Consider the following 57671-nt stretch of genomic DNA (forward strand, 5'->3'; position numbering starts at 1 on the left):
CTGGAACCTCACTTGTTTCACTGAATGACATTTGGTTTCTCGGAGATGAGAACGATGAAGTTTCCTTTATGGAAACATTAGAGTCTCCGATGAATATGAACCCAGACAATATCATCGAAAAAGAAGAAATCAAAAACGTCATTGTCGAAGCCATCCAGTCATTGCCTGAAAAGGAAAAAAAAGTCATCGTCCTCTATTACTATGAAGACCTGACCTTAAAAGAGATTGGGGAAGTATTGGAAGTCACAGAATCACGTATCTCTCAACTCCACACCAAAGCTGTCGCAAGGCTTCGTAGCAAACTTTCCAAAGTCAAATCAGCGATCCAAAAAAGGTAATCGGCCATGTCTCTCACGGAATTTCTTACAGAGGAACTAAAAGAGTTCGATCGTAAGGAAAAAGAACAAGTGGAAGTCATTGCCGATACCATCGAAGAGTGTTTGGCAATTGCTTCGAGTCACCTTGGTCGTAAGGTCCACGAAATCGATTATACAGTTTTAAAACGTGGGAAAAAATCCTTATTTTTTTCAGAACCATACCATATCCGAGCCTCAGTCATCCCTGATGATATGTTACTTGATGAACTCAGTTTGTTGGATGAGCACCTAACAGGCGGTAGTGGAAAATTAGTTTCCAAAGAATTAAAAGACCTTGTCACACCGAAAAATAAAGACGGCCGAGTGGTTGTCAAAATTTACAGAACGGGTGTGTTTTTAACTGTTTACCCTCCTTCAGGTGAAGGCCTTGAGATGGCGATGGCGGATGTTTCCAAAAAACTTTCGTTTCGCGGTGTTGCGGGAGTCGATCAAAATCTCATCAATAAAATCCTCAAAGAGAAAAAAGGGGAACCAGTCCTCATTTCCAACCAAAAACCAAAACCAGGCAATGACTCCAGTTGTAATGTGGAGATTGCACAGGAAAATATGCGTGCCTTTGTCACCGTATTCCCCGCAAGACCTGGTGGTCGTGACTTAGAAGTTTCCGACATCGTAGCCGCTCTGAAAGGGATGGGTGTGGCGCATGGACTCAAAGAAGATGATATCCGAAAAGCATTAGATGAGGAAGTTCAAAATAAACCATTCATAGGGGCTGAAGGTGATTTCCCAGTGAATGGGAAAAATGCAGAAATCAAATACTATGTCCGCACTGAGAAAAAAATCAATTTCAAAGAGGACCAATCGGGTCGTGTGGATTACAAAGATTTGGATATGATCGAAAACGTTGTCGTAGGACAATTGTTAGCCGAGAAGATCCCTGCCGAAAAAGGAAAGTTTGGACGAAATTTGTTTGGTATGGTGTTACCTGCCAAAGACGGACTCGATACCGAACTCAAACAAGGAAAAGGAACCATTCTTTCCGAAGACAAAATGCGACTCACTGCTGAGGTCAATGGACAGGTGTTATACGCTGCGGGAAGGCTCTCTGTGGAGACCGTCTACCGTATCAATGGAGATGTAGGAGTTAGGACAGGAAATGTTACCTTCCTTGGTTCCATCATCATCACAGGAAACGTGGAAGACAATTACTCTGTCAAAGCCGCAGGCAATATTGAAATTTATGGAACAGTCCAAAAAGCCATTGTGGAAGCTGATGGTGACATCATTGTGCGCCAAGGGGTCACTGGCCGCGAAGAGGCACGGATTGAGTCCACTGGTGGGAACATAGTCGCTAAGTTCATCCAGAATGCGACCTGCATCACAGAAAAAGACATCATTGTCCAAGAAGGGATCTTACATTCCCATTTGATGGCTGGGGGTAAAATTTCCTGTAAAGGGAAACGGGGCCAAATTGTAGGGGGAACCATCCAAGCAGCCCAACTCATCTCGGCTAAGATCATCGGTTCCCAGGCAAACCCACAAACCGACCTCATCGTAGGAAATAATCCTAAAATTTTGAAACAGATCAGTGAGTTTGAAGAGAAAAAGAAAGAAAACCAAGACAAACTCGACCAACTCACAAAAACCATGCGCACCCTAAAAGCGCGTAAGGATGCTGATCCTGCCAGTTTCACTGCCGAACAAGATGCTCATTTGCAGAAATTGGAAGCAGGGACCAAAAAACTCGAAAAACGGATCGCCGAAGCCACAAAAGACATCCAAACCCTCACTGAATATATGGACGAACAGGCCGCCACAGGTCGCATTTCGGTCGAAAAGACCATTTTCCCAGGAGTTACCATCCGGATCCGCAATGCGGAGTTCAAACTGCGCCATGAGACGAAAGCCAAGACCTTTTATGAAGAAGAGTCCCAGGTACGTAGTGCGCCTTACGAAGACCCAGATGAAACAAAAAATGACTGGAGAAAAAAGAGAGGGCGTGGTAAGTCTAAGAACTAGGAGGGAGCCAGATGATACTCAACGAAAACTTTGCCAGTATCGCCCACCACTACGATTTTGCACGTAGGGCTCAGGCTGAAAATCCCTTCACCCACCAAAACCAGGTGGTGGAATTGCAAAAGGTTGTGATCCAAACACAAAACCGAGCCCAAACAGTACCTGACACGAAATCAGGGTACCAGGGTTCGGCGGCAAAACCGAAACAAGACAAAGAAAATTCGGTATTTGCTTATTCCAAAGAGGGGATTATTTACAATCGACCTAGTTTGGATCGTGGATCTCGTTTTGATTCAAAAGCTTAATTTTTTCTACGGAATGTTGTTGGAAATGTTCTTTAGGAGAAACATATGGAGCTTTTTTCTCTCGTATTAATCAATTTATTATTCTGTGGGATGATGTATGTCTTCATCTCAGTCAAAGTTCAAAAAGCGGTTAGCGAATACTATGATAAAAAACTGAATCGGGCCATCGACCTCGCCACACAAGAAACCATACGCGAGTTAGATGCCACGGTCACCATTATTGAATCAAAGATGGTCGCTTTACGTTCGATGATGGAAAAAGGGGAGGCTTTGGTAAAAGAATTCAAACATTACCAGAACCAAGGGATGTCCATGAAATCGGAGTTAGTTTCCGAAGCGCCACCCATTGAGAAAGAAGAACCAATACTCGATATCAAAGAACAAAGAACAGGGATCGGAAAAATTTACCAAGCAAACCAAATCCCCGTTCCTTTGGATGAAGCGGAAACAACGGAAGGGGCAGTGAACCAAGCCTTTGGAAAATTGGGTAAAGCAGTCAAAGGAATGTTGGGAATGGAAACATTGAATTCTCCATCTAAAGAGGCATTCGACAATGTTGAGGTTCCAACGTTCCAACCTAAGATGAATTATACGGTAGGTGGGAATCCTTTCACAGAAGAAAAACCTACCGAAGCCATTCGAAATGAAATGGTAGAAGGAACAAAAAAACGAGACTTCCTAAATGAAGTTTCAAAAGCAAATGATCCTGCTTTTGCTTCCTACCAAAGGATGAATTTGGACAAAGTGGAATTTTCGATTGAATCTGCTTTGGAAGAATTACCAACATCGGCGACAAAAATTGATAAAGTTGTCCACCTCATCAAAAAAGGATACAAACACGACGAAATCTCCGAAGCTATGAATATAGGAATCCATGAAATTCATTTGATCGAAACGATTCGACTTGATCGATCCAGAAGAATCTAAAAATATGTTTCCATGTCTTCGTTTCCGGTTCTCAATGTAGGATTCTCGAATGTTGTCTTTGTTTCGAAGATTCTGACCATTTTACTGGCAGACTCCGCGGGAGCAAAACGACTGAGAACAGAAGCAAAATCAGAAAATCGATTGATTGATGCGACTTGTGGTCGTAAAACTAGATCGGTTCTCGTCTTGGAATCAGGCCATATCCTCCTCTCTGCGATTCGACCAGAAAGTTTGTCCAAACGATTGGAAACAGGGGACAACCACATTGGAGAAGGGGAAGAGGAGTCGGAAGATTGAAAGCTGTCCCGAATTTATATATCATTTCCTCGGTGGCTGGTGGTGGGAAATCGACCATCATCCAAGCACTCTTAAAAGAAAACCCTGAGTTTTATTTTTCGATCTCGTGTACAACACGTGACCCAAGGCCTGGGGATGAGGAAGGAAAAACATATTACTTTTTAACCATACCTGAATTCCAAAAAAAAATTGCCGATGGTGAATTTTACGAATGGGCTGAAGTCCATGGCAATTATTACGGAACACCAAAGGCTCCCATTTTAGATGCCATAAAGGAACACCGAGTGGCACTTATGGATTTAGATGTCCAAGGAGCCAAATCAGTCAAACAACTAAGGCCTGAGTCGGTTACCATTTTTATCGAACCACCAAGCCGGGAAATTTGGATTGAGAGACTCATCAGACGAGGGACGGATTCCAAAACGAGTATCGAAAAACGGATAGAAAATGGGATCATCGAATTAGATGAAGCACCTAGCTTTGATTATGTGGTCATAAATGATCGCTTAGAAGATGCCATTACTGAAGTAAAGGCCATCCTTTGTGGAACCAAATCATAAGAATCAATTCATAATTCTGATTTGGGACATCGTATCACTTGGATCAATACCGATGTAAAAACACTTTCTCTTACGGCTCTTCGTTTTCCTCATCGATACTTTTGCCGTAGCTGGGAACATTTTTAGCACCGGCATCCAACCATTTGTTGGATATTACGGACCTTCGTTCTGCAGGGAATAAGGTGAGTAAGTAGGTTGTAATGGTTTGCCTTCCTTCTTCTTCTGCATCTTTGTCCATTTGTTCAAAGACCTCAATGATGTCATAATCAGGCCAGTTGATGAGCATGTCTCTTGCCGATTCAGGTGGCATGTTAGCCACTTTGTTTGCGAGTACTTTTACTTTTTCAGCGCGAGCATTTTCTTTTTTGGCTTTTTCAGCCATTTCTTTTTCTTTTCTTTGGATTCCTTCTTTAAGTTCCTCTAACCGTTCTTTATCGGCGTTGAGGGAGGAAGATTTTTCTTCTAACTCACGTTTCATTTGTTCCAACTCTTCGCGGTCAGCAATCAGTCTTTCTTTTGCTTTTTCCATTTCCAGTTTTTCCAATTCGGTTGGAGAAAGTAGGTCTTGGTTCACAAGGCCTGCTTGTTTTTTTAGGAAGGGTAAGTAGTCTTCAGCGTTTATGACTTGGAAGTAGTCAAAAACAAAAAATCCAATTGCGATAAGGAAAAAAATTAATACAATCAAAAAGAAGGATCTTGTGTTGTCTGTTACGCTTGCCATTATGGTTTGCCTTGTCCTAAATAATATTTTTCATAAAAATCGCGGAGAGTTTTAAAATCAGATGCGAGTTCGTCTCCACCATCTTCTCTGTTTAAAATTTTGAAAGTTCTTGGGATTTTTTTGGAATGTTTTGAGCCGTAACTTTCTAAAGAATCAAATAATGTTTGTTTGCTTAATTGGAAATTGAATTCTTCTACTTCCCTTCGTTCCATACGATTTCGTTTTTTTTTCCATTCTAAAAAACGTTTGTCTTTTAAGACTTCGATGACTTTTTTATTCATCCTTGCCACCATCACATCTTTCCGAACTAAATTGACCTCTTCTGTTTGGTTTTGAATTCTATGGTCTAATTCTTCGTTACGTCGGATGAGGCCTTTGATGTATTGTTCGATGGAAAGGTAGTCTGATAAACTGGTTCCCACTTGGGCAGAAGAAAGGATGGCATCGTAAGATGATTGGATTTCTGTTTCGTTATTTTCTTTTTCGGAAATGAGAGCATTCAGTTTGGAAACCACAAGGGACAGACGGCGGATCTCTTCCTCTTCCTTCATGCCTCGTAGTTTTAAAACCGTTTCCAAACTAAACCGAAATCGTTTCACAGCTGTCTATTTCTTCGATTCTAAATAATTTTTGTACTCTTTTTTACTCGTATTTTTAAAAAAATACGTAAAACTTGGAATATTGTCCCATAAATACTTACAACTGATTGTTTTGCTTTGGAGCCAGGTTTTAGGCTCCTTTTCCCCCGTCTTTGCCACTCCATTGCATGAGCTCGTGGAAAAAAGTGGCGGAAACCCCATGCATTTGGAAGGGGACTGGGAGTTTTACCCCCGCCAATTTTTATCCGAGTCAGAAAGAAGAGACTTCCCCTTCCAACACCTAACTGTCCCTGGAATTTGGAACTCGGTGCTTGGATCGGGGGAAGGGTATGGAACCTACCGACTCGTTTTGCAAAGACCGAAGAATTTAGAAAACGACCAAGTCTTCGGGATCAAAATTTTGGATGTGGCGACTGCCTCTCGGGTGTATTGGAATGGGAAATTTCTTGGAAGTTCCGGTGTTGTCTCAAAATCGAAAGACCAATCAGACCCGTCTTATGAATTCCAACTTTACCCACTGCCTTGGCAAGAAGGTCCAAACGAACTATTGATTGAAATATCCAATTTCCAACATTCCAAAGGAGGGATGTGGGAGCCGCCTTACATAGGTGAGTGGGATCAATTGTATAAGGAAAGCGAAGCTGATCTGGCTTCTTCCCTTTTCCTTGCGGGATCTGTTTTCATCATAGCTCTCTATCATTTTGGACTTTTTTATTTTCGCCGTACTGACAGGGGCAATTTATTATTTGGTTTTGCTGCATTACTTTTAGCACTCAGGACTTTATTCACTGGGGAACGATTTGTATTCAATGAACTGGCACCGATCCTCAGTTGGAATGTATGTTTACGGATTGAATACTTTACGTTTTATCTCTCCCCATATCTCTTCTTTACATTTTTTAGAGGTTTTTACCCGGATTATTATCCTAAGTGGATGCATCGCTCCCTTCTTTTTCCGACTTTAGTTTTCATTTCATTTTTACTTTTTTTACCAACACAAATTTATCCAGAACTCAATAGTTATTACCAAATAGTATTTTTGTTTGGAATCCTAATGATCTTACAAGGTGTCTTCCGTGCTGCTTACCACAGAAAGGAAAGTGGGTTTTTGTTTTTGGTTGGAATCTCGACTGTGGCAATTGCCGCTTTCGTAGATTTGTTAAACGCAAATCAAATTTTTTATTCCGTGGAAGCGATTCCGATTGGGATCTTTGTTTTTATCTTGGTACAATCTTTGACCTTGTCTCGCAGGTTCAGCCGTGCCTTTTCAGAAGTGGAGACTCTTTCCAAACGATTACTTGCGTTAGACAAACTCAAAGATGAATTTTTAGCCAATACTTCACATGAATTAAAAACTCCACTGAATGGGATCATTGGAATCGCAGAATCGATGTTTGATGGGATAGGTGGAAAACTCAACCAAGAACAAAGGCAAAATTTAGGAATGATTGTGAGTTCCGGGAAACGATTGTCTTCTCTTGTGGATGATATCTTAGATTTTTCCAAAATGAAAAATAGAGATCTGGATTTGGATCTGAAGGCAATCGATCTCCACCAAATCTGTGACTTTGTCCTTGTGATCTCAAGGCCACTGTATGTGACAAAAAATCTCACGGTAAGAAACAATGTCCCAATCGATTTTCCTCCGATTTTAGGGGATGAAGCAAGGCTCCAACAAATCCTATTCAATATCATTGGAAATGCCATTAAGTTTACGGAAAAAGGCCGAATTGACGTAAGTGCTGAAATCATCGAAAAAATGGCTGTGATTTCCATTCGTGATACGGGAATTGGAATTCCCAAAGATAAGTTTGGTGATATCTTTCGATCTTTTGAACAAGTGGATGCCTCCACCACACGAAAGTTTGGTGGAACAGGGCTTGGCCTTGCCATCTCCAAACGTTTGGTGGAACTGCACGGAGGTAATATTTGGGTAGAGTCCACACCCGCTGAAGGTTCTATGTTTTCCTTTTCTCTTCCACTGGCGCGAGAAGGGGAAATCCCAATGGAAAAACCACAATTGAAAAAGTCGGAAATGTGGTTTGGTGGGGATAATTTTGAATTTGAGCCGATCGAAGAAACACAAGAGGAATTAGAAGGTGAAAAATTAAGAGTCATTGTTGTCGATGATGAGCCAATCAACAGGCAAGTTTTAAAAAATCATTTAACTCTCATTGGGTGTGAAGTCAGGGAAGCGGCCAATGGTGTGGATGCAATCCGACTTGTTCGAGATGAAGGCCCTTTTGAACTAATGGTATTGGATATCATGATGCCTGGTATGAGCGGATATGATGTTTGTACTGTATTACGTGAGTCTTATTCCTTATACCAACTTCCCATTTTGTTTTTAACTGCTAAAAATCAAATTGCTGACATCATTGCCGCGCTCGAAGCGGGTGGAAATGATTACCTAGCAAAACCTTTCGACAAACGAGAGTTAATTTCTCGTGCAAAAAACCTGATCACTCTTAAAAAAGCAGTCGAAGAACAAAATAAATTCATCGCCATCCAAAACGAATTGGGTTTAGCAAGAAAACTCCAATATTCGATTCTCCCTGAGGAAGCACCGAATGTTGTTGGGATCAAAACAGAATTTTATTATGAACCAATGGATAGTATTGGTGGAGATTTTTTTGATTTCCATGCAATTTCGGAAACAGAGTTAGGTGTTCTCATTGCAGACGTATCGGGTCATGGAATCCCAGCGGCCCTTGTGTCTGCCATGTTAAAGATCGCTTTTTCCACGCAAGTACGACTTGCCAAAGAACCTTCTCAACTTTTGAACCAAATCAATTCGACTCTCCTTGGTAAAATGAAAGGTGCCTTTGTCACAGCATCCTATGTGTACATCAATTTAGAAACAAAGGAAATGATACATGCAAGGTGTGGCCATCCTCCGCTCATCATCAATCGGCGCGGTGAATCGAAGGCAAAACTCAGCATCCCACAAGGAAAGCTGATTGGTTGGATCCCAGAGCTTGACATCCAAGAAGACCGAATTTCCATCCGATCAGGGGATCGAATTGTATTGTATACGGATGGAATCACTGAAGCAACCAATGCCAATCGAGAGATGATCGGACAAGATAATTGGGAATCCATGTCACATCGGTATAGTGGATATCCGCTGACAGAATCCAAACGGTTGTTACTCGAAACAATCAAAGAGTTTACTGGGAATCGATCACCTGATGATGACGTGACACTTGTGATCCTAGAAATTGAATGAGCAACGCTTCATTTGAGTTTTTTTAGAGATGGACTTCGATTCAAAAAATTATTTCAAATTTTTTCGAGTGGAATGGTAGATGAAAATTCTAGGGATACTAAAATTCGTCATCCATACGTGAGGAAGATTGTAAAATTTGTTCCAATCGTTTGATGGCTTCGTTATAGGAAGATTTTTCTTCAATCCTTTGTCTTAAGTAATCATCGATTTGAGATTTTTTGTCGATGGCCATATCTATTTTTTCATCAGCACCTCTTACATAGGCATTGAGTAAGATAATATCCTCTGAGTTTTTGTACTTGGAGATGAGTTCTCGCACGATGGAGGCCCGCATATAGTGATCTTCATTTACAATTTTTTGCATGAGCCTTGAGAGAGAGGCGGGAACATCAATTGCTGGGTAATGGCTTTGTTCGGCGAGTTTTCTTGTGAGAACAATATGCCCGTCGATAAATCCTCTCACCTTATCGGCAACAATATCATCCATATCATCTTCGGCATCAGTTAAAACAGTATAAAATCCTGTAATGGAACCTCCGTTATGTGAAGTTCCAGCACGTTCCACAAGTTTTGCCATTTTTGAAAATACACTGGAGGCATACCCTTTGGTCACTACAGGTTCTCCGATCGACAATTCACGTAAGGCTTCGGCATACCTTGTGAGGGAATCCATATACAAATTCACTGACATTCCTTTCTCACGAAAGTATTCTGCAGCGGAACAAGCTAAGTTCGCACAACTCACTTGTTCCATTTTAGAGGAATCGGATGTGGCTACAAATACAACAGACCTTGCCAATGCTTCTTTTCCCAGTTCTACGTGGAGGAATTCGTTTACTTCACGGCCCCTTTCACCGATGAGAGCCACAACGTTGACATCGGCATTCGTATAACGCGCGATCATTCCTAGTAAACTGGATTTACCAACACCAGATCCAGAAAAAATCCCAATCCTTTGCCCGCGTCCAACCGTTAACATCCCATCTATGGCACGAACTCCCGTTTCTAATATATCCGTGATGGGAGGTCGATCCAAAGGATTTAAAAATCTTGGTTCGGAAGCTCTTTCTTCTTTTGTGATGAGGATCCCTTTGTTATCGATGGGTTTACCGAGTCCATTTAGCACACGACCGAGAAGTTCAGGACCAGCATTCAAAGTGATCTGACGTCCCGAAGAAAACACAAAGGCATGAGGAAATATTTCTTGTGTATCACCTAATGGCATTAAGGTGTATAAGTGATCTTTGAACCCAACAAGGACGCAAGCCAAATAACCTTTGTCAGACCCTCTTTCGACTTCTAAAATTTCCCCAACTTTGGAATCAGGGGGACCTTGTGAATAAATGACGTTTCCCACAACAGAAACAACGACCCCACTTTTGCGGATGGGTTCGATTTTTTCGACGACATTCAGGTATTTTGAAATGGCGTCGATATGTTCTGTGAATTTTTTTTCGATCATGGGGTCTTTTCACTCATCCAATCATGTGACATAATTAAATCAAGCGAATTGAGACCAAAAACTGGCCCAGAGAGAGAACCTGAGTTGAATATTCTCTCTGCCTTTTAGCGGCAGAGTTTGATTTGGTCGATATTTGTGATCTGTTTGGGAGTAGGCAATTTTTTCCCAAGTACAACATTGCCCCCTTCGGTGAGAGTTGCGGATTCATAGGCCCATTTCCCGAAGTTTGTGGAAATGGTAAAACAATCTGGGAAGGATTTGGTTTCCACCAATTCCGTTCCATTCCAAACCAAAATGCGATCAGGTGTCCTGACATACAATTTGTTCCCATCTTCTGCCCAACGAATTCCATACAATGGGAGTGCTGTCCAAAAACTGAGTGGGAAGGATTGCACTTTTTTGTCTTTGGTTTGTAAGATCGAAAGTTCAAATTCTGTGAATTCATCTTCTTTTGTGGGATTTGCCGTAATGAGAGCGACTAAATTTCCATTCGGAGATGGTGCCATTTGGAAGATGATTTTTTTTTCGGGAGTGGCAGGGTAAGAAAATGCCCCGCCTACTTCTGGATAAATGGAAAGGGTTTGGTTGAGTGTACCATATTCATCATCTTTTCCGTATAACACAAATAATGTGTTTGATTTGGTATGATAAAAGATTCCATCACCTAACGACCAGGATGGTAAGTCCCATTCCCGAAGGACTTTCCCACCAGTGCCTGCATTCTCAATGAGTTTGATTTTGCTTTTATAATTCCGTTTGTCAGTGGTTCCATTGAGAGGGTTCCATGAATCTTTTTCTTGGTAGTGAACTGTCAGGACAAGATTGATATTCGGATCATTACTGGGAGAAATTTCATCTGTGAGTTGGGAATCACGCCATACCAATTGTGAACATCCAAAGGCAGCCAAAAGAAGGAATGGGAGTAGGGTTTTCATAGAAAATGAGCATAGGGCATTTGTTATGCCTGTAAACAAAAAAGGGGACCTGTTGTCCCCTCTCAGTTAGAAAAGTGCCAAGAAAAGGTTTTATTTTCCTTTTTTTGCTTTTGCCTTTTCTTTATTCTTTTGGTCGATTTCCGCTCTATGTGTGTCACAAAGTCTGTAAAGAATTCCTGTTACCGGGTTTTTACGAGTTACTTTGGTACCACAAACGATGCAAAGACCTTGTGCTCTTCTTCTTTTGTAAAGTTGTTGCACTCTCTCCGCTCCAGATGCTTTGTATTTGGAGATTTGGATTCTGAATCCTTTGAAGAGATAATTCCCAATCGACTTCTCTGGGTCTTTTTTAAGATCCTCTGCAATTTTATCGATTTGTCCTGGGCCTACTTTTTGTGGTTCCATAGCTTTCTTTTTCCTTTAAATTAAATTTATATTTTTTTTTGACGAAGGGAAATCCCTTGCGCTAACAAGAGTATCTCTCTTCTTTCTGAAAAATTCAAGATATTTTTTTCACCGAATAACAATTTTTTGATGTTTTGCGATGTTTTTTTTCTAAAACGTTTGATAGGTGATACTTATTTTTGAATCAGTTTGATTTGAATTGCTTTCGGAAAACTAGGACAGGTTTCTACACAAAGTCCACAACCCGTACAATTTGTTTGTGAAAAAACAGGCAAATTCCCTTTAAATTTAACTGTTTTTTCAATAGGGCAGGTAACAAAACAAGCATTACAGGTTGATTCACCTGTTTTTTCATTGATACAAAAGTCTTTGATTAGCTTCGCCTTACCAAACTTTGGTGTAGTTTCGGACACTTCGTACGGTATGAGTGCCTCTTCTGGACAGGAAGTGATGCAAGGCCAATCAGTGCAAAGATGGCATGCTTTTGCATTCGGATCAAAATGAGGGAAAGACTTATCGGAATCTGTTGCTGTAACAGGGAATAAGACGGCGTAAGGGCAGGCAAAAATACATTCGTTACACCCAGTGCATAAAGAAAAAAAATCCGAAGAAGCCCCTGGTGGTAAAGACAAGGTTTGGAACATTTTTGTTTTCCGTTTCCGGACAGAAGTCGGTTTTGGCTTCTTCTGTGCTTTTGTTTCTTTGGAAATTTGTTTCTGTTTGGGATTTGGACCTGTTTCCTCTTCCCAAACTTCTTTGATGGCTTCTGAGATTTCTTCCGCTTTGGTAAAGGTAAATTGGAATACGGATTTAAAACCTTCTCGGAATAGATCCTTTCGTTTCATTTAACTCGGAATTCTTTCGATTTGGGCTCCAAGGGATCGTAACCTTGTGTCAATGGATTCAAACCCTCTGTCAATTTGAACAATGTTATGGATCTCGCTTTGGCCTTCTGCGCAGAGTGCTGCGATGATCATGGCCATCCCAGCACGAATGTCGGGACTTGCCACTCGTTGTCCATACAAACGATTGGCACCAATCACGATGGCACGGTGCGGGTCACAGAGGATGATTTGGGCACCCATAGCGATGATATGATCCACAAAGAAGAGTCTGGATTCAAAGAGTTTTTCATGGATGAGGACTGTCCCTTTACACTGAGTGGCAGTGACCAAAGCAACGGAAGTCATGTCGGCCGGGAAACCTGGCCAAGGTGCATCATCAATTTTGGGAGTGGCACCATGGTAGTCAGGGATGATTTCCATTTTTTGGTCGGATGGGACAAGGATGCCTGTTTCAGTGGGTCGCACTTCGATCCCAAGTCTTGAGTAGACCATTCGGATCATTCGAATGTCTTCCGGGTTTACGTCGGTGATATGGATCTCCCCTCCCGTCACGGCGGCAAGGCTGATAAAGGAACCCACTTCTAAATAGTCGGAACCAATGCGGTGTTTGAGACCACCTTCTGGAGAAGAAAGGGAAGTGACTCCTGTGATCGTGAGTCGGTTTGTCCCAATTCCATCTATTTTAGCACCAGCGGCTTCCAAAAATCGGCAAAGGCCTTGGACATGAGGTTCGGATGCGGCATTCCGAATGATCGTGGTGCCTTCTGCAAACACGGCGGCCATCACTGCATTTTCTGTAGCCGTGACAGAGGTTTCATCGAGTAAAATGTCTTTTCCGAACAATCTGTCGGCAGTGAGCATGTACCCATCTGGGAAAACTTCGATTTTGGCGCCAAGGGCTTCGAGGGCGAGAAGGTGAGTGTCCATCCGGCGACGTCCAATTTTGTCTCCACCAGGTTTTGGCAAAAACACTCGGCCTGTACGGGCAAGGATTGGTCCTGCGAGAGTCACAGCCCCTCGGAGTTGGGAACAAAGTTCGTAAGGTAAGTCCGATTTCACTGGATTTTTTTTCTGGAAGAGGTAGGATCCTTTTGTATCCAGAGATGTGATCTCTACACCAATGTGGCGGAGGACATCCATGAGTTTCAGGACATCGGCAATTTCAGGTAGGTTTTCTAAAATGACGTCCCCTTCCCAAAGTAGGAGAGCTCCAAGCAGTGGAAGGGCCTCGTTTTTATTCCCTTGGGGAACAATTGTCCCGTGGAGTGGATTTTTGCCGATAATTTTGAAGTAGGAAGAGCTCACCTTACTTCCATTCGACACAACAGAGATATGAGGAAAAGTAATTTATGATTTTTATGGCACAGGTCGTTTGGATTTTTCCAAAATTTGATTCAATCTACATCTTTTACATCGTACTCATGGGACTTGCTGCCTTCATTTATATTAAGATCATGAACTATTTGCATCATAAACAAGCAAATGTCGTAAACCATTGGGTCGAATTTCAAAGGTATGCCATTGCCAGAAAGTGCAACCAGGTAGAACTCAATATCTTACATAGTTTTTATGATGATCTCAACGCAGAAGAACGGGAAGTGTATCTTTTGCCTGAAAACCGAAACAAACTCAAAAATGCATTGTATCGCTATTTTTTAAAATCGAATGCCAATACCACGGAAAAGGAAGTGAATTTGTTTGATAAACTCTTTCGGTCAGGAGTGGAATTCAAAAAAGAAATTTTATCGCTGAATGATTTGACAGTCGGGGAAGTGGGAGCCTTGGAAGCCGATGGAAGAGAGGAACTCACTTATGTGATGCAAAAAACGGCAGATGAATTGTTATTATCAGCAAAAGGAATCTCCAAAGACTTACTCGTTCCTGGGAAAGAGGCAAAATTATATGTCTTCAGGCCAAGTAGCGGTGGTTATCTTTTGGATGGAAGCGTTCTTCGTACCAATGAAAGTGGACTTATCTTTCACTTTAATGGGAAGATCGAACGTAAGGGTGAATCCCATTTGATGTTAACCGATAAGATTTCCATTACAGTTTCTCCTTGGCCACCACCTGAACAAAAAAAAGATTTGGAACTCGATAAAAACAAATTATTACTCAGTGAAGAAAACATTGATAAACAGTTAGAAGTTTTGAAACGAATCGCAAAAGACCAAAAGGAAAATAATGAAAAAAGATTTGATATCAAGGAAACGGCAAAACCTTTCATCACACTTTCGGAACGATTGAGTGACCGAGGGATTTTATTTACCTTCCCTTCGGGGATCTCTTCTGAGATTTGGAAACACCAAGACCTTTGGGAAGTGATTTTTAGTTTCGAAAAGGGACCTGAGTTTCGGATTCGTTCAAAAATGATGCCCACCAAACAAAAGTCAGATTTGTATCTTTTACGATATGTCGATGCCGATGAGGAGATGCGGAAATCTTTGTATGAAGAAATCCGCAAACGTGGAGGAGTAAGAGAGGTGTTAACATAATCCTCTCTTACATCTTATAAACTTTCGGGGAAAGCACCTTTGGATGGTGTTTTTGCTTCTTTTGATAATAAAATCAAATCTACCTTGGGGATTTCTTTTCCTGAGGTAAGTTTGGAACCCATAGCTTCCCAAGATCCAACAGTTAACGAAAATGACAATAGATACTCTAAGTTCTTAAGTTCCGGCAATTGGATGAAGGGAGTTCCTCCGTGCATCACAAGGAATCGTTTGTTTGGGAATTTTTTTGCAAGTCCAACAACCATTTTTACCTCTGCTTCTGAGGTGGAATCAAACAGATACGTTGTGAAATTCTTTTGTTTCGTAAAACTTGAAAATGATTTAGAAGAGGCAGATTGGATCTTTTTGGATTTTAAAAACTCTTTGAGTCTTGGGTTTTTGACAAAGGAAACCGTTTGTTCGGGAACAATGGTTGCAGTCACAACTGATTTTGGATAAGCTCGTATGGAGTCTTCATTGATTTCTTTGGCAAAGTTTTGAGACTCACTTAATTTTTTGTATCGTTCGTTCCTTTCTTTTTCCCATGCCAAAAGGAATTCTTTTTGTTTTTGGTTTTCGTCATAAACATTCGGTAGGATGGAATTTTTATCATAAATCCCAAGTTCTAATTTTTTTCGAATTTGTTTTTGGACTGCTTCTTTTAGTAGATCGTGTTTTTTTCCTTCTTTGTCCACAAATTCAAATTCCCCATTTTTGTAAGCATCCATGAGTTGTGCTTTGAACTTTTTGGCGGTTTCTCCCCAACTGGTGAGTAAAACGATATTGGCACCTGCGAGGATGGTGAGAACTCCTGGACGATCCTTTTCATAATTTTTAGAGATGGCATGCATCTCCATCGCATCCGTAATGATGATTCCATCAAACTGTAATGACTTTCGTAAAACATCTGTTAGAATCGTTTTGGAAAGTGTGGCTGGGAAATTAGGATCAATTTTTGGATATACGATATGAGCCGACATCACAGCTTCCGCGCCACCACGGATGGACTCTTGGAACGGAACCAGTTCCAGTTTTTCTAATTCGGTTAAACTTTTATTAATGATCGGAAGGCCCAAGTGACTATCCACAGTTGTGTCTCCATGCCCTGGGAAATGTTTGATCACAGGCAAACAACCACCAGCCCGTGCACCTCGCTCATAGGCAACGGCAACGTCAGAAACACGATGGACATCTGATCCAAACGAACGTGTGTTAATGACTGGGTTGAGAGGGTTGTTATTGATATCGAGAACTGGTGCAAATAAAAAATTGAGGCCAAGGCTTCTTAATTCATAAGAAGTCACAAACCCAACAATCTCACCCCATTCTTTTTTTCCAGTTTGGCCCACAGCCATGGCACCAGGATAATGAGTGATTCCATCTTGGACTCGAAACACGCGTCCTCCTTCTTGGTCAGTGGAGATGAGAAATGGGGGGAGGCCATTTTCTTTTGCGGAACGTTGTAGGTTTTCTGTGAGAGAGAGGATTTCTTCTTTTTTCCCTAAGTTTTTTCCAAAGAGGATGATGCCACCAGGTTTTGTTTGTTTGATTTCATCGAGGGCAATTTGGTCAACTGTCTTCGAAGGGATGGCGATGTGGATGGTTTGTCCAACTAGTTCCTCCTCTGTCATTGCATTGGTGATGGACCATGCTTTTTCATCCAACCAAACCTTTCGTTCGTTGGCGGCAAGTTCGGTGAGGTAAAATCCGAAACAATAGGACGATCCAAAAAATCCGAATAAAAGGAAAAGGGAAAAGGTGGTACGAAGGAGAACTTGGTTCATAGACTATGGATGTAGGATTTAGGAGGTGCTTTTCTAAGACAACTACGAAAAATATGAGACTTGTTTTGGGTTTGTATCGTCTGAGTCATTAGTGGATGATTTTTATAAAAACCTAAAGCCCAGTTCCCAGTTTCAATCTATATTTGAAGATACCATTGTATCCAAAGTACCAGATGATTGGTTTGTCCTCATCACAGATATTGTTGGTTCCACAAAAGCAATCGAAGAAGGGCGTTATAAGGACGTGAACACGGCGGGGGGACTCACTGCCATTGCGGTGGCCAATGTGTATGGCCATATGGATTTTCCGTTTGTGTTTGGTGGGGATGGGGTTACATTTTTACTTCCTATCAATTTACTCTTTCCCATTCGGTCAGCAATTGCTGATACAATCTCCCAAGTGAAAGCTGCGTTTGGGTTAGAGATGCGTGCAGGGATTGTTCCTGTACAGGAATTGTATCGTGCAGGTACTGAGTTATTTTTAAGTAAATTTAAGGCTTCCGAGCATTACGTACAATGTTCTCTCTTTGGAACCGCATTGCCACTCGCCGAACAATGGATCAAAGAAGGGAAAGACGAATCCTATCTCGTCCGCGAGAATGAAAAAATTCTCCCAGCAGACTTTACTGGTTTTACGTGTCGTTGGAAAGATGTCCCGAGTGAACGGGGAGAGATCGTTTCTCTCATTGTCAAACCGAACCATTCTGATTTGGAAGTTTGTAAAAAAATTGTGACTCGTGTTTTGAATTTCATTCGATCTGAATACGGGGAAGAAAAGGACTACCATCCACTCAGTTTGAATCAAATTGAATTGGACAATGGTGATCACTTACGAAAAGAAGCAGTGGCAAGGACAGGAAAACATTCTGGGTTAAAGTTTCGCCTAACACTCATGCAAATTTGGATCGAAAGGACTTTGATGGCCGCAGCGATCCGTTGGAAACTCCCAATCAAATCGGGTCATTATTCTTTGGACCGACTGAAAGAATACCAAGTGATGTCTGCTGATTTTCGAAAGTATGATGGTACCCTCAAAATGGTGATTGATGGATCCAAAAAACATCGGCTTGCCCTCGAACGTTTTTTAGAGCAGTTGGAGAGGGAAGGTTTGCTTCATTATGGAATGTTTGTATCGAACCGGTCGCTTATGACCTGTGTTTTGAAGGTGGCGTCTTCCGCCGAAGTACATTTTGTGGATGGGGCTGATGGTGGTTTTGCAATGGCCGCCAAAGTTTTGAAGGAAAAGTTAAAAGTAAATTGAAAGAGGTTGAAGGAGATCACTGAATGGAAATTTGTTTTTCCCATTCAGTTTGGTATGGTTCTAAGGTGTTAACGATTCTATTCTTCAACACAAATCAGTTTTTTCTGTAAGTCACACCTTCTATCAGCACTCGCAATGGTTACCGAATACCAATTCCTGCATAGACTTAAAGTCTATGTAGGACAAAGAATCAATTTACTTTCCTTCGATCTTTCCTGATTTTCAATTCGTCGTTTTATTGTTGGACACAAATTAATTTTTTAGTCGCCGAACAAATGGATTCCTGACTCGAAATGCTCGTGTTAGTCGCCATAGTCCAAGTTTGACCATATAAATAAGAGCTTGGTGTCGATGGGCAGTTTTGATACGTAAATCCGTTACAATTGTGTATGTATGTTAATCCATCTCCCGGGCATGTTGGTGTGGAAATTTGTGTAGCTGGAGTCAGAGTGTTTGTCATCCCCGTCCAATACTGGTCACCAACGGTTGAAAATGAACGTGGTAAGCTAGTTGGATCAAATCCGGCAGACCCATTTGCAATGAATAACCTCGTATGTTCATCACTACAGTTGGTGTATCCAGAACTATTACATCGATAATAATGCCTTAGAGCAGTTAACACCCAGTTGGTGCCATTGGGAACTCTATCATTTGTAACACCACCAGAGCTATCGCTAACAATAAGCGCCTTATAGGTTCCAACGGGAACCCCTCCTGGTTTGTTGTTGTTACATGTGTCATCTGCAGCAAACACACCTTGTGCTGTCATTTCACCATTATAACTAGAAGTGGTTACGAAGATTGCTTTCCCCGCAGGTTCATCATCTTCATTGGTGATGCTATGGTCTCCGGGGTCTGCTGCATTTTGGTAATTGGTATCGGTGTTTGCCACCATCACCAATTGGATGTCAAAGGATTGGTTCCCGTCTGCATACGAATCATCAAGTCCTGTGACCGTGAAAGTTTGTTTTTTAGCTGAACTTGCACAACCAGAATCAGAAGCATTGCCTGGTTCCACTTCGCTATTTACAGGGAAGGTGATGGGCGAAGATGTGATGGTCCCACACTCCCCAGAAGCAGCTGTTCCCGCCGTATAAGATTTGCAACTGATGTTGAGGACGACTGGTTGTGTTGGGTTATTCCCACCCAAACAAACGGAAACTGTCGCCGTATTTGCCGTGTTTTCTCTTGGGTTCCCCACATGAGAAATATAAAATGCCTTTTCATCATCGGTGGTAGCTGCATACACATCGATAGGATCATACGTGAGTCCACCAGATGATGTTAATGTAGTCACCGTCCAATTTTGTGTTAAATCCACGAGGATATCATCCACATGCGTTAACACAATTTGGTTTGCCCCGCCTGTTTCCATAAAATTGTAGTTAGATGAAGAAACTGTCACGTTCGCAGGGACGGTTCCTTCTGAGGTATCTGTACTATTGAGGCCAATTGTCACATCCGATCCAGGTGTGGACTGAGCAATCATCCAGAGATTGGTGGAACCACCTTCCGCGGCTGTCAAACGATCTCCTATGATCCCTCGCGCTGAACCAGAAAAATTACATGGTTGGAGGAGGTGGGATCCATCATTATCACAAGAGCGAACACTGAATGTAGGTTCTGCGACAGTGGTATTGTACGTAGCATCGGCAGAAGAGGCAACAAACGAAACAGTATAGTCCGCATTTCCAGTGTTAGCTGAATCTGATTTCCCTTCCACTTGGAAGGTTTGGTAGGTGTTCCAATCCGTTGTCGTGAAGGTAAGTGTTGGGGTCAGGATCGTACATTTATTTCCACAGTTGGAGGAAAACGTAAGTGTTACGTTATTTGTTGGTTTGGTTCTGAGTTTGAGTTGGAAATTTGAGTATTTCGTTCCAAACTGATTACTTTCATCGGTCGCAAACCGCATCACAGATCCTCCCGCTGCCCCTGTGGTTCCCGTTGTTGAATCAAATCGCATATAGGCGTATCCAGGAACACTTTGGTCACGGTTGTAAACGACCACATTCCTTGGTTTGATGCCATTGTAGTCAGCATCAGTGCTACTGGTATTGGAAACTTCTACCGTATAGGTTTTGATCCCATCAATTTCTAAATCATCAACAGAGGTGATGGTGACTGCTTGTGGAGTGTTAAAGTTGGCAGTCGTGAAGGTAAGAGTTTTCGGATTTGCGGTTCCTTCTCTATTGCTTGCATTGACGGAATCAAATACTTCGTTAATGGGGATCGTGACATTGGCAGTGGGTGCTGTTCGTAAGACCACTTGGAAGGTACCGTTCGTTGCTGTTGCCGAAGGGCCTGGTTCTTCCATCACTCGAGAGATATTGGAAACTCGCACACCTGGACCTTCATCATCTTCTACAGAGACTGAAATATCACAGGCATCTTTGCCAGAATAGGTTCCCGAAACTTCGTCTCCACTCCCATCTTTTTGGGTCATGGTTCCGAGAGCGACTGTCATTGGATTTACTTGGGCACTCCTGTCCGCGTCTTGGGCTACGGTAAATGTAAAACACTGCCTTGCTGCTACACCATTTCCAGTAAACGTGAGTTTGGTGGGTATCGCCTCATCGGGTGCAGGGAATGTTTTGAGTGAAGTGATCCTTGCTCCATAATTGGAAGTCACAGAGACAGGGATGTCCAAACTCCCGCTAAAAGGGACTGTTGGATAAATACAGGTTTGAAAGGAACGATACCCCCAAGCAGTCCCGCCATCGGTGTCTACATCTGTGAGTCCGTTCTCACTTACGGTGCTAAATGTGGAATTCACATCCCCATCTTCCACAAGGGAAACAAGATTTGTTGAAATGGTGACATCACTTGAACAAGCGATCGTTTGTTGGTTTCCAAACACACGATCAAACTGTTCACTCAACCCAAATAAAAACGTATCACTGGCAGAGACTCTTCCGCTACATGAAATGAGGAGAGATACGAGTGTGATCAAAATAGTGAAGTACAAAGTGTTCTTTCTAAAGTTCATAAAAAATTTCCAAATAGGAATGCGTTTTGATAAAACAAAGAATGTTTGCCAATCGCATTGTGGCAATGAAAATCTCTAACACACATAGAAAGATGAAAACTATAACTAAAGTTAATCATTGTTTGTTTTTTAGGCAAACATCGTTAGTTGTAGTATTACATTTGGTGGTTCTACTAAGCAAGTGTGGCAATGGTAAGGAAAAAATGAGATAAGGTTTGGAAATAAATTTCTGTTCGTTCTCCCTTTGAATTATCAATTGATTTCTTATGTTGGTGCAAAAGATAAGGACAGTTTGTTTTATGTTTAGAAATTTATTGATCATTTTGATTGCTTCCCTTTTTGGATTCCAATGCCAAACCACCACCAATCCAGAGTGGATGGAGTCTGAATCCTTCCAAAAGTTCTGCGGTTGTGTTCATATCGATGAAACCAAACCGAGTGAACATCTCGGCAGTTTGCCTGTGGGTTCTTTAGATAAACTAGGGACACCAGATTATTTAGAAAAATTATACAAAGGTCTTCGCAGTGACTTTGAACACACAGGCACTCCATTCGAAGAAGTAGGTGGGAGCCTTGTTGCCAAAGGGGTGGAACTGAAACGGATCGAAGACGATGAAAAAAGATTACGTGAACTCCTCATCATCATTGATGGAGACGTCGCCTTCCCTTCCGGAAAATCAACACTCACTCCCAAAGCAAAGGAACTCATTGCAAAAGTAGGGGATGCGATGGAAGCATACCCGGAAACCAATTGTCGGATTGGTGGGCATACTGACAGCGTGGGTGCTTTTTCAATGAATTTGAAATTGAGCAAAGAAAGATCCCAGTCCGTAAAAAGGGAACTCAAACTCGTTCACAAAATTGCAGAAGAGCGATTTAAGGAAGTAGATGGGTATGCGGACCAGCAGAAAATCGTTGATACCATGTTAGCTGAGAAAAAAAACCGTAGGACCGAAATTTACGTAGGGACAGTTCGCATTGTTTATTAATTTATCCAACTTACGTAAACCAAAATTGATTTTGTTTTTTCGCATTGTTTTGGTATTTCTTTTGGGTATTGTTGCATTATCTGCAGAAGAGATCAAACAACCAAACCCAAGCGTTGTTCCCAAAAAGGATTCAAGCGTGACATCGGATCAATCGAAACCGATCCAAAATCCGAGTCCAGACCAAAACCCAATCCCCAATCCTAACTCAAACTCAAACGCAAATCCATTCACCAATCTTTTTGAAAGAGAAGACAACCAAAGGCCAATGGAGATTTTCAATCAGGTTTATGAACATCGATTGATGATTCGGACCGGTTGGGGGATTGGAAAATTATCACCAGCCATTCTGAATGAAACGGGTCCCGCTTGGTTTCAGAATTCACTCTTTCGGCAAATGACAGAACCAGGTGCTCCCCTTTCCATTCCTTATAAACCAGCAAAAGATTTGGGGCTTAATTCTCAGTTTTTTGACATCCGTTATGGATACAAAAACAAATACGAAATCCAATTTGCAGAAGATACTTCGCTTGGTGTTTATAGTCGGGACCTACCTGCTTCCAATAATTTTATTTCTCCAAGGACAGATTCCTATTGGGCTAGTAGTTTTGAAGGGAATCGACTCCTTCGATTTGAAGGTGTGAGCCAACACCTACGTTTTTCTTACACTCATCCCATCACAAAAATTTTGATGGTTGGGCCCTCTGTCAACTTCCACCGTTATACGGAACGAAATAATATTTCTTATGGATCCTATTCTACCAGTCGCCCAGAGGCTACAGTTCCGAATAAAGTCACTTGGTCGATCGGTGGGGATGCGAATGCAGAATATTCGATGAAAGGAATTTTGCCTGGAGTTTATGCCAAGTTAAAACTCAAAGATTGGTGGGAGATCAGAGGACGACTCGAGCTTCTTGACCGGAAAGGTAATTTTTCTGTGTTAGGTTCTCAAATCATCCAAGAAGTGTACAATGATGGCACTTCCAACCTAACGGGCGTTGTCCCAGCATACGGCGGAAAAGTCCGAGACAAAGGGACAATTTTGAATTTGGAGACTTCATTTCAATACTGTCGCTTTAGTCTCGACATTGGGATGATCCGACAAGACGTCAAACGAAACTATGATACGTATTTGGGAGACACAATTGGGAACGTCCCAAGGACTGATTATTCGTCAAGAAGTGTTGGGATCGGATTTTCTGAAATGTCAACATCTATCAAACATACAGTGACAGAGTTTTATATCATGCCTGGTGTTTCGTTTTATTACGATGAGGACAAAATTTACTAGAATGAGTTTTTTGCCTACACTCAAACGTTTGATCCTTGCTTGGATTGTGAAGTTTGGGTGGTGAATTGATTTAAAAATGTTTGATTTTTCCTGAATCGTAACCAATCTAATCAGGGATGCCGTATTTTTTAACCTTTCTTTCTTTATTCATTGCCCTTGGTTGTGGGAAACCTTCCGACCAAACACAAGATCCAAAAACTCAATCGATAGAATCAAACCAAACCAAACGGATTTTGTATTTTGGTGATTCCTTGACCGCTGGGTATGGCCTAAGCAATTATGAAGATGCTTGGCCCCATGTTCTCACAAACCGCATCAATGCGGAAGGTTATTTTTATCAAATGACAAATGCGGGAGTATCAGGTGATACAACAAGTGGAGGGCTTGGAAGGTTGGAATGGGTGCTTGCGGAAAAACCTTCCATCTTTGTGCTCGAGTTAGGTGCCAATGATATGTTGCGAGGGATCAGTCCTTCCGTCACAAAAGAAAACTTACGTTCCATGATCCGCCAAATCAAATCTTTATACCCAAACACCAAAATATTGTTAGTTGGTATGATGGCCACTCCCAATATGGGGAAAAAATATGCGAATGCATTCAATTCAATTTATCCAGATCTTGCCAAAGAAGAGAATGTCCCTCTAGTTCCCTTTATCTTAGAAAAAGTGGCCACAATTCGAAAACTCAATCAAAAGGATGGAATCCATCCTACAGATGCCGGCCATAAATTGGTAGCGGACACTGTGTACCCTTACATAAAACCACTACTAGAAAAATAGGAAACATATCTCATGCAAAGTCCATTCCCCATTCCAACGTTTGCCCTTGAATGTAAAACATTTGCCAAAGATTCGTTTGGTGCTTCTTTTACCCATCCTTTTGTTTTGGCATTGGCAAAAGGAACCCTCGACCCGAAAGTCTTTCGGTTTTACCAAATCCAAGATGCAAAGTACTTAGAATCTTTTTCCGATGCTTGCGCCATCCTTTCCACAAAAGTGTCAGACCCTGACGATAAATTATGGCTCATCGATGCCGCAAGGATGGCCCTTGTGGTCGAAGGCCAGCTCCACATCGGATATGGAAAAACCTTAGGTTATGATGCAAACACCATTGCCAATACAGAGCCCACTCCCAATAACTGGGCCTACCAAAACCACATGGTGGCAACGGTGATGAAAGGGTCTGTCCTCGAAGGATTCTGTGCCATTGCTCCTTGTCCATGGCTCTACATCGAACTGGGGCAACACCTACTCCAAGAGATGGGGTCCATTCCACAAGACCATCCTTATGCTTCTTGGTTAAACATGTATTCTGATCCTGGGTTCAACGAATACATGACCCATTTGCTTGCGAGGGTTCAAAAGTATGCAGACCTTGCGGATGAAACGTCCAAGGCACGTGCCAAAATGGTTTTCCAACAAAGCTGTAATTACGAATGGATGTTTTGGGAACAAGCTTGGACAAACCAAAACTGGCCGTCCCGATAAAGATCCGTTAGCTGGACTTGGGGATGGTTTTGTTTTCCCTTCCATGGTTGCGAACTGATAGATGGGAAATTGAAGAACACAAAAAACCAGTTCCTCTCCCAAACCGTCCTCATTTGTTTTTTGTTTTATCCTTTTTCGTCTTTTTTCCTTGCCGATTTGTCCTGATTCCAAATGATGGTTTCACAAACCTTCTGCGGGAATAGCTCAGCGGTAGAGCATCTCCTTGCCAAGGAGATGGTCGCGGGTTCAAGTCCCGTTTCCCGCTAATGAAGGTCTTCTTCTTTTTCTTTCCACTACACTCTCTTTTTTTACACTGGATATAATACGATGGAATTTACGGCTAAAAAAAATAACAACGCAACTTGTGACCTCAGCATTCAATTTAGCGCTGAAGAAGTCCGCACCGCCTACGGAAAGGCTTACCAAAATGCAGCTGAAAAAGTAAAAATCCCTGGATTCCGACCAGGAAAAGCTCCACTCAATATGGTGGAAAAAGTCCTCGGTGACTCCGTGATGGACGATGCAGCAAACATCATGTTAAACCAAGCGATGGCTGACCTATTTGATAAATTGGAACACAAACCAATTCGATTGCCACAATTCCAAATGGAAACATTTGATAAAAATACTGGTGCCAAAGCAAAAGCCACTTACGACACAAAACCAGAAGTCACCTTACCAAAGTTAAAGAAGATCAAAATCCAACCCAAAGAAATTAAAATTTCTGATGCGGACATCCAAAAAGAATTGGAAGGCATTCAAAAAAATATGGCACGTAACTCTTTGAAAGAAGAGAGCGAACCTGTGGAAGCAGCCGACTTACTCGAAATCAATTATAAATTCAAAGAAACAGGAAAGGAATATCCAGAACAAAACCAAACGGGTAAATTCCAAATGGGAGCCCCTCAAAATCCACCAGGTTTTGAAACGAATCTCCTTGGGATGAAGTTGAATGAAACAAAAGAGTTTACCTTCACTTATCCAGACGTGTATCCTGCATCTCCTGAGTCCGCTGGAAAATCGATCATCTACACAGTGACTGTGACAGCTGTATACAAAGTCACTTATCCTGAAATCAACGACGACTTTGCATCCGAAGTGGATGGATCTGCCAACTTACAAGAGTTAAAAGATAAAACAAAAAAACAACTCGTTGAAATTTTTGGAAATGCTCTTACCAAACGAGCCACGGATGATGCTTACAACGAAATCATCAAAGAATCCAAATTCATCATCCCTGAATCACTCATCGTGGAAGAAACAGAAACGGTTTTCAAAAACTTTATGCGTGAATTTGGCCTTCCTGTGACTTCCCTTTCTGACTACGCAAAACGACTCGGTAAGGAAGAAAAGGAAGTGCGAGAGTCTTTTTCCAAAGCGGCGGAAAAACGCATCCAAACCTATATTTTGAAGCAAAAAATTGCGGATGACCACAAAATCCAGATTTCTGAGGAAGAAGTGGAGGCCGGATACGAAAAAGAGGCCACTGCCCAAGGAATTCCTGCCGAAACTCTGAAAAAAGAAGTCCAAAAACAAAAGGCGGAAACCTACTACCGTGACAAATTCCTGTTTGATAAAATTGACGAGTTTGTATACGCTGAAGTAGAGAAAAAATCGCCGAAAGCAATTTCAACGGAAGAAGCTGAGAAAATTCTTAGCGGGAAAGAAGAGTAAACTATGTCCACATTATTACCATATGTTTCAGAACAAACAAGCCGGGGCATCGATCGCATGGATGTCTATTCCAGACTTCTACGGGATCGGATTATTTTTTTGGGTGCGGGCATTGACGACACCTATGCCAACGCTGTTTGTGCACAACTTTTGTTTTTAGAAGCAGAAAACCCAGACCGTGATATCTATCTCTACATCAATAGCCCAGGTGGGTATGTGAGTTCAGGACTTGCCATTTACGATACCATGCAACTCATCAAACCAGAGGTGAGAACCCTTTGTATTGGTCAGGCATCTTCCATGGCGGCACTTTTACTTGCGGGCGGTGCCAAAGGAAAACGTTCTGCTCTTCCTAATGGTAGGATTATGATGCACCAACCTTATGGTGGAGCCGGTGGACAAGCTTCGGATATTGAAATCTCCGCAAAAGAAATCATCAAGACGAAGAACACTTTGATCGATTTATATTGTAAACATATCGGAAAACCTGCGGCGCAGATCCAAAAAGACACCGAAAGGAATTTCTTCATGAGTGCCGAGGAAGCGAAAGAATACGGTATCATTGATAACGTGATCCTAGAACGCAAACAAATGATACAAGCCTAAAGGGGGCAACTCTCCATGACCAAACGTGCAAGCCAAACAGGGAATTCCAGAGAAAAATTACATTGTTCTTTCTGCGGAAAGGCCCAAGACGAAGTCAGAAGGCTTGTGGCAGGTCCTGGTGTTTATATCTGCGATGAATGTATCTCTTTATGTAACGAAATCATCGCCGAAGAACCACAATCAGGTGAAAAAACTGCGATTGTGGGTGACATTCCAAAACCAACCGAAATCAAAAAGATCTTAGACCAGTATGTAATTGGGCAAGAACAAGCCAAAAAGGCTTTGGCTGTTGCCGTCTACAATCACTACAAACGTATTTTTCATAACGAACGTAAGGCGGGAGATGTGGAATTGGAAAAATCCAATATCATGCTCATCGGTCCCACTGGATCGGGGAAAACCTTACTCGCACAAACCCTTGCCCGTATCTTAAAAGTTCCTTTTGCCATTGTGGATGCCACAGCTCTCACTGAGGCTGGGTATGTGGGGGAAGATGTGGAAAACATCATCCTCAAACTCATCCAAAACGCGGACAATGATGTGAAACGAGCAGAGATGGGAATCATCTACATCGACGAAATTGATAAGATCTCTCGTAAATCAGACTCGGCTTCCATCACACGTGATGTGAGTGGGGAAGGGGTCCAACAAGCCCTCTTAAAAATCATTGAAGGCACTGTTGCCAATGTCCCACCGCAAGGTGGACGCAAACACCCACACCAGGAATACATCCCGGTGGAAACCAAAAACATCCTCTTCATTTGTGGAGGAGCTTTTGTAGGTCTCACTGATATCATCAAACAACGAGTTGGTGTGAAATCCATTGGATTCCATTCCAATGAAGTGGTCAACGATCGCGGAAGAAAGATCGAAGAAGGGGAATCACTTGTGCATCATGTGATCCCTGACGATTTGATGAAATTTGGCCTCATCCCAGAATTCATCGGTCGCCTTCCCATCATCGCCACACTTGATGAACTCACGATCGAAAGTTTAAAATCGATTTTTACAGAACCAAAAAATTCCCTTCTCAAACAATACCAAAAGATGTTTGATATCGAGAATGTAAAACTGAAGTTCACAGAATCTGCCATTGAAGCCATTGCCCAAACCGCCATCAAACGGGAAAGTGGAGCGAGGGGACTTCGTGCCATTGTGGAAGAAATCATGATGGAACTCATGTTCCAAATTCCTTCAAGAAAGGATGTTTTGGAAGTGGTGGTGACAGACGATACTGTTCTGAAAAAAGAAGCACCCATTACAATTTTAAAGGGTGATATCGAAAAGATCGCTTAAAAAAAAGAAATGTTACTTTGGTAATGTGGTTCGTTAAAACGAAAGCAATCCAAATTTCCTTCCTGGGAATTTACTTTTTATTGGGGGTATTTGTTTCCGGATGCCAAAGGCAAATTGTTTCGGAATCTCCAAACCAAGTGACCTTTCCTGGATCAATTACAAAGTTATCAGAGAATTCTTCACCCCAACATTTAGAGTGGATCAAAATCAAAGAGACGGTTTGGATCCACAAAAGTTTTGGTAATTTTTTAGGGAAAACCTATGAATCCAATGGCCTTGTGGTCCTTTCGAGTCGGGGAGTTGTTGTCATTGATACCCCATGGACAGAGTCACAAACGGAAGAACTGTTTGAGGGTATCAAAACCAAATTCCAAAAAGAAATTTTATTCCTGATTGTGACACATGCGCATGACGACCGTATGGCGGGAGTCACACAATTCCAAAACCGAAACATCCCTGTATATAGCACTTCTTTAACTTCAAAATTGGCAAAGGAAAAAGGACTTGGAAAAACAAATCCCATCTTGGATCTGCAAACAAGAGTTTCAGCGGGGAATGTTTCTGTAGAAATCTTTTTTCCAGGGCATGGGCACTCACCCGATAATATTGTGGTTTGGTTACCAAACACTCATATTCTTTTTGGTGGTTGCCTTGTGAAGGCTATCGATGCAACAGACTTGGGAAATGTGAAGGATGCAAATTTATTGGAATGGGAAAATGCAGTGAAACGAGTGTTATCTCGTTACCCTGACGCAGAAGTTGTGGTGCCAGGGCATGGGAACTGGGGGAAACTGGATTTACTCCGCCATACGATACGATTACTTGTTTCTACGAACCACTAAGATGGACAGTTTTTCCATGGGATTTGTGAGATTTCGTTCGCGCCCGAGGGAACTCATCTTTTTGGCAATGGCAAGTAACATCTGTCTAGAAGAACTTGGCCTTAGGTCGAGTAGGTAATCCACAAATTCTTCCATGATTTCAAAGGATGTGAGTCCAAATTGGGTGAGAGTGCGGTCACTCGCCCAAACCAAATAATCCCCAATCTCAATCCCATCGGCTATTGAAATCGGATGTTTGTGATTGGGATACCAATGGTCATCCCCACTGCCTTCAATCACTTGGATGCCGTGGTCCGAAAATTGAAAGATGGGCATGTCCATGTAATGTAAAAAAGACATTTTATCATCTTTGTTTTGGATCACAAACGCAGAGAGTTTTAATTTTAAGAAAGCAAATTGATGGAGAGCAAATTTTAATTTGGTTAATAATTCTTCTGTGGAAAAAAGTCCTTCTCCAAACGAAGAGACAATCCCATGAATGAATACCTTTTCCGAGGATTCCAAAATTCCTGGTTCCATATGACCAGCAATGATTCCAAATAATCCGTCTTTTGCTCGTACAATTCGGATATAATCAGCACCCGCATAACGCATGACAGATGGAAACACCGCAACATCAAATCCTGGTGTACTCGGAATTTTGATATCTGGGATTTGTTTGTTTACTGAGGCGGCTTGGATTGTTTTCCAATCAAATTTGTTTTCAAACTGTTCTTCTCCAAGTCCTTCTTCCCCTTGCAAAAGAGTGAACATTACCGATTTGTATATTTTGTATTCATCGGAATTTCGATTTAGGTTTCGTATGTCTTTGGGAATTTCATTTTCGCTATCTTGGATATGAAAGACAATGTGAAGGATGTATTGGTATAAAAATCCAAGAAAATAATATACGATAAAACTAATACACAATGCCAAAAGAAAAGAGCTATAAATCCCAACCAAATTAAAATTGAGAGTGTTTTCCCCTTTCGGATTTTGCCAATGTAGGAAGGTAAATTCGGCAAAGTGAAAGTGTATGAAAAAAAATAAAAAACTAATCAGGCCAATTAAGATTGGTAGTTTGACGCGGTAACTCATTTTGAATCCGTGGTCTCCAATACTTTCATCATCAGTGCAGACAAAAAGAATAAAAAGCTCAGTGGAACAAGTAACATGAGCATGGAAAATACATCAGGCCCAGGTGATAATACGGCCGATACAACTGCGATAATGAGAACTGCTTCCCTCCAGCGAGAGATGAGAAACCTTGAAGACAAAATTCCAATCCGCCCAAGTAAAATCAGAACAACTGGCAATTGGAATGATGCCCCAAACACTAAGTGCAAATTAAAAAACAAATCATAATATTCATCAATCGGTAAATATGGGTCCACTCCATCCGGACGTAAGACCACAAGAAACACTCTTAAAAAATTTTCGAAGACCGTAAACCAACAAAGAGCAAGTCCTGACCAAAAAAGTAAGGTAGAAAATAGAATGATGAATTTTCCCCATTTTTCTGTCCTCGGGTCAACTGCTGGGGCAATGAATCCCCAAAGGATATAGAGTAAAAATGGTAAGGAAACTAGAACGGACAAAATCAGGGACGTTTTCAAATAAATGAGAAACGGTGCCATGAGTTGGATTTGGAAAAAATGGGCATCGGGTCCAAGTACGGCTTTGTAAGGCATGATGAGAAAACGATGGATCTCACTGCCAAAATACAATGTCCCGATCATAAAGACAGAAACCACTAAGATCGAGTAAATGAGTCTTTGCCGGAGTTCCTCTAAATGGTCGCCCAGGGACATGTATTTTTCCCTGGTTTCCGAATCTTCCGGCAGTGGCAGTGCGGTTCTTTTTTTTTCAGCCAATGGGATGGATTAAGCTTTTTTCTTTTTTCCAGTTTTGGAATTGGACTGGGGAGTCTGTTTTGGTTCTTCTACGGGAAAACTCGTTTGGCTCGGCTCTTCGTCTTGGCCCGTGAGAGACTTTCTAAATTCTTTGATCCCAGAACCCAAGTCTTTGGCAAGGCTTGGCAATCGTTTTCCACCAAAAAAAAGTAAGGCTAAAAAAACGATGAGTGCAATCTCCCATGGTCCTAAATTAAAAAAAGCAATAGGTGCTTGAAAAGAAAACGGATTGGATGGCATATTTCCCTCTTAAGGCAAGAGTTATGCAAACGAATCTGGAAGCAAGCGGAATGATAGAATTCTTTAAGGTCTTGCCAAACCTATTTTCTGGTGGAGTTTACCTCACCGATCCGAAATCTGGCCAAATTTTATTCTCCAATGACTTTTTCAAAAACAACCTAGGTTGCAAAAAAGAAGGCAAAGATTGTTTGGAATCCGACTTACTGACTTGGGTTTCCATAGAAGACAAAGAATCTTTCCAAGATCTAATCCTTTCCCCAAATAAATTGAGTGATAGAGATCTGATCTCGGGTGATTTCAGGTTCCAAATGCCAAATGAAACACTTGTTCGGTGGTTTCAGTTTGAAAAGAGAAAAGTGAACATCCCTGGAATGGATTTTACCTTACACATCGTCTTTGTTCGGGATGTGACAAACGAAAAAACAAACGAAATCAATATTGTGGAACAAATCCAATTTTTCCTAGGCCTTTTCGAAAATGCATCGGTTGGTATGGCACTTCAAGATTGGGAAGGCGGATACTTCCGCATCAACCCAAGGTTTACGGAAATCACAGGTTATAGTTTCCAAAATTTAACCGATTTGAATATCAAACGAATCAAAGGAGAACCCATATCTGAAGAAGAGATGGAATACTTTAGTTTTTTCAAAGAAGGTGCCGAGGAATCCAGGCTCACTCGTAAAGACGGAAGGAGGATCAATGTGTATCGACGCATCAGTGCATTTCGAAACTCCCAAGGGAAACCTGATTTTTATTATGTATTTCTAGATGATGTCACTGAAAAAAAACAATTGGAATCCTATCAGTTACATTCCCAAAAAATGGAAACCATTGGAAGCCTTGCGACCAATATTGCCCATGATCTAAACAACTATTTACAACCAATCCATGTGTTTTCTCAACTCGGTAAGGAACAAATCACATCAGGTAAATTCAATCAAAACCAAGTATTGGATTATTTGGAAAAAATTAGAATGGGTGCAGATAACGCTCGTTCTATGATCCATAGAATCATCCATTATTCTAAATCTAAAAATGAACATTCTGTCTCTAAAATTGATATTTCTTCTGTTGTGGAATCTACGATCCCACTTCTTGTCGCAGGATTACCAAAATATGTAGAGGCTCAGTTTGAATTTTATAAATCTCCTCTCTTTACAAAGGTAGATGCGGTACAGTTTTCCAAAATTTTGTGTGAACTCACTTCTGGAGGAATTTTGGTATGGGATGATCGTAAACGTGGGCTTGTGCAAATCCAAACTTTGCCTTCTGACGATGTACGATTGTTAGTTTCCTTGGAATTTTCTGGTTTATCTTTGCCTAGTTTGTCTGAGTTAACGACTCTGGATTTAGTGAATTTTAGTGATGAGGACTTCCAATGGACGGGCATCCACTTGATCAATCGGTATGTAAAAAACTGGGGGGGTGAGTTTTATTTGGACAAACCAGATCCAATGACTCTCAAAATTTTCATCTACCTTCCATTAGAAGAAGCCTTACCCGTTGCCAATTTGTATCCATCAAATCGAGAACCAAAACCCGTTGATGTTTGGTCCGAAATTTCCAAAAAGAAAATTTGGATCGTGGAAGATGATGAAGCCGCAAGTGAAGCGATCAGTTTTGTATTATCACAAAAACAAATCAAACCAAAAGTATTTTCGACGTCTACACTTGCTTTAAACCAACTTAGCGAAGAAATTCCTGATTTCGTTTTGTCTGACTATCGATTGAAAGAAATGAGTGGTCTTATATTGATTCGTAAGATCAAACAATCAAATCCAAATTTACCTGCGGTTTTGTATACGGGGAATATGGATGGATTGGATGCAGAGGAACTTTCAAAAGAAGGGATATTGGTTCGTTCTAAACCAATATCCGTTGATGAATTGTATGAGTCGATTTTGTTATCGTTTGGTTTTCTTTGATTTTTTGACTTCTTCAGCGCCCGTTGTTTCTTTGATGAATTGGATCATTTCTTTTTCAATGAGTGCTTTGTCGGTTTTCACATACTTTGAAAGTAAGACGTGGGCCCCTTCTTCAATTTTTAACAAACGATTTTTAGGACTGGCATTGGAACCTGATTGGATTTTATCATAAACTGCTAACATGGCATTGACGGATGCAACGAAGTCATGTTCTCGTTCTGATTTGTAGTAATACATAAGCAGAGTTGGGGTACTGATCTTCGGATATGGATTTTCTTTGTCCATAAAACGTTTGAGATTTAGGATGTTTTGGATGGCGCCATAATACTGGTCTAGGTACCAATATTTTGCTGATTCATCCTTTGGGTCTGTTTTCGAGATTCGGATTTCTCCTTTGATGGAATCGATAAAAGATTTTCCCCAATGGAATCGGAAGATATGAGCTGTGGGATCATCAAAATCATAAAAGGGAGAAGCAAGAACCAAACTATCTACAAGGTCAGGATGTTTCGCTGCCAAATAAGTGGCAATGTTTCCACCCATACTCGTCCCTATGACAACTGTTTTGTGGCCAAGTTCTTTTGCATAAATGAGACTGTCTTCTGCATCTTGTAAATACTTTTGGAAAGGAGTATTGAGGTGGTCTTCTATATTGGTACCGTGACCAGGTAGACGGACATAGTACGTATTGGCTCCAAAGTATTCACTCAATTTGTTTGTGACTTCTTCCCCTTCACCGCGACTGGCTCCAAATCCATGGAGATACAAAATAACGATGGGAGTAGGATCTTCTGAGACCCTTACTAAATACTCTTCATTGTTTGGTTTTGTATTTTCTTTTTTGCTGATCTCTAATTCGTTTTGGTAAAAGGCTTCGAAATTTTGAAATTTACGAGTGGAATCATAATTGTATTCACCAGTAGACCAGTTGTAAGTGGATAGGAGAAAGGAAGAAAGAATGAGAGTGATTGCGGTCACCCATTTGATTATTAATCTCATCGAGGTTCTCTTGTTACGAAAGGTAAATATAACAAATTTAGGATTTCTGTTTCTAATTCAAGTCAATTTGTTCGTTTTCTGTCACAAATCGAATTCTAAAACAGAGTTGTGGACTCATCCTGTGCCTGATGTAGCAAAAACAACTGCTGTTTATGGAGAAATCCAAAATCAAACGGAATCTGAGATTTCCATTCTTTCCCTCAAAAGTAACCACTACAAAAGAGTAGAATTCCATACAATGGTAGAAGACAAGGAAGGAATCATGCGTATGCGAAAACTAGAATTTCCCGTTTCCTTAAAACCCAAAGAATCCATTCGTTTAGAAAGAAATGGCACTCATCTGATGTTATATGACAAACAAAACATGGATGGTGAATTAGAAATCAGCATTCAATATTCAAATGGAACAGTGAAGAAACAAGTTGTGGAGAAAAAATCGTTATGAAACAATATACGATAAGAACCTTAATATCAATATTTATTTTTGCACTTCTCCAATGTGGTTCCGGAATTGAGCTCACCGAACTTCCGATTGGTGGAAATATTGAAGCCATCGACAAAACAGGGACAAAGGTGAATTTACAATCATTCCCCGAACCAGTGTTACTTGTTTTTTTTGGATATACATACTGTCCTGATTTTTGCCCAAACACATTCGCCAAAATCAAAGCCGCAACAGAAGGACTTTCTTCTCTAGAGAAGAATCACTTCCGAGTGATTTTTGTTTCCATCGATCCAGAACGTGATTCTACAGAAACGGTAAACAAATATGTACAGTTTTATATTCCGAATGCATCTGGTTTTAGTTTTGATTTAGCAACGACAAACCAAATTGTTAAACAATATGCCGCCTATGTGGAAAAAACAAAAGACGGCCTATCATTCGATCACTCTACCTATGTTTATGTTTTGGACTCAAAACGGAAAACTCGAAAACTCATCAAGTCAACCGATCCAAAAGAAGTGATCACAAAAACAATACAGGCGTTAAGCGGCAATTCCGTTCAATCGAAGTAAAGCATCGATGTCTGGGTCTTTTCCATAAAAATCTCGGAAAAGATTCATCGCATTGGCTGACCCACCTTTTTCCAAAACGGTCTTTCGAAAATGTGCCGCATGTTCCAAATCAAATACACCCTTGTCCACAAAGGAATAAAATGCATTGGCAGATAATAATTCTGCCCATTTGTAAGAATAATACCCAGCGGCATACCCTCCTGCAAAGATATGGGTAAATGAGTTTTGAAATTTGTTATAAGTTGGAGGAACTACAACGGCAATTTCCTCCCTTACTTGGTTTAGGATATCTTGCACCCTTATTTCGTTTGGACTTTCTTTGTGAACCAACATATCAAACTTCGCAAATTCCAATTGTCTCACCACTCCCATGGCTGACATAAAGTTTTTTGCTTTTACCATTGTATCAATGTATGCGTTCGGAATTGGCTCTTTTGTTTGGTAGTGTTTGGCAAAAAGTTGTAATACTTTGGGTTCATAAACAAAGTTCTCCAAAAATTGGGAAGGAAATTCAACCGCATCCCATTCCACTCCATTCACTCCGCTGACAAAAGCTTCCTTCACCTTGGAGAGTAAATGGTGCAAAGCATGACCCAATTCATGGAAGAGGGTAACGACATCACTGGGTCTGAGTAAACTTGGTTGCGATTCTGTAGCTTTCGGAAAACTCGCTACTACAAAGGCAATTGGTAATTCTGTTTTTCCTGTTTCATCTTGGAAGTGGGGTTTCCAATTGTGCATCCATGCGCCACCTTTTTTATCGCTTCGAACTTCCAGGTCAAGATACAACCTGGAACGGGTTTCTCCTTCTACCACTAGGTCATAACAGAGTACAGATGGCTCCCAGACATTGGTTTGCACTTGTTTGAAATGAACACCAAGTAAATTTTCTAAAAATTGAAACGTACCCTGGAGGACAGTTTCTTTTTCTAGATATGGTCGATAGATTTCTTCATCATAGGAAAAGGATTCTTTTTTTAATTTTTCTGAATAGAAGGTAAGGTCCCAGGGTTCAATTTCGCCTTGGCCTAATTTTTTTGCAAAGGATTGGATTTCTTTGTATTCTTTTTGGGCAATGGGTTTTGCTTTTTTTGCGAGGTGGTCCAGGAATTGGATCACTTCTTCAGGCTCATTCGCAACCTTTGTTGCCAAACTCAAATGTGCATAGGTCTCAAATCCCAAAAGTTTTGCTTCTTTATCTCTTAAACTTAAAATTTCTTCAATGAGTTTTCCGTTCTCGGGTGCCCTTGTACAGTATGCATCATACATCTCTTTTCGAATCTTTCTATTTTCACCGTATGTCATATAAGCGATGTAAGATGGGAAATGAAGTGTAAACTTATAGGTACCATCTGGTTGTTTTGCAGATATTTTGTCACTCTCTGGGATTCCTTTTACATCTTCTTCATTCAAATAGAGAGCAAATGCATTGGTAGCATTGAGGACATTCTGAGAAAATTGGTTGGTTAAATCTGATAATTTGATGCGGATGTTTTTGAGTTCTTCTTTGGTGTTTGAATCGAGCCCAACGCCAGACAATCGAAAGTCTCTGATTTCATTTTCCAATACTTTGATTTGTTCTGAGTTTACAGTTTTGTCTGTGGATTGGATGTGAAGTAGTGCAGAGAAAATTTCTTCGTTTTGGCCAAGGTCAGTGTAATACTCGCTGAGTTTCGGTAACAATCGACTATAGATGGTTTGGCTTTCTTCACTGTTTTTCACTGAGTTGAGATGAGAGATTTCCGTTACTAAATCTCCAAGTTCGGTTTGAACCCTTTGGTAAGGTTTTAAAAAAGTTTGGAAGGAACCGTTTGGTTGTTTGAGTAAGGATTGGATGAACTCTTTGTTGGACTCCATTTTCTTTAAAATGGTCGATTCTTTTTCTAATAGATTGTTTGAATGAAATTCGGGAAACATCGCTACCTCGTATGAATTAGACTCGATTTCGAATCCTTCTAAGCCAAAATGGAGTTTAAGGAAATGTAAGCCAGTGGAAAAAAGGAAAATTGTATTCTTTGATGGGGTTTGCCATCTCTGCATGGGGTCAGTTCAGTTTTTATTGAAACAGAACCAAACAGAATCTTTATATTTTTCTGCCATAGGTTCAAAGTCCTTTTTGGACCTAATCCCAACGAATGTGAGGGAGAGTTTACCGGATAGTATCATCTATTGGAACGAAGGAGAGGTATTGGTCGAATCAGATGCCATCCTTGGGATCACAAAAGAATTGGGGCTCCCTTGGAGATTCGGTTTGGTTTTTTGGATTGTGCCAAAGGGAGTTCGAAACCAAATTTATCGCTGGATTGCCAAACACCGTTACCAGTGGTTTGGCAAAGCCGAGAGTTGTATGGTGCCCACACCAGATCTAAAACGTAGATTCCTTGATTAATTCTTTCGACTGACAAGAATTAAATGCAAGGTTTTATTTCTGTCATAAGCATAGATAGAAATTGGTTCGCCAATTGCACTTAGTTTGATTCCCATTGCTTCCAACATCAATTTGTCCGATTCTGTCATGAGAATTTTACCTTTGTGACTGATGATATCATTCATTCCAATTTCTTTGATTGGTTTGTGGTAGTAAAAAGCAAAACTAGGAATTCCAAGACCACCAAACGAAAACAAGGTTTCATTTGGGGAGACTGATTGATTCATGATCTCCGCTAGTTTTTTGGAATCATTTCTCAATTCGCTAAATTTTGGTAAAATGAAAAAACTGATCACAAACATCATCACAATCGCTGATGTAAGATACAGTCTATATAAGTAAATTTGATTGTGTTTTTTGGATAATTGTTCGGCAAGTAAAATAGAAAGAATGGGGTAAGCTGACAAAGGATACGAAGGTAATTTACTCGATATTAATTCATAAAATATCCAAGAAAATACAAGTCCAATCATCAAATAGGATCGAGGCGAAAGTGGCAAAAGGATCCCATTCCGAAAAGAGGAGAAAATAGAATCTTTGATTTCCTTTGCATTTAAATGAGAGACAAACCTCCAAAACATTTCCTTTAGAAAAGAAAGATACACTCGAGTCCAAGGGAAAAACGTCACAAGGAATAACACGAAGTAGGTGCCAGGTGGGCCTGATTGCCCAAACACTGGATTTGTGGCTCGTCGCAAGATGTACCAATCAATCATCCAACGAATGAGTTCCCCTTCATCTTTTTGCCATGAACAATAACCCCATGTCATCAGTGGTAATAAAGCCAATGGTAATCCAAACCACGGATGTAGTTTCCAAATCGTAGGTCGAATTTTAGAAAAAAATAACAAAAGAAAACAAGTTCCACCAAGAAAAATCAAGATCGGGGGCCCTTTGATGAGGACTCCCATACTCACTGAACACCAGAATACGAGTGCATAAATCCATTTTTCGGAACGTATAAAATGATGCAGGGAAGTAAATCCTAACATCCCGAAGAAAACGAGTAAAGAATCAACCAGGGCAATTTTTCCATTTAACGGAAAATAGAGAGAAAAACTCAATATACTAAAAGCATATAAAGCTGTTCTGCTATTGAACATAACAAACGATAGATGGTATGTGAGAAGAGAAGTACCTAAGATACAAAGGGCAGGAAAAATTCTTAAAACAAATTCATTTACGCCAAAACATTGGAAAAAAAATGAAGTGATCCAAAAATGTAAGGGAGGTTTCCTGTGAGGTGTGGAGTAAGGGAATTCCATCTGTAAATAATCCCCTGTCTCTGCCATCGTCCTTGCAAATCCAGCATAAGCAGCCTCATCTTGGTCCACGAGTGGGCTTGCATTCCCCCAAAATAAGTATAGGACAAGGGTTGTGAAAAGGAGAAAAAACGTTCTTTTGGGCGTGAAAAATGGCACATTCCTAGAAGGAAAACCCTCTCTCCCTTGTCAAAACCTATTTGAAACCAAGATCTTTGTATCCATTTTGTAACAAAACTGGAATCAAATTGGAAAATAGATTTTGTAAACTATTCTCATGTTGTTGCACATTCCAGGGCCCGCTCTCGCTTCGGAAGAGAGACTTGCTCGGCCTTCCCTTTGGAAGTATCGTTATCCATTATTTGCCTTCGCTCTCCTTGGAATTTTGGGCCTTTACCAGCTAGCAGTTGTTCTATTGCTTTCCAAATCTCATACCCATATCGCAAAACCTTTTGTGGGGGACTCCATTTCTAACCCATACCAAAATTGGAATGGGGAAGCGGGAGAAAAAATATCACTCCATGCCCATTCCGATGAAGTTTGGTTCACTCCTGAACGACATACAGTGAATGAAATTGTCAGTGAATACAAAAAGGAAGGGTTTGCCAACGTCGCCATTACCGACTATGGACAAATTTCAAATACCGAAGATCCAAATTATATCCGAGGGATGGAATGGGGACAAAATGTCAAAAAAAGACATATCCTTGCGATTGGGATCCAAAAAGCGTTTTATGATTTTTTTCCAATTTATGCCTCTAGGGAAAATTTAAATTGGGTGATGGATCGTATGAAACAATTAGGAGGGTATGTAATTTTACCTCATCCAAAATTGTTCGATTCCTATTCCAAAGAAGAAATGTTAGCTCTCGAAGGATACCAAGCTGTGGAAGTATACTCTCCGTTTGGTGATGATACGAAAATCTTAGACAGTCTCCTAAGTGTCGGAAAAAACGTTCACTGCATGGCAAGTGATGACTTACATTATTTTCCAGAAAAAATCATACAAAATTTTGACCAACCATTTTGGAAAGATTGGATCCAAACTCTTGGCCACCAACGTGGTCGTAAGGGTGAAAGTTTTTTACGTTATATTGTTACAAACGCTGGAGCGAAAGATCAAGTCACCGTATTGCAGGCGTTAAATTCAGGTTTCTTTTTTTGTGTGAAAAAATTCTTCCAAGGTGCGGACGATCCTAAAGTCCCAGATATCCATGTGAACGCTAAAAATCAAATCCAGGTGAATTCCACCGAACGGTATTTGGAAATTCGTTTCATTGGAAAATTGGGAGAAGTGTTACAAATCAGTCCCGACACCAATTCTGCTACTTACCAAATCTTAGAAACAGATCCTTATGTGCGAGTGGAACTCATCGCATTGACTGGATCCATTGTTTCAAACGCGATCGTGCGAAGCGATTCCAACGAATAACGGATCCAAGTAATCTCTATCACAATCGTTTGGATTCCAAAACCCAAGGGAAACGTTTCATTTTTTCCCTTGAGTCATATTCAGAAGTATCATTTAAACGAGAGATTCTGTGCGGAACCGTCAAACGCATCAAAGTAAACCTTCGATGTTTCTTCGTATTGTTTGACCGTGCCGAGTGTTGGCTGGCCTGCTATGGAGTCATTGAGTGCCACGTAGGTTCTGTTGAAGGCTTCATCGACTGACATAAAATCAGTCCCACCGACTGTTGGGCTTGGGTAATCCGCTGGGACTTGGTCTGCATTGAGTTGGTCTGTCACATACCCATTGATATTAAAGATTCCATACGATAGTTTGGCACCGGCAAAACTCGCAGCAGGTAAGCTGCAGATGGTCTCGGCTTTTGTCGCTGCCGTGGTGAACGTCGCCTTCGCTGTTGTTAGGAAAGGGGAATCAAACTTTTGCATATAGGCGAGTACATAATAGATATTATCGCCAGAGGAACCTTGTGCATTATGGCATAAAGTTTTCAATTGGTCTAATGTTGCTGCTCCCGCGGGATTGATTTCTTTTAATTTTGTAAAACTCAAACGAACCACAGATCGAAAACAAAGTTGTCTTCCTGAGTCCACCTCGGTTAAAACCACACGTCCATGTTTACTGATCCATGAAGCATTTTCTGGTCCGTTGCGCCAAGTGTAGGTTTGGAACTTGGTTCCATACACAGATTCATTACCCGTATAACTTTCTGTGATCACATCACCTACGTTTGCAAATTGAGGGTTTCCAAAATCAACGAGCCTATAGTAAACAAGGGCTCCATCATTTCCAAGAGTGGAGTTTGGATCATCAAAAAACAATTGTAAGGAAGGAGTGGAAGCTCCTGTTTTTTTGATCTCAAAAAAATGATTAAAATTTTTGGTACCAGTGTAAGCTGTGGAAGCAATATTATTCGTTGGTGTATTGATTTTAATCGTTAGTGTTGCGGAACCAAATCCACTCAGATTGATATTGGTAAGGACGTCACTTCTAGCTTCACTTGGATTGTTGAAGTATCCTGCATTTTTAATCGCGAGGATCAAACTATCGATGATGCCTGAGTTTCCTCTCGCCCAAGTGGCCGATTGTCTCACAAAACCCCAGTTATCGGCACTGGTTGCGGACCAAAGTTTTTCTGTTCCGAATCCAATCTGGATGGATTCACTCAACATCTCTTTTAAGATTGTTTGGGCGGATTTTCTTGTTTGGTTGTGGAAGTCGGAAAATTGAATGCTTACACTCAAAAATAAAATGAGAAGAAGGATCTTTTTCATGGTCTACTCCGCAATCCCTTTCGGGATACAAATGGTAAATCCTGATTTGGGTCCCGAACAACCAGCGGCTTGGTTGTAACCCCAAACCGAGAGTAACAGTGCATTCAAGACATCCTTATCTTTGTTATCATCTTTTTCAAATAAGGAACAGGATACCAAGGAACCGAAGAGAAAAATGGTGAGGAGTTTGGAAAGGTTGGCTCTCATACCTTATATAACAAAAGGTATGAGGAGTTTTTGCAAGAAAATTAACGGGAAAGGATTTCGTACTCCCACTCAGTGACTAAACTCTCTTCGATGGGAGAGGTCAAAGTCGGAGGAGGCGTTAGGGAACGTGCTAAGGTTTTTGTGCCAGTCACAGCTGGAGGCAACAGTCGGTAAAAGGAATCTTCCTTTTTCCCACGGAGTTGGTATTCTTTCCATTCATCCCTTGTCACAAAGGCACGGATCCGATCTTTGGATGGGCTTGGGGAAGCCTTTAACGAGATACGTTTGTCCGGGATGGTCACCCGTTCCCCTTTTTTTACAAAATTATCATTTTGCATTTGGTTTGGGAAAAGCAGGACTGGTTCCCCTTTTTGGTTCTCTGGGACGAGGACAACATAAACATAATTGTCTTCAGTGGTTTCGATTTCAAAACGAATCGGTTCTCCAGCCACATAGGTGGATTTGAGAGAATTGATTTTGACCTGGGAAGAAGAACTTGCACCCGTATGGGAGAGGGCAAGGTAGATATTTTTTTTGTCTAAGTAACTTAAAAAATCAGAAACCAGTGTTTTGGAAAGCGATTCCGGTAGGGCGTTTCGGTATTCCAATGTTTCGTGTAACACATCCACAAAGGAAATCAGCGCCTGTCCATCTTCTGTAGAAACCAAAACCAATTTATCAACTTGTGTGAGCGATTGGAGATTGGCTTTTGTTTCGATTGTGGCATCACCACGTTTGTCAAACTCCCAAGTCCTGATTTCCGAATCTGGAAACGTGGCAGTCACTTGGCCACGACTTGTGGATTGGATTTGTTCTTTGATAAAATCACGTAAGGCTCTACTTTCTTCCGTGGAAGGGTAGGCTTCCACTGCGATTTTGTACACCGGAGTTGTGCCAATTCGATCCGCAGAAAAGACAGACAGACTGGCTACAGAAAAAATTACCAAAAAACGTTTCATGATTAACCTTGGCCTTTGTAGTCGTTCATGATTTGATCATTTTTTTCATACTGTTCTTTGATGCGTTGGTAGTTTTCTTCTTTGATGGCTTTGAACTGCTCAAAGATATGCATTTTTTCTTTTACAAATTCATCTAAGATTTGTTTTTTCAGTTGTTTGCCAGAAACGACAACCTCTTCATTTTCACCAACTAAGGTTTGTTTGCCTTTTTTGTCAGGGCTAACCGCGACGGTCCCTTCGTTGACATAAACACCGGTTTCCACATCTTTCAATTCTTCGTCCTCTCCACCTTGGTTTGGTGTTGCCACAAGGAATTCGGTTCCCCGAACCCCTGCCACAAAACTAGGATTGACTACACTGAGTTCAGTGTCGCTTGGACCACCACCTGGTGGTTTGTGTGCTTTCACAAATAATTTTCCACCAACTAAGTTGAGAGTGGTGGACTTGGTTTTAGGATTGAGTAAGTCGTCGATGCGGATGGAAGAAAATTTTGAGAGCCGGATGGTGGCTTGTGTTGCCAATTGGATTTCGCAAGTTCCATCTTCGGAAGTGATGGTGTCGCCTTTTTTTAGGACACTCCCTAATCTCACTGGTTCTTTTGCTTTTTTAAAACGAGGTCCAGAAATGTAATTGTTTCCTTGGATGAAACTAACCACTCCCACTTCATCAGCAAATACAGTCGTGGCGGTAAAGATAAACAAAAAGAAAGGAATCAAACGGATCATGCCACTTTTATAAGGCACGAGCGTTCACTTACAAGCCAAAAAACAGAAAAAAAAATCAAAAAAATCCCTACAAATCTAAAAATTTAGAACCAATATCATTTCTGACCACCTATCTCTTGATATGTGGCGACTCTCCTGGGTTTGGTTCTTCCTTTGTTATTTTGGAATATGTTCCTTGTCTGCAAGTGAATTATTCCTTTGGGAGGATTGCCTTTGGGTGGGCCTCGAACGAAACGCCCAACTGAAATTGGAAAAAACAAAGTCAGGATTATTCCCAATATTACTCAGTGAAAAGTGGAAACAATACCTACCTAAATTAGGAGTTCATTATTTTGGAATTTTCTCAAGGAACCAAGAACAATTGGATCAGGAATACCGGGATGTCCGATTACAAATCCAACAGTTATTGTATGATGGAGGAGAAATCGAAAGGGACAAACAAAAAATAGAAATCAAACAACTCATCCAATCAGAAGAAAAAAAGATCTTACGAGAAAAAATCATCCAAAACATTTCGCTTGCTTATTTGAATTTAAACAAACGGATCCTCATTGATTCAATCTATGACTTAAGATTGGAACGATACCAGCTGGAAAAAAAGAAATCAGACTTAGAAATCCAAACCAATTTACTCTCTCCCAATGAATTCAAATCCCAAAAACAATGGGAAGTGGAGTTTCTGGCCAAACGTTTCCACACACAAGCGGCGAAGGAATCTTCTCTCTTGGAACTCAAACAATCGATGTTCCTTGCTCCCAATGAAAGTTTGGTTTTGGAGCCGGGAATCACGGAACGAATTCAAATTTTTGAACCAACAAACGCACCCATTGAAGTGGATGAAAACCATCCCGTTCGGAAAAAAAATCGATTACAAATCGAACTCAGTAATTTGGAAGAAGAGTCCTTAAAAAACGATTGGAAACCAAAACTCGTATTAGGTGGTTATTTTGGAAGGAATGGTAATAATGGATTCCCTTTACAAAATGAAATTTATGGTGTGAGTTTAGGTTTCCAGGCAAACTTAGGTGGATCTAGTTTTGTATCCAATACACAAAACGGTTTCCAATCGGAAGGGAATGGAATCCAGAGGATTCCTGGTTATGGCCCACAGGCTGTAGGCCCTGGTGAAAATGCATTCCAAAGTGGATCGATTGGACTTTTTGATGAAGTGGGTCGTGATAAAAAACGTTTCGATTCTCAATTGTCGCAATTCCAAATCCATTCCGAAAAAGAACAAACGGAACTTTTCCTGAGAAATACTTCTAAATCCATTGAAGTGAGATTAAGGGAAGAATATTCAAAATACTCATTGTATTTGGATTATGTTCAGTCTGCATTCCATTCTCTCAAACAGAAACGAGAGGAAAAAAAACTAAATCTCATTTCAGACCTTGAATATTTGAGAGTGGAAGAAGAAGTTTTTATCGCCTTAGAGAAAAGTATCGAACATTATTTTAATTATATTTCAACTGCTTTCGAATTGGTGATCCTTTTGGGAGAGGATCCTTTTCGAAATCGATACTACCAAGTACATCATTCCAAATACAAAAGTATGTTCACAGAACTCCTCTTCGATTGGAAAGAACTGACCCCAAAAGAAAATTTACAACCCAGAGGACCAAAGAAACAAAAATTAACCCCTTTCTTTTTGGAGGAATGAAATGAAATCCGCACCATGGACAATTTGTATTGTTGGGATTTATTTTCTTTTGCATTGCCATTCTAAAATGGGAACGTCGCAAGATTGGTTGAGTTTATTTGTGAATGAAGACTCCCCCAAAGTGATTTCGTTTACTCCCAGTTCGGGGAGTGACCATGTCTCACCCAAAACAGAAATTTCCATTCTTTGGAGCCAACCCATGGAAATCCAATCTTGTGTTTCTGCGTTTTCATTGGAACCGAATACGAGAGGTAACTTTGAAACCACAGACCTTTCCTTAAAATTTTTTCCCAATGAAGAGTTATCTCCTATCGGATATATGATCCGGTTGTCCAAACAATGTGAAAATAAAAAAGGAAAAGACTTAGACCGAGTTTATTCCATTCCCTTTTCTGTCAAACTTGGTCCAACACTCCCGCCCCCATATATAGAATCCTTTTTGATCTCCATTGGGAACACCGAAGAATGTTTGTCAGGTGGACAGATAGCGGATCGAATTTTGGGTGAAGTGGATTCGGCATGTTTAGGGAATCCTGAGCCTTCTCCGATGACAATACGTTTCTCAAAACCAATGGACCAAAGGGAAGTACAGTTAGGATTACGTTTAGAGCCATATGGATCTTTCCATTTAGAGTGGACGGATCCAAACCAAGTCCAAATCCGATTCGATGAATTTTTAGAAAGCCAAACGCGTTACCAATTGATTCTATCTTCTGGAATTTCTGCCCTGGATGGTTCAAAAATACAAAACCCCGTTTCCTTAGATTTTTTTATAGGGGAAGGGCCAAGGCCACCAGAGGTGATTGGATTTGGATTAGCTTCCCAAAACTGTGGTTTAGGGATCCAAGAACTTGGATCTATGACAGGTGCTAGATGGGATTCTATTTCCTGCTTTTGGAGTAGAGGTCTTGCTATCTTAAGTCCACATGACTACAAATTTCGAGGTGGGGACAATGGTTCTGGTGAGAGTGGAAGTCCAAACGCTTGTGCAGATGTCTCAACCGATAATTTTAAACTCTTTTTTGACCAATATGTGGATCCAATTTCTGTGATTTCGTCGAGTCGATTGACAAAAATTTCACCACCAACAAGTAATATCCGTTTGGCGACATGGGAATGGGGGCACTGCCAAAACACTTTTCCGTATGGGTGCCGAGAGATCACGTATTCCTTTGCTGAAAGTGAAGCCAGTTGTAATGGTTCAGTTTTTGGGAACAATACCACTGGAGGCGATTTTAATTTAGCATCTTCTATACTCGCCCCTAATTTTTATCCGTATTATGAATTCCGACTTGATGCAGAGGTCCGTTCTGTCACTGGAAAACGTATGGCCTCTCCTTTTGTGATCCAAATGGAGGCTAAATGAAATTTAACCTCCTTCTTGTTTTCCTTTTTTTTGTTTCCTGCTCCCTCTTTCGCGAAACGGTGGGTTATCAAAAATATCCAATCCCCGATGGGAAAAAGATTCTTTTGGTGCCCACGGTTTCCTCCTTTTATGCAGACCAATATCTATTGGAAAAAGAAATCATACATCAGATCACAGAAGAATTAGAACGTTTTGGATACTATGTCATTATAAGAGATGAAATCCATGAATTCAAAAAATATCCCGAATCCAATGACCATCTAGGCCGGCTACAATCCAATCTATCACCTAACGATGGTAAAAATGATTCGAGATTATCCTACTGGTATGGGATCGCCGAAGGTTTGGATATCCCATACGTAGTATTTTTACGTTTCCCACAAACAACAAAAAGGGAAGGGATCATGGTGCGTTTGACTTGGACAGAGTTAAAACTTAGGCAATCAGAACGATTTGATTGGGATTGGATTCCAAACTCTCCGCTTCCGTTTTTACAATCCAAGGAATCATTATGATGAAAATAACCCAATCGGAATTATGGAATGTAATTTGTCTTTTTGGAATTTGTTTTGTTTTGAGTTGCCATAAAGCGGAAATAGATGACCCAAAAGAATACCAAATTGTAAAAAATGCATACCAGTCTGGTCATTTGACAGTCGTCCAAGCGATTTTGATGGATCGCAAAAAAGAAAGAGAGCTTACCACTGAAGAGACCAAATTATACTTTAAGTCTTTATTTTATTTGAGTGAATGGCGGGAATTTTTCCATGAATGGGATCTTTTGGAAGCAAAACCCAAAGAATTGATCTTCTATTATTTTAAAGCCATTCTACTTTCAAAAGACAAAAGAGTAGTCAATTTGGCAGAAGAAAATGCTCTTTTAGAATTACTTCCCATATCACCTGAGGCTTGTTTGTTGTATTTACAATGGAATGGCCCAAAATTAAAACCCAACCAAAAAAAAATATTTTTGGCCCAGTTAAAACAGTTCCAAACCTTGATTCATAGAATGGATCAGGAGTTGGAACTAAGGTAATGAAAATACAATTCGAACAAACAAAGTTTATGGAATCGATTTCAATTGGTTATCATTTGTGGAAAGAATTCAGAACCAAAGATTGGTTTTATCTTTCATTGTACACGCTGATTTATTTTACCCATTGTTTCTTTTTTTGGGATCAGATGTCGGTGATGAATACAAATTTAGAGTCGGAATTGATGGCACGGAATGGAGTTGTCTATTTTTGGCAACTTTACCCGTTTCAAATCATCCCAGTTTATGTTGTATCGTTTTTATTTGTATTGGTTTCGGCTGGCGTCTTGATTGTTTTTTTAAAATTAAAAAACATTCGAATGAAATTTCTTCTTCTGCCGCTGATTCGAAAACAATTCCAACTCTTCTTTTACATTCTATCTTTGTTATATATTGGGAATTTATGCCTAGGTTATTTCCATGATTCCGAAGTGTACATAATTTTAATTTTGTGTTTTTGGTTTGGACTTTATATTTATTTTGTCAAAGGAAATGTGAATTTATTCAATCAAATGATTCGAATGGATTCGAATCATCCCTCCTCCCTCTCAAAAGGGATTGGTTATTTGATTCCGATTCTTTGGTCGATTTGTATCATTTGTCTGGTAAGAATATGAAAAAAAAATTCTTATCCTATCTGAAATCAAAAAGTAAAGCTCTTGGTATCATTTTGCTTATATATGTGACTCTCTCGTATCTTTTTACAATGTTTTCCAATGAAAGCATACGTAATCGATTCCGATCTCTTTCATACGTATTGTATCAAAATTTTTGGATCGAGAACGACCAAAATGTATATGCAATTGGAAACCAAAAAGAAAAACCAATCTTTTCAAAACCAATTTTAAAACAAGTTTTGGTTTCGATGGAATTTCCAGCAACAGTCGAAGCGACCAAGGAATTACAATTACAAAGTAAACAATCCGGTAGGATTCAAAAAATCCATGTCACAGAAGGGCAATCAGTCAAAAAAGGGCAACTATTAGTCGAGTTGGATGATGAACTACTACGATTGGAAGGTGAAAAATTGTCGATTTCGCTTGAAGTCACAAAGGCAAACCAAGTGATCAGTTTTCAGAAATGGAAACAGGCAGAAAAACTAATCGAAGTTAAAGTCCGTGAGATCGATAAAAAAACCGAAATGTTGGAGATAGCAGAATCCGAGTGGGAAATGGCTAAGGATATCAAGGAGAAAAAAGAAATTTTATGGAAACAAGGATACATATCTTTATCAGAACTAGACAAATGGAAGTTTGATGAAGAAAATAAACATGCAATTTACAAAAATATAAAACGTGATCGAGATAGTTTATTATCAGTCTTGAATTTAAATTTTGATTTAGAAGAACCAAACTTGCCTACGAAACTGAAACTTTGGAAAGAACAGAACACCATCATTGAAAGAACCGAATATGAATTGAGTCTCACAAATACAAAAATCCTAGAAAACCAAATAAAATTTAACAAACAAATGATTTCGGAATCAAAACTATTCGCTCCCAAAGCCGGGACGATACTGAAAGTTCATTTAAAAGAAGGGGAAATATCCAATCACCTAACTCTATTGAGTTTGATCGAAAATGGTGATCTTTCGATTTTGTTTCAAATAGGTGAGTCGGATTTAAAGTTAATCCAACCGGGGAAAAGAGTAGAATTCAAACCGAGTCTAGATGGTATGCCTGTCGCATTCGGCAAAATAGATACAGTCAGTGGTTATTTAGAATCCAGAACTCATGGAATCGGAGTCAAGGTCAAATTATTCAAAAACCAACATTCTCTTATGACTGGAATGTTTGGAGTTGCGAAAGTGGATACCGACACTTCCAAAGATTTGTTGTTAGTTCCAAAAGATTCAGTGTTTGGTGATGGAGTATCAGGATTTTTTCTTTTTCTAAAAAAAGGAGAAACGATTCAAAAACGTTTTATACAATGCAAATCTTATAATGAAAAAGATATGGAAGTGATGAGTGGACTAAACTCTGAGGATTTGTTTCAAGTTAACGTAAAATGAATCTTATTGATCCAATAGTTCGGTTTTATCTCAGTCACAATCGTTTGTGTTGGGTCGGATTGATATTTATTTTTATGGCAGTATTTTTCCGATTGGATCGATTGAAGGTTCAATTATTACCGAATCTCACTCCACTCAAATATTTTGTCACCACTCCATTTCCAAATCATTCGGCAGAAGATGTTGATCTTACATTAAGTTTACCGATGTCAAATAGGATCTCATCTGTTAATTCTGTTAAAGGATTGAAGACCAATTCAGTTCACGGAAAATCCACTATCGAAATTGAATTACAATTGGGAGCTCCCATTTTGGAATTTAAAGAGGAACTGTACCAGTTGTTATCTGAAATTAGAGATGAGTTACCAAATGGAGTTGGGGTCCCTAAAGTGATGGTAGGGAGTGAATTTCGAAATCCCTTTTTTGAATTTACAGTGAATCCAAATTTGATTCGAAACAAGTCTCAAATTTCTGCTTCTATCGATCAGTTGCGATACAAAATTGAAAGAATTTCGGGTGTGATAGAAGTAATTCAAATCGGAGATCTTAAACCTTCTCTCCTTGTTTCGTTCAATGAATCGAAACTCAATTTACTCCCATTGAAAGTAAGGGACCTCGAATATCAAATCACAGCGGGATTACAAACTGGATCCCTTGGAAAACTTTTGGAAGTAAACCAAGATGTAGAAATTAAATTTGATTCGGAAATTAAGTCTTTGGCAGAACTTCAAAAATTTCCGATCCATCTAGGAGATGGGAAATGGATTCCGATCGAAGATATAGCAGATGTTTCCTTGGCAACATTGCCTTCTGATCAAATCATTGGAACCAATGGAGAAGGGACAGTTTATTTTGGAGTGTTAGTGGATCCAACAAAAGATCCTCTAAAAATTTCGAATCAAATCCTGCATATTTTAAAGGAAAATCAATCATCTCTCCACCCCAAAGTATTTTATGATTCCTCAAGAGAATTAAAATCTCAAATCAATCAATTCGTTTTCTTTTTGATTATCAGTCTATTTTCTGCATTGGTTTTTTCTTATCTTTCTTATAAAGAATGGTTACCTGTGATTTGTTTGTTTGTCTCAGTTATTTTTTCACTTGTTTACTTTTTTCATTTTTTAGTTTTTTTTTCCTTATCCATTAATCTATTAAGTTTGAGTGGGATTTCTGTTGGGATCGGTATGTTGTTTGATGCCAATAATTTAATTTATTATTCCATACAATCGAGTTGGAAAGATCAGAAAGATAAGTTGGTTGCGGTTTCGCATGGAATTCGCCATGTGATCATATCTTTGTTTTCATCAGGATTCACGACCATGGTTGTGATCTTTCCTTTGTTGTTTTATGTTCACGAATGGCAGGATTTTTTTTATGACATTGGGCTTAGTATTGTACTTTTGGTATTTTCATCCTTGCTAACATCCGTTACAGTTGTTCCTTTGTTTGTTTTTACATTTGCCGCAAAAGTATCAAATAAAAGTGCAAGTGAGTCTCCTACATTATTCATTTGGAATGGTAATACAAAGTGGAAGATGAGTAAAAAAGGATCATTCATATTCTTTCTCTTGTTCGGTATTTATATTTTCCATTCCATCGGATGGGATTCCAAAAAATTTCAAATTTTTCCAAAACCAAATTCAATAGGCAAAATGGTTCAATTCACACCGAAAGTGAGACTTGGTATGAATGAAGAGCGTTTTTTTATCCAAGAAATACGAAATAAATTCAAAAAACTTGATCATAACCTGGATGTTTTGATTTTACCTATCCTTTCGGATGGAGGATCCATTCCTCACCAATACGCCATTCCTTTCCTCATCAAATGGTTTAGTGATGGGAATTCAAACATTGAATTAGATCTTTCGGAATCCATTGATCCCACTCGTTGGAATTTACAATGGATGGATCTTCCCTCAGAATTGTTTTTATCGTTACCATTTGTTCCGTATGATTCCGTTGTGGTCTCTCATGACGATCTGGAAAATTTAATCCATTGGGAGAAGGAATTCCAATCGTTGTCCGAACGAATGGCAGAGGGAAGATTTGCTTTTTTACCAAGTCCTATTACGTTGAAAACCTGGAAATCCATTCCTTTTTTAAACTCTGAACTATCACCCGATTTGGATGATTTGAAGCTGAGAGTGTCACTAACAAATGTTCCAAATTACATTGGTATGGTGGGTATTCAAAACCCAATGCCTTTATATTTTGAATTCAAAAACATGAATCGGTTGCAGTCCAATCAAACTTCGAACCTACTTCCAAACTTCAAATCAGCTTCAAAAGAATCAATTTTTCCTGATACCTTATTTCAAATGGAAGAAAAACAAAGTTATTCGGAGTTTAGAAGAGAATCAGGTAGGTTTTATTTGGAATGGATAGGGGATTGGGATATAAAATCTCAACTCACTCAACTGCATCAGAATGGATTTCATTATGTTATCCGATCCGAAAAGAAAGAGATGATTTCATTTTTTCTAATACTTATGATTTTACTTGTATGTTCATTTTTATTTATCTATTTAACATTGGTTGGAATCTTTGAGTCTTTTTTTCGACCAGCAGTCTATCTAATGATGAGCATATTGTATTCGTTTGTCGTTATCTCTTTTTTGTTTTTATTTGTTTCACAAATTCATTTCGGCCATTACATGGGTCTTGTTGTTTTGATTGGACTTTCATTGGATAGTATTTCTTTGTTTGGCGAGAGATGGGAAGAGACTAAGAAACTTCATAATATTTCTGATAGAATCAATCACATATTTAATTGGATGAAAAAACCTGTGATTCTAAATGCAGGTAGCACTTTTTTTGGATTGCTCCCTGTTGTAATGATTTCATTCCCAGGTTCGGAGTTTGTTCGAGCCATCGCAGTGACAATTTGTATTGGAATTCTAGTTTCCGCCTATTTTGTATTCAAGATTTATCCAATTGTATTCTCAAAGTATTTGAATGCCCGTGTGTAATGTATGAGTTTTCCCTTTGTTAAGAGAATGAAATACCAGTTGTTTATGGTATTTGGATTGATTGTTTTAATTTCAATTCTAAAAATCAGAGAAATCAAGTTAGGCGATGCTAAGGTTATGGAAGATGTTGAAACTTTAGTCATCACTCAGAATTGGCCCAGCAAAACAGCCAGACAAATCGAAGAAAATGTAACCAAACCATGGGAAATGATCCTTAAATCTGTTGACGGTTATTTGGAATTAAAATCGATTTCTGATCATGGAAATTTAGCACTCTACTTAACGTTGAGTCCAGAATTTCCCAAAGAAGAATTACTCCAATCAGTTCGAAATGTGTACATTCTAAATCAAAACAAGTTTCCTCGAGACATTCATTTTCCCCGATTTGTTTATGATAAAGATAAAGAATTTCATTTCATTCTTCTGAAAAAGGTAAAGTCTGATCGGACTTCATCCCTTTCTGATTTGGAACAAAGGATCAAAGACATTGATTATGTGACGAAATTTGTATACCAACCCGAATTTGAGAGGGAAATACAAATCAAAGTGGACCATCTATCCTTATTACAATCATCACAACCAACAATGGTTCAAATTTACCAGTCCATACGTCGTCATTTTGAAGGTGTGAGAATGGATACAAGTCGTGAGGAGTATTTTGTTACGGACTACCCTATCAAACCAATGGAGTGGGGGAAAATCCAAATTCAATTTGGAAATTTCGGAAAAGTTTCACTCGGACAAATTGCTAGAGTGGAAGTGGAGCAAGTTGATGCAAAAAAAAATACAAGAGTGAATGGGAAAAGTTTCGAATCCATCCTCATCCATACCGACAGCGGATTTAGACAATTGTTATTAGAATTGAAGTTAGTTGGGATACTAAAAAGTTTTCCAGATTGGGAAATTGTTTTTTCCTCCCAAGAGGAATTATTCACAAACACTGTTGAATTGGTTTTCTTTTATCTATTGATCGAATCTTACTTAATGATATACCTAGGTTTGTACAAACGGAAATGGCTCGAAGCTTTCGTTTTCAGTTTTAGTTTTCTTCTATTTCTCATTGTCGTATTTTTTTTCCTTCACTTGTTTCAAATTCCCATCGGTGATTCTGGTTTCGTATTTTTGTTTGTTCTGAAATTATTTTTTCCTTTTGTACGTTTTCAACGTGTTTTATACCATAAGAAACAGATTGGGGGCTTTGTTTTATTATTTTCTGTTTTGGTATGGCTAGAGTGGATTCCCATCTCTATCTTTGTTTTGATTTTTATTTTTTTCAATAGTCTTGCAGTGTATCCTTTCTGTCGGAATTTGATTCTGGTATTTTTGAAACGAAAATGTGTTCTCACCTTAAACTTATCTACGTTCCAAATTTCATTTCTGAATCGAATTTTAAATCCGAAACCAATTTCAAATCCTGGCGCTTTCTTTATGATCTCTGGTCTTGTCCTTTTGTTTTCATTTTTTTATTCAGTGGAGGGCCTTTGGGTTTCGTTTCCCATCACATCCAATCAAAGTAGTATCCAACATGCTCGACTCGAATTTCCTACCTATACTTCGGAATCTGAAATCAATCGAGTCACAAGGCAGGTGGAAGAAGCAATTTTAAGCCAACATTGGACCAAATTACTTGTTGTGACTCAAAAAAATTTTCGTTCCGAGTTTTATTTAAAACTGGCTGAATTGACAAACCCTCAACTATTTTCTACTTTGCCAACGGAAATGGGGTATTTCCATTTTGTAAAAGGTAAAGCAGTCCAAGACACTAACACACTTCGTTTTACAAATCAGGATCCGATTGCATTGGAAGTTTCTATTTTGAAGTTATTACCTTGGCTGAAAAGTAGGAAGGAGATTAAGGAAGTTGTTTTAGGATTTCAAAAAGCGAGTGAAGGATTAAAGTTTCAATCGAATTCAACTCATCGTGTTAAAATGAAAGCAGATGTCGATCCAACCATCAAAGAGTCAAGTTTTCAATTGAATCCAACCGTCGTTGCGAAAATGCCTTTGGAAGAGAAAATAGTCGATGTGAAACTTATGCTCAATAAAACAATTTCAAAAGAGGAGTTTCGGAAACAACCCGTACCAACAAGAAACGGGAGTTTGGTATTTCTCGATTCTTTTCGAAATTTTTCTTCCATTAAAAATTTTGGGAGGATCTATCATAAAAATACTGAGACAAGTATGGAAATTTTGATCAAAGGAGAATCGCTCCCATGGGAAACAATTGAGGATGGGATTCGAAATTTTCTAAAAAACGATGAGACAGAGTATGCAGAACGTACTGAAACGAAATCAGGAGAACCACACTTTAGATTGGTGTTTTTTGTTATCCTCGTATCCGTTTTGTTCTTTCGGAAACAATATTACAAAGAGTATGTATCTTTTGTAATCACGATCACTTTTATATGGAAATTCCAATCGATTCTTTTTACAAGAGACTATCTTCAATTGGGTATGGTAATCTTAGTTTATCTATTTTTTAGTTTCACAATTCGAAAGAAAAATCAATGTTTGGCTCATTCAAATACCTTTATCATTGGATCATTATTTCTTTCCTATGTGTATCCTTGGAATGGTGGGGTTTACCTGTTTGAATCAATGTTTTTGATCTTTGCCTTTGGATATTTTTATCAAAAAAGCCTTCATTATCTAAAAAATATTCAAACCAGTTAATCTTTTTTTTACCTCATAGAACGGAGGTTCTTTATGGTAAACGATCGCACTGGTTTTAGAGCCGTATCTATCATCCTTGTTTTAATGTTATTTCTCACGGAAAAGAACGTCTTGGCCCAATCCATCCAAGATTCATGGAACATACCTGAATACAATTCCAATGATTATGCTGATATTTATGCGAATGTCTATTTTTTTGATTCCTTATCCGAGTGGGAGAGTCGGGTGGAAGAAATATTGACCAATGCAATGGTTTCTTGGCAGGAAGAAGCGAATCGTCAGATTGAAGAATTACTCATCAATGAACATGGTGAAGACTTTTATATTTCAAATGAGGGTTATATAGATGAAAGGCGAAGATCTTTCACCTCTGAAGTGGCAGTATTTTACTCTGATTGGGAAAATGATTTGTTAAATGATTATTTTCTCAATCGAACTGCCTTTTTAGAGAAACTTGAGTCAGGGAAAATTGATGCGCTTTACTTCCAAAGATTAGGAAAGGAGTCGATTTACGAAGATTATACGAAAGAAGAAATGTTGTTACACGAGAATAGAGAGAAAATATTACAAGCAGCGGCGGAATGGGAATATTCCTGGGAGAGATCGAAACAAGAAGGCTTGGATTCATTTGCTTCTTCCTTAGAACAATTAGAACAAAATTATTTGTCGTATTTGAATTCGCTCCAAGAAACTGAAAATCAGTTTGTTACTAATTTACAAGCAATCAATGAATATAAGGAAACAGTTTACCTAGCTCTAACGGATATGATCGGTCAAATGAAATCAGGATTGGATTCTTCGTGTGAATTGAGTAGTGGTTGCCAATATAGAAATTATGACGGTAGCTTAAATGAAGCTGGCAAAATATTTTCAAAATTCATTCAGGAAATTTCAGAAGAACTTGTTATGAATGATAAAAATCCGGATCTGATGTTAACTCAGATTGCCTATAAAATGAATGATTTTTTGAAAGATGAATCAAACAAAGCTTTTTCTGAGTATAATTATTTTCAAGATCGAATCTTAACATACCAAACAGGTTTTGATTTAAACCTGAATAATACCAAATCAAAGTTTGATCTTTCCGCTGCGGAATGGATTCTTAGAAATCAAACATACTATGATTTGTCTTCTAGTGTAAAATTTGAAAATTGGACAGCCAATCCAGTTGATGTAGGTATTTTCGCTGGAATTTATGATCCCGAACTCAAATCAATCTTTCAATCCATCCATCATTCAGATTATGATCGTCTGGCGGAAGTTCTGAATGCAAAACTCGGTGAAAGTCGAAAGGTACAAAACATCATTGGTGCCAATTTATATACCGATGCATATCATTTTATCAATAATTTAAACTTACTTGGATTGGGCGTTCCTTTTGATCGTGCTCATCATGTTCAGGGTAATTTAATGTTAGATGGTCATAACAAATATGGGTTTTGGCAGGCAGAAGTCAATCTGACGGTATTAACTCCAGGAACGTATTCTTATCAGATGGGGGCCATTGGGTATTCGGTTCTGTATGAGATGTATGATGAAACCTCACAGCAATCTTCTTTGTATTGGAATTCAAATTTTTCTCAATTAAACAACCAAAGTTTACACTTTGAAAACAAATTGATGCCTGCCATCAGTCATTGGGAAAAAAAAACAAAAGAATATTCTGATTCCTTTGCGACGTGGTCAAATTCAAAGGAGAATTTGATTGAACAAGCGAAGTTGGATTTTCAAACCAATCGAATCCAATTAGAAAATGCAAAGGAAAACTGGGTTCAAAAGTTAGAAGAAGAAGGAAGGAGTGGATGGAAATCATGGAATGAATTGTATCTTGTGGGAGAAATCAGTGAGTCAAAACCAAATCATGTACCAACTCAAATTGAAATGAATCTGTCTCCGATCGGTGACCTGTCCCAACTGAATCATTTTCAATCACTTTCGCAGTTTGATAGCAATGGGATTGAGATCCAAGTGGGAGATAACTCAATTGTTGATCACTTTCAAAAAACCATTTTTGGAGTAAACCAATATGCATCTGTAATTCAAATGAATCATGAGTTGGAAACATTTCAAAAATCGGAACAATCAAAGCTCATCAACCAACTAACTTATGGTTTAAATACGGAACTAATCGGTAATCGAAAATTATCTAAAGAAGAATCCATTTTAATCGGATCGGTTGATTATTCAAAATTGAATACCGAAGAACAAAAAAATTACGGTAAGTGTTATGAAGATCCAAGTTC

Annotated in this window: 50 protein-coding genes and 1 tRNA gene (2 of these 51 only partly in view); 32 read left to right on the plus strand and 19 right to left on the minus strand. The window is 39.7% G+C overall.

Features of this window, described 5'->3' with window-relative positions; genetic code table 11:
* The 6 genes in view from whiG to LEPBI_RS04665 are tightly spaced (at most 45 nt apart) and all read left to right on the plus strand, a layout consistent with a single transcriptional unit that may run on beyond the window.
* Positions 1–338, plus strand: partial view of an RNA polymerase sigma factor WhiG gene (gene whiG, locus LEPBI_RS04640; RefSeq protein ID WP_012387953.1) — the 3' portion only. Its footprint begins 463 nt before the window's first position; 338 of the gene's 801 nt are visible here — the last part of the coding sequence; its start codon lies beyond the left edge, outside the window; the stop codon is at positions 336–338.
* Between the two features lie 6 nt (positions 339–344).
* Positions 345–2336, plus strand: coding sequence for a FapA family protein (locus tag LEPBI_RS04645; protein WP_012387954.1), 1992 nt, complete (start codon positions 345–347; stop codon positions 2334–2336).
* 11 nt (positions 2337–2347) lie between these two features.
* On the plus strand, positions 2348–2638 hold the full coding sequence (locus tag LEPBI_RS04650; RefSeq protein WP_012387955.1) for a hypothetical protein: 291 nt from the start codon (positions 2348–2350) through the stop codon (positions 2636–2638).
* A gap of 45 nt (positions 2639–2683) precedes the next feature.
* Positions 2684–3565: a hypothetical protein gene (locus LEPBI_RS04655; protein ID WP_012387956.1), complete on the plus strand. Its 882-nt coding sequence runs from the start codon at positions 2684–2686 to the stop codon at positions 3563–3565.
* Between the two features lie 12 nt (positions 3566–3577).
* Positions 3578–3862, plus strand: a complete 285-nt coding sequence (locus LEPBI_RS04660; RefSeq protein WP_012387957.1) for a DUF370 domain-containing protein — start codon at positions 3578–3580, stop codon at positions 3860–3862.
* On the plus strand, positions 3859–4422 hold the full coding sequence (locus LEPBI_RS04665) for a guanylate kinase (protein WP_012387958.1): 564 nt from the start codon (positions 3859–3861) through the stop codon (positions 4420–4422). The genes LEPBI_RS04660 and LEPBI_RS04665 overlap by 4 nt, the downstream gene beginning before the upstream one ends.
* A gap of 70 nt (positions 4423–4492) precedes the next feature.
* Here LEPBI_RS04665 and LEPBI_RS04670 read toward each other — a convergent pair whose 3' ends face one another.
* Positions 4493–5143 carry a periplasmic-type flagellar collar protein FlbB gene (locus LEPBI_RS04670; RefSeq protein ID WP_012387959.1) on the minus strand — a complete coding sequence of 217 codons (651 nt, stop codon included), beginning with the start codon at positions 5141–5143 and terminating at the stop codon, positions 4493–4495.
* Positions 5143–5742 (minus strand): flagellar export protein FliJ, encoded by a 600-nt coding sequence (gene fliJ, locus LEPBI_RS04675; RefSeq protein WP_012387960.1) that lies wholly within the window; start codon positions 5740–5742, stop codon positions 5143–5145. Before fliJ ends, LEPBI_RS04670 begins: the two co-directional genes overlap by 1 nt.
* An 82-nt stretch (positions 5743–5824) precedes the next feature.
* On the opposite strand from fliJ, the gene LEPBI_RS04680 reads away from it, so the two are divergent.
* Complete coding sequence (locus LEPBI_RS04680) at positions 5825–8971, plus strand: SpoIIE family protein phosphatase (RefSeq protein WP_041769964.1); 3147 nt, start codon at positions 5825–5827, stop codon at positions 8969–8971.
* Positions 8972–9068: 97 nt separating this feature from the next.
* On the opposite strand, the gene LEPBI_RS04685 is transcribed toward LEPBI_RS04680, so the two are convergent.
* The 5 genes from LEPBI_RS04685 to murA all read right to left on the minus strand — a co-directional run bounded on the left by LEPBI_RS04685 (position 9069) and on the right by murA (position 13923).
* Positions 9069–10433, minus strand: coding sequence for a FliI/YscN family ATPase (locus LEPBI_RS04685; protein ID WP_012387962.1), 1365 nt, complete (start codon positions 10431–10433; stop codon positions 9069–9071).
* Between the two features lie 104 nt (positions 10434–10537).
* Positions 10538–11317 carry a hypothetical protein gene (locus LEPBI_RS04690; protein WP_041769965.1) on the minus strand — a complete coding sequence of 260 codons (780 nt, stop codon included), beginning with the start codon at positions 11315–11317 and terminating at the stop codon, positions 10538–10540.
* Positions 11318–11458: 141 nt separating this feature from the next.
* A complete protein-coding gene (locus LEPBI_RS04695; RefSeq protein ID WP_002973161.1) occupies positions 11459–11773 on the minus strand; it encodes an LIC10235 family protein in 315 nt (104 codons plus the stop codon).
* Positions 11774–11946: 173 nt separating this feature from the next.
* Positions 11947–12618: a 4Fe-4S binding protein gene (locus LEPBI_RS04700; protein ID WP_012387964.1), complete on the minus strand. Its 672-nt coding sequence runs from the start codon at positions 12616–12618 to the stop codon at positions 11947–11949.
* Positions 12619–13923 carry a UDP-N-acetylglucosamine 1-carboxyvinyltransferase gene (gene murA, locus LEPBI_RS04705; RefSeq protein WP_012387965.1) on the minus strand — a complete coding sequence of 435 codons (1305 nt, stop codon included), beginning with the start codon at positions 13921–13923 and terminating at the stop codon, positions 12619–12621. It abuts the gene before it with no gap.
* 44 nt (positions 13924–13967) lie between these two features.
* On the opposite strand from murA, the gene LEPBI_RS04710 reads away from it, so the two are divergent.
* Positions 13968–15110 carry a hypothetical protein gene (locus LEPBI_RS04710; protein ID WP_012387966.1) on the plus strand — a complete coding sequence of 381 codons (1143 nt, stop codon included), beginning with the start codon at positions 13968–13970 and terminating at the stop codon, positions 15108–15110.
* Positions 15111–15124: 14 nt separating this feature from the next.
* On the opposite strand, the gene LEPBI_RS04715 is transcribed toward LEPBI_RS04710, so the two are convergent.
* Complete coding sequence (locus LEPBI_RS04715; protein WP_012387967.1) at positions 15125–16891, minus strand: glycoside hydrolase family 3 protein; 1767 nt, start codon at positions 16889–16891, stop codon at positions 15125–15127.
* 91 nt (positions 16892–16982) lie between these two features.
* Here LEPBI_RS04715 and LEPBI_RS04720 point away from each other — a divergent pair, with 91 nt between their 5' ends.
* Positions 16983–18152, plus strand: a complete 1170-nt coding sequence (locus tag LEPBI_RS04720; RefSeq protein WP_012387968.1) for a DUF3095 domain-containing protein — start codon at positions 16983–16985, stop codon at positions 18150–18152.
* Between the two features lie 235 nt (positions 18153–18387).
* On the opposite strand, the gene LEPBI_RS04725 is transcribed toward LEPBI_RS04720, so the two are convergent.
* Entirely contained in the window at positions 18388–21138 is a 2751-nt protein-coding gene (locus LEPBI_RS04725; protein ID WP_012476179.1) for a hypothetical protein, read from the minus strand.
* A gap of 299 nt (positions 21139–21437) precedes the next feature.
* Between LEPBI_RS04725 and LEPBI_RS04730 the strand changes: the two genes are divergently transcribed.
* The 9 genes from LEPBI_RS04730 to bla all read left to right on the plus strand — a co-directional run bounded on the left by LEPBI_RS04730 (position 21438) and on the right by bla (position 29320).
* Positions 21438–22127: an OmpA family protein gene (locus LEPBI_RS04730; protein ID WP_012387970.1), complete on the plus strand. Its 690-nt coding sequence runs from the start codon at positions 21438–21440 to the stop codon at positions 22125–22127.
* Positions 22117–23415, plus strand: a complete 1299-nt coding sequence (locus tag LEPBI_RS04735; protein ID WP_012387971.1) for a hypothetical protein — start codon at positions 22117–22119, stop codon at positions 23413–23415. Before LEPBI_RS04730 ends, LEPBI_RS04735 begins: the two co-directional genes overlap by 11 nt.
* Before the next feature lie 116 nt (positions 23416–23531).
* Entirely contained in the window at positions 23532–24194 is a 663-nt protein-coding gene (locus LEPBI_RS04740; RefSeq protein ID WP_012387972.1) for an arylesterase, read from the plus strand.
* Between the two features lie 12 nt (positions 24195–24206).
* Positions 24207–24902, plus strand: coding sequence for a TenA family protein (locus tag LEPBI_RS04745; RefSeq protein ID WP_012387973.1), 696 nt, complete (start codon positions 24207–24209; stop codon positions 24900–24902).
* Between the two features lie 193 nt (positions 24903–25095).
* Positions 25096–25167, plus strand: a tRNA-Gly gene (locus tag LEPBI_RS04750).
* A gap of 62 nt (positions 25168–25229) precedes the next feature.
* On the plus strand, positions 25230–26576 hold the full coding sequence (gene tig / locus LEPBI_RS04755; RefSeq protein ID WP_012387974.1) for a trigger factor: 1347 nt from the start codon (positions 25230–25232) through the stop codon (positions 26574–26576).
* Between the two features lie 3 nt (positions 26577–26579).
* Positions 26580–27182, plus strand: coding sequence for an ATP-dependent Clp protease proteolytic subunit (locus LEPBI_RS04760; RefSeq protein WP_012387975.1), 603 nt, complete (start codon positions 26580–26582; stop codon positions 27180–27182).
* A gap of 15 nt (positions 27183–27197) precedes the next feature.
* Positions 27198–28478 (plus strand): ATP-dependent Clp protease ATP-binding subunit ClpX, encoded by a 1281-nt coding sequence (gene clpX / locus LEPBI_RS04765; RefSeq protein ID WP_012387976.1) that lies wholly within the window; start codon positions 27198–27200, stop codon positions 28476–28478.
* Positions 28479–28501: 23 nt separating this feature from the next.
* Positions 28502–29320, plus strand: a complete 819-nt coding sequence (gene bla / locus LEPBI_RS04770; RefSeq protein ID WP_226992881.1) for a subclass B1 metallo-beta-lactamase — start codon at positions 28502–28504, stop codon at positions 29318–29320.
* Here the strand turns inward: bla and rktP are convergent.
* From rktP to LEPBI_RS04785, 3 genes are all read right to left on the minus strand, one after another.
* Positions 29297–30397, minus strand: coding sequence for an Arg-Lys translocation region protein phosphatase RktP (rktP, locus tag LEPBI_RS04775; protein ID WP_012387978.1), 1101 nt, complete (start codon positions 30395–30397; stop codon positions 29297–29299). The genes bla and rktP overlap by 24 nt on opposite strands.
* On the minus strand, positions 30394–31110 hold the full coding sequence (gene tatC, locus LEPBI_RS04780) for a twin-arginine translocase subunit TatC (RefSeq protein WP_081431675.1): 717 nt from the start codon (positions 31108–31110) through the stop codon (positions 30394–30396). Before tatC ends, rktP begins: the two co-directional genes overlap by 4 nt.
* Positions 31111–31182: 72 nt before the next feature.
* Positions 31183–31452, minus strand: coding sequence for a Sec-independent protein translocase subunit TatA/TatB (locus LEPBI_RS04785; RefSeq protein WP_012387980.1), 270 nt, complete (start codon positions 31450–31452; stop codon positions 31183–31185).
* A 23-nt stretch (positions 31453–31475) separates the two neighbouring features.
* On the opposite strand from LEPBI_RS04785, the gene LEPBI_RS04790 reads away from it, so the two are divergent.
* The gene (locus tag LEPBI_RS04790; RefSeq protein ID WP_012387981.1) at positions 31476–33377 is read left to right on the plus strand and encodes a hybrid sensor histidine kinase/response regulator; all 1902 of its coding nucleotides are present in this window, start codon (positions 31476–31478) and stop codon (positions 33375–33377) included.
* Here LEPBI_RS04790 and LEPBI_RS04795 read toward each other — a convergent pair.
* Entirely contained in the window at positions 33357–34376 is a 1020-nt protein-coding gene (locus LEPBI_RS04795; protein WP_012387982.1) for an alpha/beta hydrolase, read from the minus strand. The two genes, LEPBI_RS04790 and LEPBI_RS04795, sit on opposite strands and share 21 nt — an antisense overlap.
* Positions 34377–34482: 106 nt before the next feature.
* Between LEPBI_RS04795 and LEPBI_RS04800 the strand changes: the two genes are divergently transcribed.
* Entirely contained in the window at positions 34483–34821 is a 339-nt protein-coding gene (locus LEPBI_RS04800; RefSeq protein ID WP_226992883.1) for a copper chaperone PCu(A)C, read from the plus strand.
* A complete protein-coding gene (locus tag LEPBI_RS04805) occupies positions 34818–35393 on the plus strand; it encodes an SCO family protein (RefSeq protein ID WP_012387984.1) in 576 nt (191 codons plus the stop codon). The genes LEPBI_RS04800 and LEPBI_RS04805 overlap by 4 nt, the downstream gene beginning before the upstream one ends.
* Here the strand turns inward: LEPBI_RS04805 and LEPBI_RS04810 are convergent.
* On the minus strand, positions 35364–37310 hold the full coding sequence (locus tag LEPBI_RS04810) for a M3 family metallopeptidase (protein ID WP_012387985.1): 1947 nt from the start codon (positions 37308–37310) through the stop codon (positions 35364–35366). The genes LEPBI_RS04805 and LEPBI_RS04810 overlap by 30 nt on opposite strands.
* 73 nt (positions 37311–37383) lie before the next feature.
* On the opposite strand from LEPBI_RS04810, the gene LEPBI_RS04815 reads away from it, so the two are divergent.
* Complete coding sequence (locus LEPBI_RS04815) at positions 37384–37782, plus strand: thiol-disulfide oxidoreductase DCC family protein (protein ID WP_012387986.1); 399 nt, start codon at positions 37384–37386, stop codon at positions 37780–37782.
* On the opposite strand, the gene LEPBI_RS04820 is transcribed toward LEPBI_RS04815, so the two are convergent.
* The gene (locus LEPBI_RS04820; protein WP_012387987.1) at positions 37779–39242 is read right to left on the minus strand and encodes an ArnT family glycosyltransferase; all 1464 of its coding nucleotides are present in this window, start codon (positions 39240–39242) and stop codon (positions 37779–37781) included. The genes LEPBI_RS04815 and LEPBI_RS04820 overlap by 4 nt on opposite strands.
* A gap of 118 nt (positions 39243–39360) precedes the next feature.
* Here LEPBI_RS04820 and LEPBI_RS04825 point away from each other — a divergent pair, with 118 nt between their 5' ends.
* Entirely contained in the window at positions 39361–40515 is a 1155-nt protein-coding gene (locus tag LEPBI_RS04825; RefSeq protein ID WP_012387988.1) for a hypothetical protein, read from the plus strand.
* 89 nt (positions 40516–40604) lie between these two features.
* Here the strand turns inward: LEPBI_RS04825 and LEPBI_RS04830 are convergent, their stop codons facing one another.
* The 4 genes from LEPBI_RS04830 to LEPBI_RS04845 are packed head-to-tail and all read right to left on the minus strand — an operon-like array spanning position 40605 to position 43716.
* On the minus strand, positions 40605–41825 hold the full coding sequence (locus LEPBI_RS04830; protein WP_012387989.1) for an LIC_12337 family protein: 1221 nt from the start codon (positions 41823–41825) through the stop codon (positions 40605–40607).
* 3 nt (positions 41826–41828) lie between these two features.
* Entirely contained in the window at positions 41829–42032 is a 204-nt protein-coding gene (locus LEPBI_RS04835; protein WP_012387990.1) for a hypothetical protein, read from the minus strand.
* A gap of 41 nt (positions 42033–42073) precedes the next feature.
* Positions 42074–42991: a DUF4384 domain-containing protein gene (locus LEPBI_RS04840; RefSeq protein ID WP_012387991.1), complete on the minus strand. Its 918-nt coding sequence runs from the start codon at positions 42989–42991 to the stop codon at positions 42074–42076.
* A gap of 2 nt (positions 42992–42993) precedes the next feature.
* Positions 42994–43716, minus strand: coding sequence for a FecR family protein (locus tag LEPBI_RS04845; protein WP_012476181.1), 723 nt, complete (start codon positions 43714–43716; stop codon positions 42994–42996).
* A 121-nt stretch (positions 43717–43837) separates the two neighbouring features.
* Here LEPBI_RS04845 and LEPBI_RS04850 point away from each other — a divergent pair, with 121 nt between their 5' ends.
* The 9 genes in view from LEPBI_RS04850 to LEPBI_RS04890 are tightly spaced (at most 33 nt apart) and all read left to right on the plus strand, a layout consistent with a single transcriptional unit that may run on beyond the window.
* The gene (locus tag LEPBI_RS04850; protein ID WP_012476182.1) at positions 43838–45376 is read left to right on the plus strand and encodes a TolC family protein; all 1539 of its coding nucleotides are present in this window, start codon (positions 43838–43840) and stop codon (positions 45374–45376) included.
* A gap of 1 nt (position 45377) precedes the next feature.
* On the plus strand, positions 45378–46742 hold the full coding sequence (locus LEPBI_RS04855; RefSeq protein ID WP_012387994.1) for an Ig-like domain-containing domain: 1365 nt from the start codon (positions 45378–45380) through the stop codon (positions 46740–46742).
* Entirely contained in the window at positions 46739–47257 is a 519-nt protein-coding gene (locus tag LEPBI_RS04860) for a hypothetical protein (protein ID WP_012387995.1), read from the plus strand. The genes LEPBI_RS04855 and LEPBI_RS04860 overlap by 4 nt, the downstream gene beginning before the upstream one ends.
* The gene (locus LEPBI_RS04865) at positions 47254–47778 is read left to right on the plus strand and encodes a hypothetical protein (protein ID WP_012387996.1); all 525 of its coding nucleotides are present in this window, start codon (positions 47254–47256) and stop codon (positions 47776–47778) included. The genes LEPBI_RS04860 and LEPBI_RS04865 overlap by 4 nt, the downstream gene beginning before the upstream one ends.
* Positions 47778–48392 carry a hypothetical protein gene (locus LEPBI_RS04870; protein WP_012387997.1) on the plus strand — a complete coding sequence of 205 codons (615 nt, stop codon included), beginning with the start codon at positions 47778–47780 and terminating at the stop codon, positions 48390–48392. Before LEPBI_RS04865 ends, LEPBI_RS04870 begins: the two co-directional genes overlap by 1 nt.
* The gene (locus tag LEPBI_RS04875; RefSeq protein ID WP_012387998.1) at positions 48389–49786 is read left to right on the plus strand and encodes an efflux RND transporter periplasmic adaptor subunit; all 1398 of its coding nucleotides are present in this window, start codon (positions 48389–48391) and stop codon (positions 49784–49786) included. The genes LEPBI_RS04870 and LEPBI_RS04875 overlap by 4 nt, the downstream gene beginning before the upstream one ends.
* A complete protein-coding gene (locus LEPBI_RS04880; protein ID WP_012387999.1) occupies positions 49783–52755 on the plus strand; it encodes an efflux RND transporter permease subunit in 2973 nt (990 codons plus the stop codon). Before LEPBI_RS04875 ends, LEPBI_RS04880 begins: the two co-directional genes overlap by 4 nt.
* Positions 52756–52782: 27 nt before the next feature.
* The gene (locus LEPBI_RS04885) at positions 52783–55428 is read left to right on the plus strand and encodes an efflux RND transporter permease subunit (protein WP_226992884.1); all 2646 of its coding nucleotides are present in this window, start codon (positions 52783–52785) and stop codon (positions 55426–55428) included.
* Positions 55429–55461: 33 nt separating this feature from the next.
* Positions 55462–57671, plus strand: partial view of a TIGR04388 family protein gene (locus tag LEPBI_RS04890; protein WP_012388001.1) — the 5' end (the start) only. It continues 3688 nt past the right edge of the window; only the first 2210 of its 5898 coding nucleotides appear in the window; it begins with the start codon at positions 55462–55464; its stop codon lies beyond the right edge, outside the window.

Origin of the sequence: Leptospira biflexa serovar Patoc strain 'Patoc 1 (Paris)', assembly GCF_000017685.1 — a bacterium.
Classification (GTDB): domain Bacteria; phylum Spirochaetota; class Leptospiria; order Leptospirales; family Leptospiraceae; genus Leptospira_A; species Leptospira_A biflexa.

Bases quoted from the DNA above. Each gene is read 5' to 3' on its own strand.
- LEPBI_RS04830 (WP_012387989.1), bottom strand. From the start codon at position 41,825: ATGAAAAAGATCCTTCTTCTCATTTTATTTTTGAGTGTAAGCATTCAA.
- LEPBI_RS04840 (WP_012387991.1), bottom strand. From the start codon at position 42,991: ATGAAACGTTTTTTGGTAATTTTTTCTGTAGCCAGTCTGTCTGTCTTT.
- LEPBI_RS04685 (WP_012387962.1), bottom strand. From the start codon at position 10,433: ATGATCGAAAAAAAATTCACAGAACATATCGACGCCATTTCAAAATAC.
- LEPBI_RS04790 (WP_012387981.1), top strand. From the start codon at position 31,476: ATGCAAACGAATCTGGAAGCAAGCGGAATGATAGAATTCTTTAAGGTC.
- LEPBI_RS04715 (WP_012387967.1), bottom strand. From the start codon at position 16,891: ATGAACCAAGTTCTCCTTCGTACCACCTTTTCCCTTTTCCTTTTATTC.
- LEPBI_RS04835 (WP_012387990.1), bottom strand. From the start codon at position 42,032: ATGAGAGCCAACCTTTCCAAACTCCTCACCATTTTTCTCTTCGGTTCC.
- LEPBI_RS04785 (WP_012387980.1), bottom strand. From the start codon at position 31,452: ATGCCATCCAATCCGTTTTCTTTTCAAGCACCTATTGCTTTTTTTAAT.
- LEPBI_RS04875 (WP_012387998.1), top strand. From the start codon at position 48,389: ATGAAAAAAAAATTCTTATCCTATCTGAAATCAAAAAGTAAAGCTCTT.
- tatC (WP_081431675.1), bottom strand. From the start codon at position 31,110: ATGTCCCTGGGCGACCATTTAGAGGAACTCCGGCAAAGACTCATTTAC.
- LEPBI_RS04740 (WP_012387972.1), top strand. From the start codon at position 23,532: ATGCCGTATTTTTTAACCTTTCTTTCTTTATTCATTGCCCTTGGTTGT.
- LEPBI_RS04670 (WP_012387959.1), bottom strand. From the start codon at position 5,143: ATGGCAAGCGTAACAGACAACACAAGATCCTTCTTTTTGATTGTATTA.
- LEPBI_RS04650 (WP_012387955.1), top strand. From the start codon at position 2,348: ATGATACTCAACGAAAACTTTGCCAGTATCGCCCACCACTACGATTTT.
- LEPBI_RS04855 (WP_012387994.1), top strand. From the start codon at position 45,378: ATGAAATCCGCACCATGGACAATTTGTATTGTTGGGATTTATTTTCTT.
- LEPBI_RS04825 (WP_012387988.1), top strand. From the start codon at position 39,361: ATGTTGTTGCACATTCCAGGGCCCGCTCTCGCTTCGGAAGAGAGACTT.
- LEPBI_RS04865 (WP_012387996.1), top strand. From the start codon at position 47,254: ATGATGAAAATAACCCAATCGGAATTATGGAATGTAATTTGTCTTTTT.
- LEPBI_RS04725 (WP_012476179.1), bottom strand. From the start codon at position 21,138: ATGAACTTTAGAAAGAACACTTTGTACTTCACTATTTTGATCACACTC.
- LEPBI_RS04880 (WP_012387999.1), top strand. From the start codon at position 49,783: ATGAATCTTATTGATCCAATAGTTCGGTTTTATCTCAGTCACAATCGT.
- clpX (WP_012387976.1), top strand. From the start codon at position 27,198: ATGACCAAACGTGCAAGCCAAACAGGGAATTCCAGAGAAAAATTACAT.
- LEPBI_RS04860 (WP_012387995.1), top strand. From the start codon at position 46,739: ATGAAATTTAACCTCCTTCTTGTTTTCCTTTTTTTTGTTTCCTGCTCC.
- bla (WP_226992881.1), top strand. From the start codon at position 28,502: ATGTGGTTCGTTAAAACGAAAGCAATCCAAATTTCCTTCCTGGGAATT.
- LEPBI_RS04645 (WP_012387954.1), top strand. From the start codon at position 345: ATGTCTCTCACGGAATTTCTTACAGAGGAACTAAAAGAGTTCGATCGT.
- LEPBI_RS04655 (WP_012387956.1), top strand. From the start codon at position 2,684: ATGGAGCTTTTTTCTCTCGTATTAATCAATTTATTATTCTGTGGGATG.
- LEPBI_RS04760 (WP_012387975.1), top strand. From the start codon at position 26,580: ATGTCCACATTATTACCATATGTTTCAGAACAAACAAGCCGGGGCATC.
- rktP (WP_012387978.1), bottom strand. From the start codon at position 30,397: ATGAGTTACCGCGTCAAACTACCAATCTTAATTGGCCTGATTAGTTTT.
- LEPBI_RS04845 (WP_012476181.1), bottom strand. From the start codon at position 43,716: ATGATCCGTTTGATTCCTTTCTTTTTGTTTATCTTTACCGCCACGACT.
- LEPBI_RS04660 (WP_012387957.1), top strand. From the start codon at position 3,578: ATGTCTTCGTTTCCGGTTCTCAATGTAGGATTCTCGAATGTTGTCTTT.
- LEPBI_RS04885 (WP_226992884.1), top strand. From the start codon at position 52,783: ATGAAATACCAGTTGTTTATGGTATTTGGATTGATTGTTTTAATTTCA.
- LEPBI_RS04700 (WP_012387964.1), bottom strand. From the start codon at position 12,618: ATGAAACGAAAGGATCTATTCCGAGAAGGTTTTAAATCCGTATTCCAA.
- tig (WP_012387974.1), top strand. From the start codon at position 25,230: ATGGAATTTACGGCTAAAAAAAATAACAACGCAACTTGTGACCTCAGC.
- LEPBI_RS04695 (WP_002973161.1), bottom strand. From the start codon at position 11,773: ATGGAACCACAAAAAGTAGGCCCAGGACAAATCGATAAAATTGCAGAG.
- LEPBI_RS04810 (WP_012387985.1), bottom strand. From the start codon at position 37,310: ATGTTTCCCGAATTTCATTCAAACAATCTATTAGAAAAAGAATCGACC.
- LEPBI_RS04805 (WP_012387984.1), top strand. From the start codon at position 34,818: ATGAAACAATATACGATAAGAACCTTAATATCAATATTTATTTTTGCA.
- LEPBI_RS04745 (WP_012387973.1), top strand. From the start codon at position 24,207: ATGCAAAGTCCATTCCCCATTCCAACGTTTGCCCTTGAATGTAAAACA.
- LEPBI_RS04870 (WP_012387997.1), top strand. From the start codon at position 47,778: ATGAAAATACAATTCGAACAAACAAAGTTTATGGAATCGATTTCAATT.
- LEPBI_RS04730 (WP_012387970.1), top strand. From the start codon at position 21,438: ATGTTTAGAAATTTATTGATCATTTTGATTGCTTCCCTTTTTGGATTC.
- LEPBI_RS04850 (WP_012476182.1), top strand. From the start codon at position 43,838: ATGTGGCGACTCTCCTGGGTTTGGTTCTTCCTTTGTTATTTTGGAATA.
- LEPBI_RS04795 (WP_012387982.1), bottom strand. From the start codon at position 34,376: ATGAGATTAATAATCAAATGGGTGACCGCAATCACTCTCATTCTTTCT.
- LEPBI_RS04710 (WP_012387966.1), top strand. From the start codon at position 13,968: ATGATTTTTATGGCACAGGTCGTTTGGATTTTTCCAAAATTTGATTCA.